At 66.2% G+C, this 57,340-nt stretch carries 47 protein-coding genes and 1 pseudogene (1 of these 48 cut by a window edge); 21 read left to right on the forward strand and 27 right to left on the reverse strand.

The window, feature by feature from the left end:
• Window positions 1-10: 10 nt before the first annotated feature.
• Entirely contained in the window at window positions 11-586 is a 576-nt protein-coding gene (locus tag HMPREF3113_RS17800) for a response regulator transcription factor (RefSeq protein ID WP_070474531.1), read from the reverse strand.
• A gap of 813 nt (window positions 587-1,399) precedes the next feature.
• On the opposite strand from HMPREF3113_RS17800, the pseudogene HMPREF3113_RS17815 reads away from it, so the two are divergent.
• Window positions 1,400-2,173, forward strand: a pseudogene (locus tag HMPREF3113_RS17815) (IS3 family transposase); the annotation flags it as partial.
• Window positions 2,174-2,484: 311 nt separating this feature from the next.
• Here the strand turns inward: HMPREF3113_RS17815 and HMPREF3113_RS17820 are convergent.
• A complete protein-coding gene (locus HMPREF3113_RS17820) occupies window positions 2,485-3,450 on the reverse strand; it encodes an AraC family transcriptional regulator (RefSeq protein WP_070474537.1) in 966 nt (321 codons plus the stop codon).
• 104 nt (window positions 3,451-3,554) lie between these two features.
• Here HMPREF3113_RS17820 and HMPREF3113_RS17825 point away from each other — a divergent pair, with 104 nt between their 5' ends.
• Together HMPREF3113_RS17825 and HMPREF3113_RS17830 are read left to right on the forward strand one after the other, a co-directional pair.
• Entirely contained in the window at window positions 3,555-4,799 is a 1,245-nt protein-coding gene (locus HMPREF3113_RS17825; protein WP_070474540.1) for an MFS transporter, read from the forward strand.
• Between the two features lie 139 nt (window positions 4,800-4,938).
• Complete coding sequence (locus tag HMPREF3113_RS17830; RefSeq protein WP_070474669.1) at window positions 4,939-5,622, forward strand: thermonuclease family protein; 684 nt, start codon at window positions 4,939-4,941, stop codon at window positions 5,620-5,622.
• 5 nt (window positions 5,623-5,627) lie between these two features.
• On the opposite strand, the gene HMPREF3113_RS17835 is transcribed toward HMPREF3113_RS17830, so the two are convergent.
• The 5 genes from HMPREF3113_RS17835 to HMPREF3113_RS17850 form a co-directional block, all read right to left on the reverse strand.
• A complete protein-coding gene (locus tag HMPREF3113_RS17835) occupies window positions 5,628-5,990 on the reverse strand; it encodes a hypothetical protein (protein ID WP_070474543.1) in 363 nt (120 codons plus the stop codon).
• A 54-nt stretch (window positions 5,991-6,044) separates the two neighbouring features.
• Window positions 6,045-6,182: a hypothetical protein gene (locus HMPREF3113_RS18840; RefSeq protein WP_175440369.1), complete on the reverse strand. Its 138-nt coding sequence runs from the start codon at window positions 6,180-6,182 to the stop codon at window positions 6,045-6,047.
• A gap of 8 nt (window positions 6,183-6,190) precedes the next feature.
• Window positions 6,191-8,329, reverse strand: coding sequence for a TonB-dependent siderophore receptor (locus tag HMPREF3113_RS17840; RefSeq protein ID WP_070474546.1), 2,139 nt, complete (start codon window positions 8,327-8,329; stop codon window positions 6,191-6,193).
• A gap of 171 nt (window positions 8,330-8,500) precedes the next feature.
• Window positions 8,501-9,499: an NADP-dependent oxidoreductase gene (locus HMPREF3113_RS17845; RefSeq protein ID WP_070474547.1), complete on the reverse strand. Its 999-nt coding sequence runs from the start codon at window positions 9,497-9,499 to the stop codon at window positions 8,501-8,503.
• Window positions 9,496-10,278, reverse strand: coding sequence for an SDR family NAD(P)-dependent oxidoreductase (locus tag HMPREF3113_RS17850; protein ID WP_070474550.1), 783 nt, complete (start codon window positions 10,276-10,278; stop codon window positions 9,496-9,498). Before HMPREF3113_RS17850 ends, HMPREF3113_RS17845 begins: the two co-directional genes overlap by 4 nt.
• 217 nt (window positions 10,279-10,495) lie before the next feature.
• Between HMPREF3113_RS17850 and HMPREF3113_RS17855 the strand changes: the two genes are divergently transcribed.
• From HMPREF3113_RS17855 to HMPREF3113_RS17885, 7 genes are all read left to right on the forward strand, one after another.
• Entirely contained in the window at window positions 10,496-11,077 is a 582-nt protein-coding gene (locus HMPREF3113_RS17855) for a TetR family transcriptional regulator (RefSeq protein WP_070474553.1), read from the forward strand.
• A 146-nt stretch (window positions 11,078-11,223) separates the two neighbouring features.
• Complete coding sequence (locus HMPREF3113_RS17860) at window positions 11,224-11,796, forward strand: TetR/AcrR family transcriptional regulator (RefSeq protein ID WP_254427882.1); 573 nt, start codon at window positions 11,224-11,226, stop codon at window positions 11,794-11,796.
• Between the two features lie 62 nt (window positions 11,797-11,858).
• Entirely contained in the window at window positions 11,859-12,971 is a 1,113-nt protein-coding gene (locus HMPREF3113_RS17865; protein WP_070474557.1) for an efflux RND transporter periplasmic adaptor subunit, read from the forward strand.
• Window positions 12,968-16,033 carry an efflux RND transporter permease subunit gene (locus tag HMPREF3113_RS17870; RefSeq protein WP_070474560.1) on the forward strand — a complete coding sequence of 1,022 codons (3,066 nt, stop codon included), beginning with the start codon at window positions 12,968-12,970 and terminating at the stop codon, window positions 16,031-16,033. Before HMPREF3113_RS17865 ends, HMPREF3113_RS17870 begins: the two co-directional genes overlap by 4 nt.
• 36 nt (window positions 16,034-16,069) lie before the next feature.
• A complete protein-coding gene (fabF, locus tag HMPREF3113_RS17875; RefSeq protein WP_070474564.1) occupies window positions 16,070-17,347 on the forward strand; it encodes a beta-ketoacyl-ACP synthase II in 1,278 nt (425 codons plus the stop codon).
• 162 nt (window positions 17,348-17,509) lie between these two features.
• A complete protein-coding gene (locus tag HMPREF3113_RS17880) occupies window positions 17,510-17,926 on the forward strand; it encodes a hypothetical protein (protein ID WP_070474567.1) in 417 nt (138 codons plus the stop codon).
• Between the two features lie 170 nt (window positions 17,927-18,096).
• A complete protein-coding gene (locus HMPREF3113_RS17885; protein ID WP_083298854.1) occupies window positions 18,097-18,435 on the forward strand; it encodes a helix-turn-helix domain-containing protein in 339 nt (112 codons plus the stop codon).
• Window positions 18,436-18,559: 124 nt separating this feature from the next.
• Here HMPREF3113_RS17885 and HMPREF3113_RS17890 read toward each other — a convergent pair whose 3' ends face one another.
• Together HMPREF3113_RS17890 and HMPREF3113_RS17895 are read right to left on the reverse strand one after the other, a co-directional pair.
• On the reverse strand, window positions 18,560-20,716 hold the full coding sequence (locus tag HMPREF3113_RS17890; RefSeq protein WP_302622522.1) for an arylsulfatase: 2,157 nt from the start codon (window positions 20,714-20,716) through the stop codon (window positions 18,560-18,562).
• Between the two features lie 376 nt (window positions 20,717-21,092).
• Window positions 21,093-22,103: a DUF6624 domain-containing protein gene (locus HMPREF3113_RS17895; RefSeq protein ID WP_254665329.1), complete on the reverse strand. Its 1,011-nt coding sequence runs from the start codon at window positions 22,101-22,103 to the stop codon at window positions 21,093-21,095.
• A gap of 130 nt (window positions 22,104-22,233) precedes the next feature.
• Between HMPREF3113_RS17895 and HMPREF3113_RS17900 the strand changes: the two genes are divergently transcribed.
• Window positions 22,234-23,157 (forward strand): NAD(P)/FAD-dependent oxidoreductase, encoded by a 924-nt coding sequence (locus tag HMPREF3113_RS17900; RefSeq protein WP_070474572.1) that lies wholly within the window; start codon window positions 22,234-22,236, stop codon window positions 23,155-23,157.
• A 214-nt stretch (window positions 23,158-23,371) separates the two neighbouring features.
• Here the strand turns inward: HMPREF3113_RS17900 and HMPREF3113_RS17905 are convergent, their stop codons facing one another.
• The 3 genes from HMPREF3113_RS17905 to HMPREF3113_RS17915 form a co-directional block, all read right to left on the reverse strand.
• The gene (locus HMPREF3113_RS17905; protein ID WP_019184192.1) at window positions 23,372-23,542 is read right to left on the reverse strand and encodes a CsbD family protein; all 171 of its coding nucleotides are present in this window, start codon (window positions 23,540-23,542) and stop codon (window positions 23,372-23,374) included.
• A gap of 150 nt (window positions 23,543-23,692) precedes the next feature.
• Window positions 23,693-24,436, reverse strand: coding sequence for an SOS response-associated peptidase (locus tag HMPREF3113_RS17910; protein WP_070474575.1), 744 nt, complete (start codon window positions 24,434-24,436; stop codon window positions 23,693-23,695).
• A gap of 85 nt (window positions 24,437-24,521) precedes the next feature.
• Window positions 24,522-25,481: a cation diffusion facilitator family transporter gene (locus HMPREF3113_RS17915; RefSeq protein WP_046273381.1), complete on the reverse strand. Its 960-nt coding sequence runs from the start codon at window positions 25,479-25,481 to the stop codon at window positions 24,522-24,524.
• Window positions 25,482-25,851: 370 nt separating this feature from the next.
• Between HMPREF3113_RS17915 and HMPREF3113_RS17920 the strand changes: the two genes are divergently transcribed.
• On the forward strand, window positions 25,852-28,734 hold the full coding sequence (locus HMPREF3113_RS17920) for a hybrid sensor histidine kinase/response regulator (protein WP_070474577.1): 2,883 nt from the start codon (window positions 25,852-25,854) through the stop codon (window positions 28,732-28,734).
• 15 nt (window positions 28,735-28,749) lie between these two features.
• Here the strand turns inward: HMPREF3113_RS17920 and HMPREF3113_RS17925 are convergent, their stop codons facing one another.
• The 10 genes from HMPREF3113_RS17925 to HMPREF3113_RS17970 form a co-directional block, all read right to left on the reverse strand.
• The gene (locus HMPREF3113_RS17925) at window positions 28,750-29,130 is read right to left on the reverse strand and encodes a response regulator (RefSeq protein WP_070427419.1); all 381 of its coding nucleotides are present in this window, start codon (window positions 29,128-29,130) and stop codon (window positions 28,750-28,752) included.
• 139 nt (window positions 29,131-29,269) lie between these two features.
• Entirely contained in the window at window positions 29,270-31,699 is a 2,430-nt protein-coding gene (locus HMPREF3113_RS17930) for a hybrid sensor histidine kinase/response regulator (RefSeq protein WP_070474580.1), read from the reverse strand.
• Entirely contained in the window at window positions 31,692-32,165 is a 474-nt protein-coding gene (locus HMPREF3113_RS17935; protein WP_019184186.1) for a response regulator, read from the reverse strand. The genes HMPREF3113_RS17930 and HMPREF3113_RS17935 overlap by 8 nt, the downstream gene beginning before the upstream one ends.
• On the reverse strand, window positions 32,162-34,399 hold the full coding sequence (locus HMPREF3113_RS17940; RefSeq protein ID WP_070474583.1) for an ATP-binding protein: 2,238 nt from the start codon (window positions 34,397-34,399) through the stop codon (window positions 32,162-32,164). Before HMPREF3113_RS17940 ends, HMPREF3113_RS17935 begins: the two co-directional genes overlap by 4 nt.
• A 176-nt stretch (window positions 34,400-34,575) precedes the next feature.
• The gene (locus HMPREF3113_RS17945) at window positions 34,576-37,134 is read right to left on the reverse strand and encodes a TonB-dependent receptor plug domain-containing protein (protein WP_070474586.1); all 2,559 of its coding nucleotides are present in this window, start codon (window positions 37,132-37,134) and stop codon (window positions 34,576-34,578) included.
• 137 nt (window positions 37,135-37,271) lie between these two features.
• Window positions 37,272-37,808 (reverse strand): TlpA family protein disulfide reductase, encoded by a 537-nt coding sequence (locus HMPREF3113_RS17950; protein ID WP_139146410.1) that lies wholly within the window; start codon window positions 37,806-37,808, stop codon window positions 37,272-37,274.
• Entirely contained in the window at window positions 37,805-38,806 is a 1,002-nt protein-coding gene (locus tag HMPREF3113_RS17955) for a cytochrome-c peroxidase (RefSeq protein WP_070474589.1), read from the reverse strand. The genes HMPREF3113_RS17950 and HMPREF3113_RS17955 overlap by 4 nt, the downstream gene beginning before the upstream one ends.
• Before the next feature lie 14 nt (window positions 38,807-38,820).
• Window positions 38,821-39,270 (reverse strand): protein-disulfide reductase DsbD domain-containing protein, encoded by a 450-nt coding sequence (locus tag HMPREF3113_RS17960; protein WP_070474592.1) that lies wholly within the window; start codon window positions 39,268-39,270, stop codon window positions 38,821-38,823.
• Complete coding sequence (locus HMPREF3113_RS17965) at window positions 39,267-39,848, reverse strand: YceI family protein (RefSeq protein WP_070474595.1); 582 nt, start codon at window positions 39,846-39,848, stop codon at window positions 39,267-39,269. The genes HMPREF3113_RS17960 and HMPREF3113_RS17965 overlap by 4 nt, the downstream gene beginning before the upstream one ends.
• Before the next feature lie 117 nt (window positions 39,849-39,965).
• Window positions 39,966-41,306: a peroxiredoxin family protein gene (locus HMPREF3113_RS17970; RefSeq protein WP_070474598.1), complete on the reverse strand. Its 1,341-nt coding sequence runs from the start codon at window positions 41,304-41,306 to the stop codon at window positions 39,966-39,968.
• 310 nt (window positions 41,307-41,616) lie between these two features.
• Here HMPREF3113_RS17970 and HMPREF3113_RS17975 point away from each other — a divergent pair, with 310 nt between their 5' ends.
• The 9 genes from HMPREF3113_RS17975 (at window position 41,617) to HMPREF3113_RS18015 (ending at window position 50,005) form a co-directional block, all read left to right on the forward strand.
• Window positions 41,617-42,225, forward strand: a complete 609-nt coding sequence (locus tag HMPREF3113_RS17975; RefSeq protein ID WP_070474601.1) for a hypothetical protein — start codon at window positions 41,617-41,619, stop codon at window positions 42,223-42,225.
• Between the two features lie 117 nt (window positions 42,226-42,342).
• Window positions 42,343-43,383 carry a hypothetical protein gene (locus HMPREF3113_RS17980; protein ID WP_019184177.1) on the forward strand — a complete coding sequence of 347 codons (1,041 nt, stop codon included), beginning with the start codon at window positions 42,343-42,345 and terminating at the stop codon, window positions 43,381-43,383.
• A 355-nt stretch (window positions 43,384-43,738) separates the two neighbouring features.
• A complete protein-coding gene (locus HMPREF3113_RS17985; protein WP_070425365.1) occupies window positions 43,739-44,599 on the forward strand; it encodes an STAS domain-containing protein in 861 nt (286 codons plus the stop codon).
• Window position 44,600: 1 nt separating this feature from the next.
• Window positions 44,601-44,972: an STAS domain-containing protein gene (locus tag HMPREF3113_RS17990; RefSeq protein WP_019184175.1), complete on the forward strand. Its 372-nt coding sequence runs from the start codon at window positions 44,601-44,603 to the stop codon at window positions 44,970-44,972.
• Window positions 44,969-45,370: an anti-sigma regulatory factor gene (locus HMPREF3113_RS17995; protein ID WP_019184174.1), complete on the forward strand. Its 402-nt coding sequence runs from the start codon at window positions 44,969-44,971 to the stop codon at window positions 45,368-45,370. Before HMPREF3113_RS17990 ends, HMPREF3113_RS17995 begins: the two co-directional genes overlap by 4 nt.
• On the forward strand, window positions 45,361-46,377 hold the full coding sequence (locus HMPREF3113_RS18000; RefSeq protein WP_070474604.1) for an ATP-binding protein: 1,017 nt from the start codon (window positions 45,361-45,363) through the stop codon (window positions 46,375-46,377). Before HMPREF3113_RS17995 ends, HMPREF3113_RS18000 begins: the two co-directional genes overlap by 10 nt.
• Complete coding sequence (locus tag HMPREF3113_RS18005; RefSeq protein ID WP_019184172.1) at window positions 46,374-47,234, forward strand: sensor histidine kinase; 861 nt, start codon at window positions 46,374-46,376, stop codon at window positions 47,232-47,234. The genes HMPREF3113_RS18000 and HMPREF3113_RS18005 overlap by 4 nt, the downstream gene beginning before the upstream one ends.
• The gene (locus HMPREF3113_RS18010) at window positions 47,221-49,161 is read left to right on the forward strand and encodes a response regulator (protein WP_070474606.1); all 1,941 of its coding nucleotides are present in this window, start codon (window positions 47,221-47,223) and stop codon (window positions 49,159-49,161) included. The genes HMPREF3113_RS18005 and HMPREF3113_RS18010 overlap by 14 nt, the downstream gene beginning before the upstream one ends.
• A gap of 55 nt (window positions 49,162-49,216) precedes the next feature.
• The gene (locus tag HMPREF3113_RS18015) at window positions 49,217-50,005 is read left to right on the forward strand and encodes a CHAD domain-containing protein (RefSeq protein ID WP_070474609.1); all 789 of its coding nucleotides are present in this window, start codon (window positions 49,217-49,219) and stop codon (window positions 50,003-50,005) included.
• Window positions 50,006-50,031: 26 nt separating this feature from the next.
• On the opposite strand, the gene HMPREF3113_RS18020 is transcribed toward HMPREF3113_RS18015, so the two are convergent.
• From HMPREF3113_RS18020 to HMPREF3113_RS18040, 5 genes are all read right to left on the reverse strand, one after another.
• The gene (locus tag HMPREF3113_RS18020) at window positions 50,032-51,039 is read right to left on the reverse strand and encodes an asparaginase (RefSeq protein WP_139146411.1); all 1,008 of its coding nucleotides are present in this window, start codon (window positions 51,037-51,039) and stop codon (window positions 50,032-50,034) included.
• Window positions 51,040-51,083: 44 nt separating this feature from the next.
• Window positions 51,084-52,283 (reverse strand): hypothetical protein, encoded by a 1,200-nt coding sequence (locus tag HMPREF3113_RS18025; RefSeq protein ID WP_217628723.1) that lies wholly within the window; start codon window positions 52,281-52,283, stop codon window positions 51,084-51,086.
• A gap of 11 nt (window positions 52,284-52,294) precedes the next feature.
• Window positions 52,295-53,182: a nitrilase family protein gene (locus tag HMPREF3113_RS18030; protein WP_070474612.1), complete on the reverse strand. Its 888-nt coding sequence runs from the start codon at window positions 53,180-53,182 to the stop codon at window positions 52,295-52,297.
• Window positions 53,183-53,314: 132 nt separating this feature from the next.
• Window positions 53,315-56,050 (reverse strand): UvrD-helicase domain-containing protein, encoded by a 2,736-nt coding sequence (locus tag HMPREF3113_RS18035; RefSeq protein ID WP_070474615.1) that lies wholly within the window; start codon window positions 56,048-56,050, stop codon window positions 53,315-53,317.
• A 144-nt stretch (window positions 56,051-56,194) separates the two neighbouring features.
• On the reverse strand, window positions 56,195-57,340 hold the 3' portion of the coding sequence (locus HMPREF3113_RS18040; RefSeq protein ID WP_019184168.1) for an MFS transporter. The gene runs 69 nt beyond the window's last position; only the last 1,146 of its 1,215 coding nucleotides appear in the window; the start codon falls outside the window, past its right edge; it ends in the stop codon at window positions 56,195-56,197.

The raw sequence follows: 57,340 nt of genomic DNA on the forward strand, positions 1-57,340 counted from the left end.
ATGGCTGCGGCTAACCTGCGGGGGGATTACCAACCGTTCGGACGGAGAGCCCCAGTTCATGCGCGATCTGCTTGGCGCGCAGGCCCCGTGCGAGAAATTCGAGCACGCGCAGTTGCTTGTCGGTCGGGGTGTATTGCGGGGTTGCGCCATGAACGATGGCCTGCGCGGCGATGCTTGAAGATACATATGTGTTTCCATCCAGAACCGCTGTAATCGCACAGATCAGTTCCTCCCCGGCAGCGCTCTTAAGAACGAAGCCGCGCGCGCCTGCGCGGATGGCATCGGCGGCCAGTGATGGCTCATCGTGCATTGTCAAAAATACGAAAGGAACGTTGCAGCCTTGTTCCATCATCACTTTCATTGCATCGATTCCGCTCATGCCAGGCATGCTAATGTCCGCGACCACCACGTCGGGCGGGTCGCGCTCGACCGTCTCGATCAGTCTTTCGCCGTCGGCCACCAACACGATTGACTCGAACGAATTCATCAGCAGCCGCTCGATCCCTTGGGCCACCAGGATGTGGTCATCCGCCAGCACGACACTTCGACCCCCACAGCAGGGGTCTTCAAAGACCGCGAGATCCATGCGCTCCACTCCTCCGCCAAGGCTGTTCGGGGTTGCACGGATACAGACCACTTCAGAGTGGCTTATCCCTGCTCAGGAACCTGGATACTGGTGGTTGAGCAGGTGATGGAGTCGTGACTTAATCCATCAAGCGGGTGATTTCCAGTATGGATGACGGAGCACATTTCTCGTTCCGTGATGCTTGCACGTTTGGGATGTGACCTCCGTGCTCGGAGGAATATGATGTGCCGCAGAGTGGACCACATCCCAGCGCCTTCTTCCGTCACCACATGCAGCCGTATGAACGGTTAAGAACATGTCGGATTTCTCGGCAGATCTACACACAACGTCAACCTGGCTCGGTGGAGCGGACTCAATAAGGTCGATTCAACGGACAAGCGTCTACGCTCATGTTTGAAACCGGCTTGAGTCAGCCAGCACTCGGCGAACTGGCCGCGCTGATACACGGGCAGTTGCACCGGAGGCTGGTAGTGAGCGAGTGTGCTGTCCTTCCCGCGCAGATGGGCGATCGCTTCGCGGTGCTCGTAGAACTTTTCGAGAACAGGCACTACGTCGATTTGTCGTGGAGCGTCACCTGTAAGTAAGGCGATGTCGCTATGAGAAGCTCCGCCAGCGCTCAGATTGGTTACCAGCGTGTGCGGAAACGCATGGAACCTGACGCCTCTTCCAAACCCTGAGTTCTTCAAATATCGACCGAACTCGGCAAACAGCGTTTGGCTGCCGTGTGCGTTTTTCTCACCGGTTTTGCAGTTCGTCCCAGCGGCGACGTCCCCCCGAGATTGAGTAGCGAAGCGGTTTGGAGTCCAATCCTCAATGACAAGGAGATTGGACGTGAAGAAGCGCTTTGACCAGACCTTCGTCTGTTGAAAATTCCGAAGAGCAGATCATCGGCTTCCTACGCGAAGCTGAGGCCGGCATGCCCATTAAGGACCTCTGCCGCCAGCACGGCTTCAGCGAGGCCTCGTACTACCTGTGGCGCAGCAAGTTCGGCGGCATGAGCGTGCCCGACGCCAAGCGGCTCAAGGACCTGGAGGCGGAGAACACACGCCTGAAGAAGCTACTGGCAGAACAGGTCTTCGAGAACGACGTCATCAAGGATGCGTTGCGAAAAAAGTGGTGACCGCACCGGCGCGCAGGCTGCTGGTGCGGAGCATGGTCGAGAAGGGGTTGAGCGAGCGGCGGGCGCTGAAGGTGGTGCGGATGAGCGCTAGCGCGCTGCGCTATGAGCCTCGGGCCGACCACAACGTTGAGCTGCGCGAGCAGATCGCCGCGCTGGCGCATCGGCACAGACGCTACGGGGTGGGCATGATCCATTTGAAACTGCGACAGAAAGGGCTGGTCGTGAACTACAAGCGAGTGGAGCGCTTGTATCAGGAAGCGGGCCTGCAGGTGCGTCGCAGAAAGCGTAAGAAGGTGCCGGTAGGCGAGCGCCAGCCCCTCCTGCGGCCGTCCGCTGCCAATGAGGTGTGGTCGATGGACTTCGTGTTCGACCGCACCGCGGAAGGCCGGGTGATCAAGTGCCTGACCATTGTCGACGACGCCACCCACGAGGCTGTTGCCATCGAAGTGGAGCGGGCAATTTCCGGGGGGACGTCGGACAACGAGTCCTTGTTCAAGCTTTACGAGCAAAATTTGATTGTCTGCTCTGGGTGCGGATGGAGCTTTGACGTCAATTCAGGTGTGGAGGCAGCGGCGGCCGATTAAATTGACGCCCTAACCAACGCCAGCCGACATCGCTGTGCTTGAGTCAATGCACTTTGGCAATAGACTGGAAGGACACTCACCAGGACACATTCTGGCTAGAGTTCTTCATTAAGAGCAATGGGTTAGTGTTGGGGTTGTTTAGTCCCACTGTCTCCGCCAATGACCAATTTGCAGACCCAAGGCTAGCCGCGCTCCTACACAGAGGCCAACCCACGCCCCCGCCGAGTCGCACCAGGCGAGTACCCCATAACACGCTTGTAAGCCCGGCTGAAAGCCGCCTGCGACGCGTACCCAAGACGCTCTGCCACCACCTCGATGGAGAGGTTCTGGTGGCTCAGCCATTGACTGGCCAAGTGCATACGCAGCTCGGTCACATATCGCAGCGGCGCGGTTCCCATGACAGTCTGGAACCGTTCCGCAAAGACAGACCGTGAGATGTTGGATTCCGCAGCCAGCGCTTCGACCGTCCAGTCACGCCCAGGGTCTTTGTGCAGGGCAAGCAACGACAGTGACAGACGCGGGTCGCGCAGGGCCATGACCAGGCCGGAGGCGCCGTCGCAACCGCGCTCGACCCAGTCACGGACAATCATGGCGGCCACTGCATCCGCAAGCCGGGCGAGGATTCCTGCATAGCCAATGCGTCCGGAACACACCTCGCGCTTCATCGCGTCGACCATCGGCAACAGCCCCGGGAACTGCGTGGCGTTGCCATCGCACAACATCGCCGCCGGCATCACCTTGCTCAACCCTTGCATGCCGCCCAGATCGAACACCATGCAGCCGTGGAAGAGCACGGCGCTGGGCACGGCATGTGTGCTCGGGCACGTGTCTATTCCGCTCACCGCGTCGCCCAACGGGGCTGCGTCGATCGTTTCCAGGCACTGGACGGGATGGTCCTCGCCCGACAGCAACGCGTGTTCGTCTCCGCGGGGAAGAAGCACGACATCCCCGGCGGATAGACGGTGTTGGCTGCCGTCTGCGCCACGAAGAATCGCCGTGCCCACTGCCAGGTAATGGAAGTAGGCATGGCCTGGCTTCCGGGGAAATCCAAGCCCGAAGGTCGGCCCGGTCTGAATGCGCCGGTATTGAACGCCATGCAGCCGCATGCCGGTCAGCAGTTCGCTGATCAGGTCGGTGGGCTGGAGTGGCGTGTGGCTCATTGAGACGGGCCGGGGTTTCGATCAAAAATACAGGTCGGGCAATCATAGATCATCCTGACTTGGCTCCCTAGACTCTCGGCTGCACGAATGCACTGGGATCTGTGATGAGCAATAACGTAGTTGATGCCGCGAACACGCCTGATTCTGTGGACAGGGGGAGCGGGGAGCCTTCTTCATCGGCATGGGTGGCGGTGTTTTCGCTGGCCATGGGGGTCTTCGGGCTGCTCACCGCGGAATATCTGCCTGCCAGCCTGTTGACCCCGATGGCGGCGGATCTGGGGGTGTCGGAGGCGCTGGCCGGGCAAGCGGTGACGGTCACTGCGGTTGTGGCCTTGTTCGCTGGGCTGCTGGTGCCGCGGCTGACCCGCTCGATAGATAGGCGCCTGGTGCTGTTGAGTTTCACGGCCCTGATGATTCTCTCCAACGCCTTGGTGGCGTTGTCGTCCAGCATGGGGGTCCTGCTGGTGATGCGCGTCCTTCTGGGCATCGCGCTGGGCGGTTTCTGGAGCATGGCAGCGGCCGTGGCCATGCGGTTGGTGCCGCCCCAGCGCGTGCCTCGCGCGCTCTCGATCATCTTCAGCGGGATTGCGGTCGGCACGGTGGTGTCGGTTCCGTTGGGGAGCTACCTCGGCGGGCTGCTGGGTTGGCGCAGCGCCTTCTGGGCGGCGACGGCGGTGGGTGGACTCACGTTTGCGTTCCAGTGGTTCACGCTGCCCCGGATGGCCCCGCGCCAGGCGGCAGTCCCGCAGTCGGTGGTGGCGCTCCTGCGCCGCCCAGGCGTTGCGGTCGGCATGCTGGGCTGCGTCCTGGCGCACACCGGTCAGTACTCGCTCTTTACTTACATCCGCCCCACGTTGGAGAGCCTGGGGCAGATGAGCGCCGATGGCCTGGCGCTGATCCTGCTCGGGTTCGGTGTGGCGAATTTCGTTGGCACTCTCCTGGCCGGCTGGCTCATGGAGCGCAGTCTGAAAGTCACGCTGGTGCTCATGCCTGCCTTGGTTGGCGTAGCCGCGCTGGGCATGCTCCTGTTGCCGGTGGGCGTCGGCGGGCTGTCGATCCTGGTAGCACTGTGGGGTCTGGCCTTCGGCGGCGTGCCGGTTGCGTGGTCGAGCTGGGTCGCGCGTGCGGTGCCTGACCAGGCCGAGAGTGCCGGCGGGATGGTGGTCGCTGCAGTGCAGTCGTCCATCGCAGCGGGCGCCGCGTTGGGTGGCGTGGTGTTCGGGCTGGGCGGCATCGTTGCAGTCCTTGTCGTTGCCGCGGCGGTGATGCTCCTCGCCAGCCTGCTCATCGCGCTGCGGGTCAGGGTGAGCTCGACGCCGTTGTCCGCAGGTCCGGCGTTTCATATCTAGGCGACCACACCAGGAATGCACGTCGGGAGTGAAGGACTGTCGATGCAGTCGGCGTCCTGTCTCCGCTTCCGCTAAAGTGCTCGGCCCTGTTTTAGCTGGCGCTCGCTCCCGAGCGTGCACTTGAAGGACGTCGTTGTTGATGGTGGTGAAAGGTCTGGTGGTGTTGTTTTTGGTTTCTGCGTCGTTTTCTGGTGTGGCAGCAGAGCTGGTTGGCCGCGCGACGGTCACGGACGGGGACACCCTCACCGTGGCCAAGCGGCGCATCCGCCTGTGGGGCATCGATGCGCCGGAAAGCGCGCAGCAATGCACCGGTAAAGATGGGCGCACTTGGCCCTGTGGTCGTCGGTCAGCCGCCGCGCTGGACGGCCATCTGCTGGAAAAAACCGTTCGTTGCCAGCCCAAGGACACGGACCGCTACGGCAGGGTGGTGGCGGAGTGCTTTGTCCAGGGGGCGTCGGTCAATCGGTGGATGGTGCGCTCCGGTTGGGCGGTGGCGTACCGCCAGTACGCCACGGCATTCATCGCGGACGAAGCCGACGCGCGCCAGCACCAGCGGAACCTCTGGCAGGGGCCGTTCCAGATGCCAGCCGACTATCGTCGCAGCAAGCGTGACCAGGCCGCGCGACACGCCCCGGTGGCCACGCAACCGGCGCCGGGCGGATGCCAAATCAAGGGCAACATCTCCCGCCAAGGCAAGAAGATCTACCACGTGCCGGGCCAGCGGGACTACGCGCGCACGAGTATCCACACGAGCCGCGGCGAGCGCATGTTCTGCAGCCCTGCCGACGCAGTGCGGGCAGGGTGGCAGCCGGCCAAGCGCTGAGCGTCTCAAACCCTCCCATGCAGGCGGCGACGCAGAGCGCCCGACGCTGCCGCGATGGCCATCGCAGGCAACGCCAGCACCAGTGCATACACCAGTCCGGCGAGCAACAACGGGCCAACGCCCGAGACCACGGCCACCACCGGCACCTGCAGCGCCATGAGCAACAGTCCCCACAGCCACGCCTTGCGGGGGAAGCAGGCGCCTAGAACCGCGGCGATAGCCAGTGCGATGGGATAGACGACGGTCCAGAACGCCGGCGCATCCCAAGGCTCGCCGCCGGGTGTCCGCCAGGCCACCAGCACCCAGAACACCACGCCGACCTTCAGCGTGACAGCCGCTGCTGCAAGAAGATTTCCCGTCGTCCGCATCGTTGTTCTCCTGCGCGAACAGGCAGGATGCCATCGTTCGACGGGTGAGTGCTTCTACTTCATGGCCTCAAACGGCACCAGTGACGCCCACACCAGCAGCAGGGCCAGCCACATCCAGCGCCAGCGGCCCATGCCTTGCCTCGCTGCGCGCCAGGGGCAGCGCACGGCCGTCATGCCCTTGGCCAGTGGCATGGTCGGGCCTAGAAGGTGTACGCAGCTTGCACGTACACACGGCGCGGCTCACCCGGGAAGTGGCCGGTGCGCTCGGTGAACCCGCTGGCGGCGTACACCTTGTCGAACAGGTTTTTGACGTTGGCCTGGAACTGCCACTGCTGCCACTGGGTCTTCCAGCTCATGTCGAACACGGTGTACGGCTTCACCCGTTGGCCATCCAGGCTGACGCGCTCATCCACGTAATCGGCGCCGAAACCGATGGCCGAACGGATTGCCGGCAGGTCGTAGCGTGTCCACAAGCCTAGCTTGTTCTGCGGCGCATTGGCGAAGCGATCGCCGGACGCATTGGTGATGCCGTTGCTGCCGGCATCTTTCACCCGCGCATCGTTGTACGCGTAGGTGAGGTTGAGCACCCAGCGGTCGGTGACATCGGCCAGCAGGTCCAGCTCCATGCCCGTACTGCGCACCAGGCCCAGGGCGGCCAGTTGGTTGACGCCGTCCACGATCTCACCGGTGGCCTGCACGATATTGCTGCGGTCGATCCGGTACGCGGCCAGGTTCAAGGTGACGCGCTCGGCCAGCAGGGATTTCAACCCGACTTCCCATTGTCTGCTGCGCTCGGCATCGAACGGGCCGCCCGCCTCGGCGCTCTGGTTGGCCGCGCTCTGGGGCATGAAGCCGCTGGCGATGTTGGCGTAGAGATTGATGCCTTCCCGCACGGTGTACGTGCTGCCCAGCCGCCAGCTGATGTCGTTGCCATCCACCGCGGTGCCGGCAATGCGGTCATCGTCCTTGAACCCGTCCCAGCGCAGTCCGGCCAGCACATGCCAGCGCGGGGTCAGCGTCAGTTCGTCCTGGAGGTAGCCGCCATAGCGTTTGCTGCGCGTGCTCGTGCTCCGCCAGGGCAGGGCGGCCAGGTTGTAGTCGCGCCACGAACTTGCGCCATACACCGGGTTGAACAGGTCGATGCCTGGCACCGGGCCGGCACCCCGCGCCAGGTCCGCGCTGTTGGCCGTCTGCGCGGTGAAGTCGGCATCCTGCTGGTACACATCGGCGCCAAACAGCACCTTGTGCTCGATGCGGCCGGTGCTGACACGCCACACTGCGTTGGCGTTGGCGGTGAAGGCATCGTTGTCGCGGATCTGGTTGCGCAGCTGGCGGGTCATCCATTCAGGCACGCCGTCGCGGTTGCGGTCGATCAGCCCCATCGGCTCGTGGTAGATCTGGTGCTCGTTGTTCTCGAACCAGCGCGCACCCACATCCACGTCCAGGTTGGTGCTGGGCGAGAAGCGGTACTGCGCCAGCGCCACCTTGGCGCGCATGTCGAGGAAGTCGGTGGCTTCGTTGTGGTTCCAACGCCGGTCAGTCAGAAAACTGCCGTTGTCGTCCACCGGTACGCCACGCAGGCGGTTGCCGCCCAGGTTCTGGGTGATGTCGGTGAACTGCAGGGTCAACTCGCCGGTGTCGCCCACGTCGAAGGCGAGCGATGCATCACCGATCACGCTTTCGCTGTCCGCGTTCCAGCGCACGCCCTGCTCGGTGTCGCCATACAGCCCGGCGCGGTAGCGCACGCTGCCAGCGGCGTTCATCGGCCCGGTGGCCTCGATCGATGCAGCACGGAAATCGTTGTTGCCGGCCTGCAGTTCGATGCGGCGCTCGGGCGTGGCTTTCGGCTTGCGCGTCACGTAGTTGATGACGCCGCCGGCATCACCGCCGCCGTACAGGGCGCCGGCCGGTCCCTTCAGGACCTCCACGCGCTCGATGTTGAACAGCTGCGGGACCGAAAAACCGGCATAGGGGTCGCCGCGCAGGCCGTCATACAGCACGTTTTCCTGGCGGAAGCCGCGCAGGGTCACGCCGGCGTAGCTGAAGAAGCTGATGCCGCTGATGCTGCGGTACAGGTCGGTGATCTGGCGGGCCGCCTGGTCTTCGATCAGCTCACGCGGCACCACCTGGATGGACTGCGGCACCAGCGCCAGCGGCGTATCCGTCCGCGTGCCCACCGCGGCGTCGTCGACCCGGTAGAGGGTCTGGGCGCGGCCGAGGACCTGAACGGCGTCGAGCTGCTGCACATCGGGGGAGGAGGGAGGAGCGGCGTGTGCCGAAAGGCAGGCGAAGGTCAGGGGCAGGCCCAGGGCAGAGAGACGAAACGACGGGCGGGTCATCGGGGGCAGGGGGGGGGTGTAGTTGCGAATGAGAAATGTTAACATGCAGCCTCAGTCGCTCAATCGGCTGCATCACCCCAAGGCGGTGCAGCGCCCGATAATGCAAGTCGCGTTGCTCCTGGACGTGCGGCGCAAGGCCACGGGATAGCGCGCGCTTGAGCCGCTCCGGCGTTACAGCTCCACGACCACTTTGCCCTTCGCCCGCCCGCTCTCCACGTAAGCCAGCGCGCCCTGGGTGTCCTGCAACGGAAACACCCGATCAATGACCGGTGCGATCGCGCCGGATTCCACAAGCGAGGTGATGGTGCACAATTGCGCCCCATCGGCTCGCATGAAGACGAAGGTATACGTGACTCCCTTCTTCTTGGCCTTGCTGCGGATGCCGTGGCTGAGCAGGCGCATCACCTGTTTGAGCGGCCAAGCCAAGCCACGCGCGGCGGCGAAGGCGGGCGTGGGCGGGCCCGAGATGGAGATGAGGTGGCCACCCGGCTTGAGGATCTGCAGCGAGCGCTCCAGTTCCTCCTTGCCCAGGCTGTTGAGCACCACGTCGTAGTCGCGCAGGTCCGCGGCGAAATCCTGCCGCCGGTAGTCGATGACCACATCCGCGCCCAGCGCCTTTACCCATCCCACGTTGGGCGTGCTGGTGGTGGTGGCAACGAACGCGCCAAGGTGTTTGGCCAGCTGGATCGCCACGGTGCCGACGCCGCCGGAGCCGGCCTGGATGAAGACCTTCTGCCCGAGCTTCAGCTGGGCGGTTTCCACCAGGGCCTGCCATGCAGTCAGCGCGACCAGCGGCAGCGAGGCGGCCTCTACCATGGTGAGGTTGGCGGGCTTGAGGGCCACGGAGGCGGCGTTGACGGCGATGAACTCGGCGAACGCGCCGATGCGGTCATCGTCGGGACGTGCATACACCTCATCGCCCGGTTTGAACTGGGAAACGCCGGCGCCCACGCGCTCCACCGTTCCGGCCAGGTCGTTGCCCAGAATCAGCGGCAGGCGATACGGCAGGATCACCTTGAATTCGCCACGCCGGATCCTGGGGTCCAGCGCGTTGACGCTGGCCGCGTGCACGAGGATGAGCACATCGCCGTCGCGCAGCGCTGGCGTTGGCACGTCATTGATATGGCCCGTTTCGTTCTTGCCATAGCGGTCGATGAGGAAGGCTTTCATGGGCGATAGCGCTCCGCTGCCTGCGCCTGGCGGATGTCCGAGATCAGGCCTTGGCGCGATGCCTCCAGCGTGTCCCAGCGGGCGGCCACATGCAATGGCGGAATGGTCACGGTTTCGCGGCGATCGAAGCCGACCAGGGCGGCATCGACCAGCTCGCCGACGTCCATCACTTCGGGCAACGTGTTGATGTCGATACCGGCACGCTCCCAGATCTCGGTGCGGGTGGCTGCGGGCAGCACGGCCTGCACGTAAACGCCCTTGGGCGACAGCTCCAGGCTGAGCCCCTGCGACAGGAACAGGACGAAGGCCTTGCTCGCACCGTAGACGGACATGCCGAACTCGGGCGCCAAGCCGACCACCGAGCCGATGTTGACGATCGCGCCTTCGCCGGCGTTGGCCAGCCGCGGGGCGATGGCCGCAGCCAGGCGCGTCAGGGCGAGTGTGTTGAGGGTGACCACTTGATCGATGCTGTCGGCCGACTGGTCGGTGAAGCCGCCGGATTGCGCCACGCCCGCGTTGTTGATCAGGATGCCGATGCAGGCATCGTCGCGCAGGCGGGTTTCCACGGTGGCCAGATCGGTGCGCACGGTGAGGTCGGCCGGCAGGACGTCTACGGCGACCCCGGTGTCCTGGCGCAGGCGGGCGGCCAGCGACTCCAGGCGGGCCGTGTCGCGCGCGACCAGCACCAGGTCGTGGCCGCGGCGCGCGAAGCGTTCGGCGTAGACGGTGCCGATACCGCTGGAGGCGCCGGTGATGAGGACGGTGGGAAGCTGGCTCATGGTGTGTCTCGTGGAAGGGGGGGGCGGCAGGGCGTTGTCGACGGCTTACCGGGGCGTTGTATCGGTCAACGCGGGGTCCCGCCCGGCGGTGGCGACGGCTGACGGTGCGCAGCAATGATGATGACCGTCATCTTAGATGTCAACGGTTTGATGATGGTAGTCATCTATCGTGGTAAAGTGCGCTTCACCAAGGCAGAGCGTGAAGAGAGACCGGGTCATGAAGGTCACCAAGGCACAGGCGCAGGCCAACCGGGCGCACATCGTCGACACCGCCTCCACGCTGTTCCGGGAGCGGGGCTACGACGGCGTGGGCGTGGCCGATCTGATGGCGGCTGCCGGCTTCACCCACGGCGGCTTCTACAAGCATTTCGGGTCGAAGGCCGACCTGATGGCCGAGGCGGCGAGCTGCGGCCTGGCCAGATCGGCCGAGGCCGCGGCCGGCACGGACCGGGAGAGCTTCGTGCGCCATTACCTTTCCCGTGAGCACCGGGACGCGCCGGGCCAGGGCTGCACCATGGCAGCGTTGTGCACCGACGCGGCGCGTCAGCCGGCCGCGGTCAAGGCGGCCTTTGCGGCAGGCATCGAGGCGCAGCTGGCGGCCGATTCCACCCGGGAAGAGCAGGCCGACACCGCCACGGCCGAACAGGCGCGCGCGCGGCGGATCGCCTTGATGGCGCAGGCTGTAGGGGCGATGGTGCTGTCCCGGTCCTGCCCGGACGATTCGGCGATGGCGGACGAACTTCTGGATGTCTGCCGGGCGGATGTGCTGGCGCGGATGTCAGGGGTGTCTGCGCCCTGACGCGTGTCGGGCGAGCCCCATGCGATGGTGAACCCATACCCGATTGGTCACTATTTGCCCGCTCTATCTGGCAGCGCTACCCTTGCGGTATGCCTATTTCAACCTCCGCAGTGCCCGATGCCGGGCGTGGCCCCGCCGAGCACGATGTGCGCACCCAGATCATCGAGGCGGCCACCGCGCACTTCAGCCATTACGGCTACGACAAGACCACGGTGTCCGACCTGGCCAAAGCCATCGGCTTTTCCAAGGCGTACATCTACAAGTTCTTTACCTCCAAGCAGGCGATCGGTGAGGTGATCTGCGCCAACTGCCTCAGCCAGATCGAACGCGACGTAGATGACGCGTTGGAGGGTATCCAGGCGCCGCCGGAGAGGCTCCGCGCGCTGTTCACCGTGATTGTGGCGTCCAGTCTTCGCCTGTTCCTGCAGGATCGGCGACTGTATGAGATCGCGGTCGCGGCCGCGACGGACGATTGGCCCTCCGTCCAGGCGTACAAGCACCGCATCCGCCAGCGGGTGGAGGACATCGTCCAGGAAGGTCGCGCTGCCGGGGTGTTCGAGAGCACGACACCGTTGGGCGACACCAGCCGCGCCGTCTACCAGGTTCTGGTGCCTTACCTGAACCCGGTGACGCTGCCGCACGTATCGGCCCTGCATGCGGAAGCGCCCGAGGCTCTGCACCAACTGGTCCTGCGGAGCCTTGCGATGCCACCCAAGTGACTATTGACTGGATTGGTCACTAGGAACAGAATGCGCCCGGATATCCCACTCCGGAAGACCGTATGCGGCGCCGTTCTGTACTCACAGCCATTTCCTGTGTTGTTCCGTTGTTCCTTGTGGCCTGCAGCAAGCCGGGTGAAAGCGACCCCCGAACCGCACCGCCGATCGTCCGGGTGGCGCAGGTGCAGCCGGGCATCGGAAACGCGCGCACCTTCACCGGCACCATCGCCGCACGGGTGCAGAGCGATCTGGCCTTCCGGGTGGGAGGCAAGGTCACTGAGCGCCGCGTTGAGACGGGACAGACGGTCAAGCGCGGCGACGTGCTCTATCGGATGGATCCGCTCGACCTGAATCTGGCTGCAGCTTCCCAGCAGCAGGCCGTCATCGCGGCCCGTGCGCAGAGCGTGCAGGCCACGGCGGACGAGGCGCGCTATCGCGACTTGGCAGCCAAGGGCGTGGTGTCCCGCTCGGCGTACGATCAGATGAAGGCGGCGGCAGACGCGGCGGCTGCGCAGCTCAAGGCGGCCGACGCCCAGGCCCGGGTGGCACGCAACGCCAGTCAGTACACCGCGCTTGTTGCCGATGCCGATGGGGTGGTCATGGCCGTTCTGGCCGAGCCCGGCCAGGTAGTGGCGGCGGGGCAGATCGTCGCCCGGCTTGCCCGTGCGGGCAGTCGTGAAGCCGTGGTCCAACTGCCCGAGACGCTTCGCCCGCAGATCGGCTCGGCCGCATCGGCGTCGTTGTTTGGTGCGCGCGTTTCGATGCCGGCACGGTTGCGCGTGCTCTCCGAATCGGCAGACCCTGCAACCCGCACCTTTGAAGCCCGCTACACCCTGGAGGACGGCAACACCGTATTGCCGCTGGGGTCTACCGTGACGGTAGCGGTTGAAGGCACCGCAGGTGAGGCGGGGGGCGTTGAGGTCCCGTTGGGCGCGGTGTTTGATCCTGGCACCGGAACCGGCGTCTGGGTGATCGGGGGCGAGCCACTCAGCGCCCGTTGGACGCCGGTAGTGGTCAAGCGGCTGGGGGACGACCTGGCCCTGGTTGAGGGCGCGTTGAAAGCATCCGACCGCGTGGCCGCGCTGGGCGCGCACCTGCTCCACGAAGGGCAGGTGGTTCGTCTGGCCGATACCGCCACGGCCACCGCCACAGCGGGCAAGGGAGCCCACCCGTGAGTGGGTTCAACCTGTCGGCGCTTGCGGTGCGCGAGCGCGCCATCACGGTTTTTCTGATCTTCCTGGTCTCGGTTGCCGGCATCGTGTCGTTTTTCCAGTTGGGCCGCGCAGAAGACCCGGCATTCACCGTGAAGGTGATGACCGTGGTGACGGCCTGGCCGGGGGCCACGCCCACGGAGATGCAGGACCAGGTGGCCGAGAAGCTGGAAAAGCGCCTGCAGGAGCTGCGCTGGTATGACCGCAGTGAAACCTATACGCGTCCCGGCTTGTCGTTCACCACGCTGACCTTGCAGGACGGCACGCCCCCGTCCGCAGTGCAGGAGGAGTTCTACCAGGCGCGCAAGAAAATGGCCGACGAAGCCGCGAACCTGCCCGCAGGCGTGATCGGCCCGATGGTCAACGACGAGTATGCCGATGTCACGTTTGCGCTGTTCGCATTGAAGGCCAAGGGCGAACCATTCCGCGTGCTTGCACGCGACGCCGAAACCCTTCGTCAGCGCCTGCTGCATGTTCCCGGCGTCAAGAAGGTCAACATCATCGGCGAGCAGTCCGAGCGAATCTATGTGGAACTTTCCCACGAACGTCTGGCAAACCTGGGGATGACGCCGCAGGCGGTGTTCGCGGCGCTGAACGGCCAGAACGCGTTGACGCCCGCCGGCTCAGTGGAGGCCAAGGGCCCGCAGATCTTCATCCGCCTCGACGGCGCGCTGGATCAGCTGCAGAAGATCCGCGATACCCCCATCGTTGCGCAGGGCAGGACGCTGAAGCTGCAGGACATCGCCACCGTGAAGCGTGGCTATGAAGATCCGTCGACCTTCATGATCCGCAACGGGGGCGAGCCGGCCATGCTGCTGGGGATCGTCATGCGCGACGGCTGGAACGGCCTGGATCTGGGCGCCTCGCTTGACGCCGAGGTCAAGAAGATCAACGACGGCCTCCCGGTGGGGATGGCCTTGGAGAAGGTCACCGACCAGGCGGTGAACATCAGCGCGTCGGTGGACGAGTTCATGATGAAGTTCTTCGTCGCCCTGCTGGTGGTGATGGTGGTGTGCTTCGTCAGCATGGGCTGGCGGGTGGGCATCGTGGTGGCAGCTGCCGTGCCGCTGACGCTGGCCACGGTGTTCCTGGTGATGGCGGCCACCGGAAAGAATTTTGACCGCATCACGCTGGGCTCGCTGATCCTGGCCCTGGGGTTGCTGGTAGACGACGCGATCATTGCCATCGAAATGATGGTGGTGAAGATGGAAGAGGGCTACAGCCGGGTCAAGGCATCGGCCTATGCGTGGAGTCATACGGCAGCGCCCATGCTGGCCGGCACCCTGGTGACGGCCGTGGGCTTCATGCCCAATGGCTTTGCCCGGTCCACCGCCGGTGAATACACCAGCAACATGTTCTGGATCGTCGGCATTGCGCTGATCGTGTCGTGGGTAGTCGCGGTGTTCTTCACGCCCTACCTGGGCGTGAAGCTTCTGCCTGACCTGAAGGCAGTGGAGGGCGGTCACAGCAGCCTTTACGACACGCCGCGCTACAACCGCTTCCGGTCGATCCTGGCGCGGGTGATTGCGCGCAAGTGGCTTGCCGCAGGGTCGGTGATCGGCCTGTTCGTGCTTTCGGTGGTTGGCATGGGGGCGGTGAAGAAGCAGTTCTTCCCCATCTCTGATCGCCCGGAGGTGCTGGTCGAGGTGCAGATGCCCTATGGCACCGCCATCGAACAGACCAGCCTGGCGGCCAGGAAGGTCGAAACGTGGCTGTCGGCGCAGGCGGAATCGAAGATCGTCACGGCCTACATCGGTCAGGGTGCGCCGCGCTTCTACCTCGCCATTTCGCCGGAGCTGCCGGACCCTGCGTTTGCCAAGATCGTGGTCCGCACCGACAGCCAGGAACAGCGCGATGCCCTGAAGGCGAGGCTTCGCCAGGCCGTGGCAGAGGGCCTGGCGCCCGAAGCCAGCGTGCGCGTGACGCAGCTGGTGTTCGGGCCTTACTCGCCGTATCCGGTGGCGTATCGGGTCAGTGGTCCGGATCCGGATGTCATTCGTGGCATTGCCGCCAAGGTGGAGCAGATCATGCACGCCAGCCCGATGATGCGGACCGTGAACACCGACTGGGGTGTGCGCACGCCCACGCTGCACTTCACGCTGGACCAGGACCGCCTGCAGGCGATGGGCATGACCTCGGCGTCGGTATCGCAGCAGTTGCAGTTTTTCCTGAGCGGGGTGCCGGTCACCGCCGTTCGTGAGGACATCCGGACCGTGGAGGTGGTCGCTCGATCGGGCGGGGACACGCGCCTGGACCCCGCGCGCATTGCGGATTTCACCTTGGTTGGCGCCGCTGGCCAGCGCGTGCCGCTGTCGCAGATCGGTGCCGTTGAGGTTCGCATGGAAGAGCCGGTGCTGCGTCGGCGCGACCGTGTGCCGACCATCACCGTGCGGGGTGATATCGATGATGCGTTGCAGCCACCGGACGTATCAGCGGCCATCAGCAAGCAGCTTGCGCCGCTCATCGCGTCGCTGCCTGACGGCTACGCCATTGCCCAGGCCGGTTCCATTGAAGAATCCGGCAAGGCGATGAGCGCCATGCTGCCGCTGTTCCCGATCATGCTGGCGGTCACCTTGCTGATCATCATCCTGCAGGTGCGCTCCATCTCCGCCATGATCATGGTCTTCATGACCAGCCCCTTGGGCCTGATCGGCGTGGTGCCGACCCTGCTGCTGTTCCAGCAGCCGTTTGGCATCAACGCATTGGTGGGACTCATTGCACTGTCGGGCATCCTGATGCGCAACACGCTCATTCTGATCGGCCAGATCCACGAGAACGAAATGGCAGGGATGGCGACCTTCCACGCGATCATCGAGGCGACCGTCCAGCGCGCCCGCCCGGTGATTCTGACCTCCCTGGCGGCGGTGCTTGCGTTCATTCCGCTGACCCATTCCGTGTTCTGGGGAACGCTTGCCTACACGTTGATTGGCGGCACCATCGCCGGCACCGTGATGACGCTGGTGTTCCTGCCGGCGATGTATGCCATCTGGTTCAAGGTCCGAGCGGAAACGCCCCCTGTTGCCTGAGTGCGGCCGGGACCTCTTTTATATGGGAAGTGAGTGATGAGCATTGCCGAGAAAGATCGCATCGTGGTGACCGGGATGGGCGTGGTGAGCCCCCTCGGGTGCGGAGTGGAAACGGTGTGGTCGCGCCTGCTGGCGGGACGCTCCGGGATTGGCCCGCTGGGCGAGGCGCTTTCGGCCGGAACGGGCTGCAACGTAGGCGGCCGTGTGCCGGACCGGGAACAGGATCCTGAGGCGGGCTTCGATTCCGGCGGCATCATCGCGCCGAAAGATCTGAAGAAGATGGATCGGTTTGTCGAGTTCGCGTTGGTGGCCGCCCACGAAGCGCTTGCGCAGGCAGGGTGGAACGCAGCCGATGAGCGTGGCCTGCTGCGAACGGCGACCGTGATTGCGACGGGGATCGGTGGGTTTGGTTCCATCGTCAATGCGGTCCACACCACCGAAAGCCGTGGACCTGGCCGGTTGTCGCCCTTCACTGCACCCACCTTCCTGGCCAACATGGCCGCGGGGCAGGCGTCCATCCGGTACGGGTTCAAGGGCCCGCAGGGCGCGCCGGTTACGGCCTGCGCGGCGGGCGTGCAGGCCATCGGTGATGCGGCGCGCCTGATCCGGTCCGGCGAAGCGGATATCGCATTGTGCGGCGGTGCGGAAGCGGCGATGCACCGCGTCAGCCTGGGCGGCTTCGCCGCTGCCAAGGCGCTCAGCACCGCGTTCAACGACACACCCACAGCCGCGTCCCGCCCGTTTGACACGCAGCGGGACGGGTTCGTCATGTCCGAAGGCGCCGGGTTGCTGGTGATCGAGCGACTGGATCACGCCCTGTCGCGGGGCGCCAGGCCGCTGGCCGAACTGGTCGGCTACGGTACGACCGCGGATGCGTACCACCTGACCGCCGGTCCTGACGACGGCAGCGGGGCACGCCGCGCGATGGAGATCGCGTTGGCGCAGGCGGGTATTGCCGCTGAGCAGGTTGACCACATCAACGCCCACGCAACCTCGACCCAGGTCGGGGATCGGGCGGAGCTTGCCGCCATGCGTGCCTTGTTCGGCACCCGTGGCGACCTTCTGATTTCCGCCACCAAGTCGAGCACCGGCCATCTGCTCGGGGCGGCAGGCGGCATCGAGGCCATCTTTACCGTGCTTGCCCTGCGTGATCAGGTCGCCCCCGCGACGCTCAACCTGGTCCAACCGGATCCGCTGGCAGACGGGCTCTCGATCGTAGGCGGTGTGCCCCGAGAGGCGGACATCGCATACGCCCTGACCAACGGGTTCGGGTTTGGCGGAGTGAATGCCAGTGCGCTCTTCAGGCGCCTGTGAGCACCGTCAGTCCAGAGGCGATGCCGCCGTCGCGCTTTTCCTGCGCGGCTACGCAGCGCCACTGCAGTTGCCGAGAAATAGCGCAGGCGGTCAGCAGATTTTGACGCGTTCTTGGCGCCTGCTGAGGATACTTTTCCGTCATTGTTCCAGAGGAGAAGGGCAATGGCCGCCAGACAAAAGACCCCGTCAAACCCCCAGGTGCTGAGGATCGAAGCGATGCCGCTGGGCTTCGGCGAAGCCGCCGTCGTGATCGAGCTGGCCGCCGAGCCACCGAAGCGCTGGTTCAAGGCGCTCAAGCGGGAGATGATGTACTCGGAGGGCCTGGAGACCGCGTCGGCGAAGTTCGACGGCTGCTTCGTCTACCTCGTCGGGCTGGACCCGGCCCTGGGAAGCGCTGTGCGCTGTGCCAGCCGATTGCTTGCAGCGGTGCAGGAAGGCTTTCAACAGAGCAGCACGGTTTCTCCAGAGATGTCGACGATGGCTGTTGACGGCGGGTCCCATCCGCCTGTGTCCCTGCACATACCGCGTTCACCGATGGGTCGAAACGAAGCATCCGGGGAGATGAACATCAGGATCTGACCCTTGTCCTGGGAAGGGCTTCCTCACGGGAAGTATCGACACGTCGACCATCGTCGACCGGAAGGTCGATGTCCGAGGGGCGCTATAGAAAAGCAGTGGCGCCGATGACGTTTCTGGCCTTGCACCCGGAGTACGGTGAACGTAATTTACGTTCAGCGTAGGTCCGGGTCATGCTTGTTGCCATGACCCGCACGCCTACCTCGATCCGCTCTGTATTCGCCCGCCGCTTGAAGGCGTGCCGGGTAGATCAGGGCTTGTCTCAACGCGCGTTGGGGGTGCTTGTGGGATTACCGGAAGACGTGGCGGGCGTTCGCATCAACCGATACGAACGGGCCGTGCACAATTGCGATATCGAGACAGCGCAGAGGATCGCGTCTGTGCTGGGGGTTTCCGTTGCCTATCTGTACGCGGAGACGGATGACCTCGCGGAGCTCATCCGCCAGTTCAGCAGGATGTCCGCCAAGGAGCAGGAGGCGCACCTCGCCAATGTCCGGCGCAAGGCGACGTAGTCGTTCGTTCGTTCGCACGCAGCCCGAGGAGCATGCGCGGGTCCAGAAACAACTCGCTCCCACACCCACACCCGGCCTCCCGCCGGGCGCCGGGAGGTCCCTGACGGCCCTGTCAGTTCGGCCGCTACTGGTGCCGCATCACCGCCTCCAGATGCGCCTCCGGATCGATCATGTGCGAATGGTCATCCTGATCCAGCTGGATCTCCGCCCAGTGGATGACCCCGTTGAACCTGCCGCGCTCGGTCACATAGCCCTCATACACCGGCATGCCGGTGTCGATGCCCACGTCCAGGCCCTCATCGAAGGAGTAGTACAGCGGATGGGTACGCTCCACCTCGCCGGTGCCTGAGGCTTTCCCGTCGATGTACAGGGTGACCGTGCCACCGCGCCCGATGCCGCCGCCCGCGTAGGCGAATTCCACCCGCACCTGATGGCGGCCGGTGCCGATGTCGGCCTCGGACAGCACCGTCTTCCGCAGCAGTCCGCAATGGTTGTAGTGGTAGCCCAGCTTGCCGTTTTCGGCAAAGAACGACCAGCCGCCGGTGCGTCCGCCCTGGGCGACGATCACGCCGTTGAGCGTGCCACTGGCGGCCGCTTCGATCTCGGCGGTTACCGCGTAGGAACGGTTCTTGACGTTGATCGCCACGTTCTCGCCCAGGCGGGTCATGCCCGGGTACAGCCGCAGGCTGTCGCCGGTGGTCAGCGTGGCACGTCCGGCAAGTTCGGGATTCATGCGTTCGGCGGCGCGATCGTCGATCGGCAGGACATTGTGGCGAACCGCCTCGATCAGGAACAGCTGCTGCAGCTCGGCGAGCTTGTCCGGCTGCGCGGCGGCCAGGTTGTCGGCCTGGGTCCAGTCCTTGGTCGTGTCATACAGTTCCCAGACGTCCTGCGAAAAATCCACGCCCTTGGCCACCACATCCCAGGGGGTGCGGTGCTTGGTCTGCGCGGTCCACCCGTTGTGGTAGATGCCGCGGTTGCCCATGATCTCGAAGTACTGCGTGAGGTGGCGCTCCTCGGCATCGGCGTCGTTGAAGGTGTAGGCCATGGAAACGCCGTGCATCGGTACCTGGGTGACACCGTTGACCGTATGCGGCTGTGCCAGCCCGGCGAGGTCCAGGATGGTCGGCGCCACGTCGATCACGTGGTGCCATTGGCTGCGCAGTTCGCCACTGCCGGTTATCCGGGCCGGCCAATGCACGATGGTGCCGTTGCGCGTGCCGCCGTAGTGCGAGGCCACCTGCTTGGTCCATTGGTAGGGCGTGCACAACGCATGCGCCCAACCGACGACGTAGTGGTTGTAGGCCGTGGGTCCGCCCACCTCGTCCAGGTGCTGCTGCCAGAATGCTGCGGTCTCGTACTCGGCGCCGCCGTTGGAGGCGGTGGTGAGCATGAAGACGCCGTTGATGCCGCCCTCGGCGGAGGCGCCGTTGTCGCCGATGATGAAGTACACCAGCGTGTCGTCGAGCACGCCAAGTTCCTCCAGCGCGTCGATCACGCGGCCGGTATGGTGGTCGGCGTACGCGAGGAAGGCGGCATAGACTTCCATCTGATGCGCGAGGATCGGCTTGAGTTCGGCCGGCATGTCCTCCCATGCCGGAATGCCCTCCGGCCGCGGGGTGAGCACGGCATCGGCGGGGATGACACCCAGCTCGCGCTGGCGCGCGAAGGTAGCGGTGCGCATGGCATCCCAGCCCTGATCGAACGCGCCTTTGTACTTGGCGATCCAGTCCTTCGGGACGTGGTGCGGGGCGTGCGTCGCTCCGGGTGCGAAGTACACGAAGAAAGGTTTGTCCGGCGTCAGGCTCTTCTGCAGGCGGACATAGTCGATGGCCTTGTCGGCCAGGTCCGGCATCAGGTGGTAGTCCGGATCCAGCGGCGCCTCCACGGCAGAGACGCCATCGACCAGTGCGGGCGTCCACTGGTTGGTTTCACCGCCGATGAAGCCGTAGAAACGCTCGAAGCCACTGAAGGCCGGCCAATGGTCGAACGGGCCGGTCGGTCCGGACTCCCACACCGGCACTTCGTGGCACTTGCCGAACTGGGCGGTGTTGTAGCCGTTCTGGCGCAGGATTTCCGGCAGCGGCGTGACCGAATTGGGCCGTGTCGAACGATAGCCCGGCGCGGGGGTGGCGGTCTCGGTGATGTGGCCCATGGCCACCGCGTGGTGGTTGCGGCCGGAGAGCAGCGCGGCGCGCGTGGGCGAGCACAGGGCGGTGGTGTGGAAGCGGGTGTAGCGCAGGCCGCTATTGGCCAGCCGATCGGCGGTGGGCGTATGCACGGGCCGCCGAACGCGCTGGCGGCACCGAAGCCAACATCGTCGAACATGATCAGCAGGACATTGGGTGCGCCGTCCGGCGGGCGCTTTGCCGTGATGGGAGGAAGCTTGACCCCAAGCTTTTTCGCATCGAACGACAGGGGGCCCTGGTAGGCCTGGTCGGGAATCGGAAGGATGCTACCGGGGAGTTCCTGGCTCATGGTCGCGCCTCGTTGGACTGAGGCCCCAGTGTGGCCAGCGGGGTCTGCGTTGGCACCCGAAAATAGACGGGCCACGGCCTAGGTAGAAGTACTGGCGGCGGCGCGCCGGATCGATTTACCGCCGGTGGCCGGCCAACCTATCTCACCGGTTTTCCGTAGCTATCCGAGAGCATTGCCTTTTAGGCCTCCAGAGGCTGGAGTCCCACCGCGCGCCGCCGGGCGTCGAGGGTCTGCATGTCTTCGGTGGGCTGAAGCTCCATCACGCCGTCGGCGGCGCTCTTGAACTGCGTGCCGTAACGCTGCGGCTTGCCCTGCGCGATGAGCACCCGGTCGGTCAGCAGCGCTACATCCGCGGCGTCGGCATCGCCGGTCTCGGCGGCGGTCTGCATCAACGCCAACGCCTGCGCCTGGAACGCGGGGTCATGGTCGGCGTGCTGCACGATCAGCCATGCGGCTTTGGCCCCGTCGCGGCCGACCCGCGTCGTGCCTGGCCACCCCTTTTCGGCGATCACGGCTTTCAACCACGTTGCATTGGCTTCGCTCACCGGCGCCGTCTGCCGCCACGCATCGCCGCCACCAGCGGCGATGGCGGCATGTTGCGCGGTCTGGTCCTTTGCCTCGCGTGCGAGCAAGGCCTGCCTCAACGGCGCATCGCGCAGCGCCTCGTGCTTCTTTTCTTCGGCGATGACCCGCTGCAGCACCGCTGGCCATGCGGGATCGGCGCGCAGCGCATTCAGCCCGGGACGCTGTTTGGTCCGCAGGTCCTCCAGTGGCAGGCGACCACTGGCGAGCAGCGCATCGACGTACGCAAACGCCGCGGCATGATCGCCGGCTGCCGCCGTGCATTCGATCAGCAGCAGCTCGCCTCCGTCGGGGAAGGGGATGCCGTGCGTGTACAGGTCACTCAAGGTGGCGCCGCAGGCGGCGTAGTCGTTGTTGCCGTAGGCATCCAGCGCGGTGAAGAAGCTGGCCGGCTCGGCGGCGGCAGCCGCGGCAGCGGCAGCGGCGAACAGGGCGACCGTCAGCGTTGCCGCCCGGGTTGCTATGGGTCGTATTGGCCTTCCGTGCATGGGTGATCTTCCTTGGTGAACGCACCGACAACGTAGCGGCTTCAGCCCCCGGAATTCAACCTGGCGTGCGCGAGCCGAAGCGGTGCGATCACGGCGTGGGCAGTAGCAGTCGAAGAACATGCCGGTCCCTCCAGCCTGCCGGATCGTGCGGGCGGTGTGATGCCCAGGCTCACGCGCAGCACGCACGGCGTTGATCCAGGCTCCCGCACTCTGGCGCATTCGTCACTCTCCCAACGCCCGGGACAGCGCCATGGCCGATCTGCCTCCCCATCGTTACGACGTCATCATCATCGGTGGCAGCTACGCGGGCATGTCCGCCGCGCTGCAGCTTGTGCGTGCCCGCCGCAAAGTACTGATCATCGACGGGGGGGCGCCGCGCAACCGGAATGCGCGCGTCGCGCATGGGTTCCTTGGGCGGGAGGGGCTGCCGCCGGCGGATATCGCTTCCCAGGCCCGCGAAGAGTTGTTGCGCTATCCCTCGTTGACCTGGCTCGCCGGTATTGCCCGTTCTGCTACGGCAATGGCAACTGCATCGGAAGAGGGCGGGACCTTCCGGGTCGAGGTGGACGCCGGCCAGGCGTTTCTGGCGGATCGGGTGATCTTGGCGTACGGCGTAACCGATGATCTGCCCGACATCCAGGGCATCGGCGAACGTTGGGGCCGGAGCGTTTTTCATTGCCCGTACTGCCACGGCTACGAGGTGTTCGAAGGGCGCATCGGGGTGATCGGCTGCGCAAAGGATGGTGGTGCGGCGCAGGCGCTGCTGCTGTGCGACTGGGGCAACATCACGCTGTTCTGCAGCGAGGCCTCCGCGAGGATCGATCCCGCACAGCGTGCACGGCTGGACGCATGCGGCGTCGTGATCGAATCGACCCGCGTACGCGCGGTGGAAGACAGCGCCACCGTGGTGCTCGCCGATGGGCGCCGGGTGGAGGTGGATGCGCTGTTCATTTCACCGCATTCGCGATTGTCCAGTGATCTGGCCGAGCAATTGGGCTGCGAGCTCAAGGATGGCGGGTGCATCACCACCGATTCGGCCAAGCAGACCACGGTGCCGGGCGTGTTTGCGTGCGGCGACGCGGCCCGGATGGCAGGCAGCATCGCGCTGGCAGTGGGCGAGGGGGCGCTGGCGGGCGTGGCGGTGCACCACTCCCTGATGGGGCTGCTGGAATAGCGCCCGAGGGAGATGCCGCATCGTTGGAAGAAACGGAATTGGAGCAGCCAGGCTTGTTCCATGCCGCGCTGTTGCTCAGAGGCCGAATCGCCTACGCCGGTGGAGAACACGGCGGATGGAAGGCGTGGCAGATGAAAAACACCCTGATACGGCGCCCAGCTGACCTCCCACTGCCCTCTGCCGCTGATGCGGTCAGAGAGCCGTGGGATGAGACTCAGCGGCGCGCGTCGTCGCGGGCCTTGCCCACGTCGCTCTGCACTTCACCCACACCCTTCTGTATCTTGCCTTCCACTTCCTTCGTCTTGTCGCCGGTGACCTTGCCCACGACTTCCTTTACGGTGCCCTTGACCTGGTTCTTGGCGCCTTCAGTGCGATTCTTGTCCATGGTTGACTCCACAATGTAGTTAGAGAGAGAGGGCCCGTGTTGCTGGGCATCTCCACCCTGACGGGGCGGCAGTGGCGCGAAGGTGAAATTCGCTGGTGATGCGGAATCCGTTCAAGCGCCGGAAAGGTTGACGCTCACGCGCGCTGCACGTCATTCATCCGCATCGCGCTCATCCCACGCATCGCCATCCCATTGCGGTGGTTCGGTGATGGCTGCGGCGGCATCCGGATCGACAGGTTCCAACAGCGTGTAATCGTCGCGCGCGGGATCACGAAACGCGCGGCTGACCGCATAGGCCTCGAGTGCGGGCGTAGTGGCGCGGGCGTTCAGCGCCGCGGGCGTTCTGAAGGCGCCGCTCAACCAGTCCAGTGCGGTGGCCGGTGCGATGAAGATCGGTCCATCCGGCGTGAGCGGGGCCGGGATCGCGTGGTTCGGCCCGGTCAGGACCGTGAAGCTGTCCAGCTGCTGGCCATCCTCGCTTTCCCAGTGTTCCCAAAGGCCGGCGGCGAGCAGGACAAGCCCGTCCTTGCGCTGCACGAACAGCGGCCACGGCGGCCGGCGCGCGCGGTCCCATTTGTAATAGCCGGTCATGGGCAGCACGCACGGGCGCTGTGCCCAGGCCTGCGCGTAGATGCGGCTGCGTGGCGCGCGCTCCAGCCGTGCGGTCACCGTGGTATAGGGCGTGGCCGGTTCCTTGGACCAGCGCGGCACCAGCCCCCACACCATGTCGGCCACGGCAATGGAGCCGTCGTGGTCGCGCGCCAGCACCGTGGCCACGCTGCCCTTGGCGATGTTGTAGTGGTCCGGGCCGGCGGCCAGCGTCCGCGCCAGCGCGGCAGGCAGTCCGGCGGGGAGTGACTCGGTGTCGGCGATGGCTTGTGCGAAACGGCGCATGGGCCGAGCATCCGACGATATCCGTGATGGCCTCGTAGGCAGCGCCGGCATTGCTCACCCGGGCGCTGCCTGCTGTGCTCGGCGCTCATGTGTCCGGATGCGGCTCGGCCAGCGCGGCCCGCCGCGCCTGGAACACTTCTGGCGTCTGCGGCTTGACGAACAAGGCGACCAGCTCGGGATACTCGGCTTTCACCGCTTTCTCGATCCGGGTGATGCACGCCTCGATCTGCGGCGTGGTGCGATCATCTTCGAATTCGGCACTCAGCATCGCCACGACCTGTTCGGGTCCCATCTGCATGGTGGTCACGCCATTGGCACGGCGCAGGTCGGCATCGGTGTTGGCCACGGCGAGAATGCGCTTGGCAACGCTCGGGTGCGCCGGTTCGCCCACCAGCAGCCCCTTGGTTTCGCGTGCAAGCAGGAAGGCAGTGACCGCCAGCACACCGGCGATGCACAGCGAAGCGACGCCATCAAGGATGGGCATGTCCAGCAGCTGCGCGGCGAGCAGGCCGACCAGCGCGAAGCCCAGGCCGAGCAGGGCGGCGCTGTCTTCCAGCAGCACCGTGAATGTGGAGGGATCCTTGCTGCGGCGGAATGCCTCGAAGTAGCCCAATGAACCCTTGGTGGCGCGGAATTCGCGCAGCGCGATCCACCACGAGGTGCCTTCGAACACGAGCGAGATGCCCAGCACGATGTAGCTGATCAGGTGGTTGGTGGCCGGCTCCGGGTTGCGGATGTGCTGGATGCCTTCATACGCCGAGACGCCCGCACCGGCGGCGAACACCAGCAGCGCCACGATGAAGCTCCAGAAATACAGTTCCCGCCCATGGCCGAAGGGATGCAGGGTGTCCGGCTTCTGCTCGGCCCGGCGCAGGCCGTACAACAGCAGCAGCTCGTTGATGGTATCCACCAGCGAGTGGACGCCCTCGCTGAGCATGGCCGAACTGCCGGAGATGCCGGCGGCGACGAACTTGGCGATGGCGATGGCCAGGTTGCCGGCGAGCGCGGCATAGATCACGAGACGGGAGCCAGTCGGCTTGGCCATGGCGGAGGCGGGGGTGGGGAGGGTGCGGCATCATCGCCAACGGCGCGTCCCGGGCGCGTGCACGTCCGGGCCTGGCAGGCCGGGCGGCAGTGCGGCGCTGAGCGGCCGGGGCTGTACCCGCCGCCCGTGGCGCGGGATAATCCGTGGCCCTGGGCAGCGTTCGTTTACGGCTGCGGGCGTTGACATGGAGTTGGCCCCGCGTGGATTAAATTGCTCTCCCCCTACCGGCCGGCCGACCGCTGCCTGCCGGTCCCCCTGCTGCTGCGATGCCTTTCAGTTCAAGGTTCGGTGACCCGATGATGTCTGTCCTTCCCTGGTCTGTCGCGCGGCTGCGCGGCGCGCGTGCCCCGGCCGTCCTGGAGCGGCGCGCATGAGTGCAGGGGTGGGGCGTTTTCCCGGCAGCACCGGCCCGATGGCCGAGCAGGTGCGTGGATGGAACTGGCAGGCGACGCCGGTGGGTTCGATCGACCATTGGCCCAGTGCGCTGCGCAATGCGGTCAACCTGATCCTGGCCTCGCCCGAGAGCATGTACGTGGTCTGGGGCGATGACCTGACTTTCTTCTTCAACGATGCCTACAGCCCCATCTTGGGGCCGCGCCTGGAGGGGGCGCTGGGGGCGCCGCTGAGGCAGCTGTGGGCGGATGCGTGGGACGCCGTGCGCGCACCGATCGAGGCTGCCTTCGCAGGCGGGTCCTCCCGCTACGAGAACCTGCCTGTCTCGATGAGCCGCCAGGGCGTGCCTGAAGAGACCTGGTGGACATTCTCCTTCTCGCCGATCTTCCTGGACGATGGCAGTGTCGGCGGCGCGTTCTGCGTGACCAACGAGGTGACCAGCATCATCGTGGCGCAGCAGCGCCTGGCCAAGGAGAACGAGCGCCTGATCGCGCTGTTCGACAAGTCGCCGATGTTCATGGCCTTCCTCAGCGGGCCGGAGCATCGCGTCGAGCTGGCCAACCCGGGCTACCAAAGCCTGGTCGGCAACCGCCACGTGCTCGGGAAGTCGATCCGGGAGGCGCTGCCGGAAATCGTCGACCAGGGTTTCATGCCGTTGCTGGACGAGGTGTACCGCACCGGCAAGCCGTACATCGGCAGCGAGATGGTCTACGACGCGCCGTTCCCGTCCGATCCCTCATCGGCCCGGCGCCTGCTGGATCTCGTCTTCCAGCCGGTGGCCGGCGAAGACGGCAGCACTGCGGGCGTGTTCGTGCAGGGCCTGGATGTCACCTCCCACATCGAGCTGCAGCGCACGATGCGGCAGGTGGAGGCGCGCAATCGCCAGATCATCGACAGTGCCAGCGACTACGCGATCGTCGCCTCGGACCTGCAGGGCAACGTGACCCTGTGGAATGCCGGTGCCGAGCACATCTTCGGCTGGACGGAGGCCGAGATGCTGGGCCAGAAGGTGGAGCGGATCTATACCCAGGAGGACATCCTGGCCGACCGCCTGCGCCACAACCAGAGCGTCTCGATCGCATCGGGCGGGGTCAGCGGTGAGCGCTGGCTGGCGCGCAAATCCGGCGGGCGGTTCTGGGCCAGCGGCGCCATGACCGTGCTGCGCGATGAAGATGGCGCCGCGCTGGGCTTCGTCAAGGTGCTGGGCGACCGGACAGAAGAGCGCCGCGCCAGCGATGCACTGGCCCATAGCGAGCGACGCCTCGGCGCGCTGGTGAGCGCCTCCTCGCAGTCGCTCTATGCGGTCACCGCCGACTGGCGCGAGATGCGCCAGATTCTGGCCACTGGACCGGTCGCGCAGGACGACAGCCTGCCCGCGCTCAGCGACTGGAAAGAGCGCTACGTACATCCGGAGGATCTGGGCCTGCTGGAGCAGGCCATCGCCCGCGCGCTGGCGCAGCGGGAGCCGCTGGCGCTGGAACACCGCAGCCTGCTCGCCGATGGCAGCGTGCGCTGGGTGCAGATGCGCGCGGTGCCGCTGCTGGACGGCAACGGCGAGATCACCGAATGGTTCGGCACTGCCTCGGACGTGACCGAGCGGCGCCTGGCCGAAGACCAGCTGCGCGAGCTGACCTTGACCCTGGAAGAGCGGGTGCAGGCGCGCAGCGCCGAGCTGCAGGTGGCTGAAGAGCGGTTGCGGCAAAGCCAGAAGATGGAGGCCGTGGGCCAGTTGACCGGCGGCCTGGCGCATGACTTCAACAACCTGCTGACCGCCATCTCGGTCGGCCTGGAGCTGCTGGAGCTGCGCATCGATCAGCGTCGCTACGATGATGTGGGCCGGTACCTGGAGATGGCGCAGTCCAGCGCGTCGCGCGCCACCGCGCTGACCCAGCGGCTGCTGGCCTTCTCCCGCCGGCAGACGCTGGCGCCGACGCCGGTGGTGGCCGATGCCCTGGTGCGCGGGATGCTGGACATCATCTCGCGCACGCTGGGGCCGTCGATCGCGATCGCCACGCAGCTCGATTCGGATCCATGGTCGGTGCTGGTGGATGTGCCGCAGATGGAGAATGCGCTGTTGAACCTGTGCATCAATGCCCGCGATGCGATGCCCGAGGGCGGCCCGCTGACCATCAGTGCGGCGAACGTGACGTTGCAGGGCGAGGCTGCGGCAGCGCTGGATACGCCCCCGGGCGATTACGTGCGGCTGGCCGTCAAGGACGCCGGAACCGGCATGGAGGCGGCGGTGATCGAGAAGGTCTTCGAGCCGTTCTTCACCACCAAGCCGATCGGGCAGGGCACCGGCCTGGGCCTGTCGATGATCTATGGCTTCACCCGCCAGTCCGGCGGCCAGGTGCGGATTGATTCGCAGGTCGGCCAGGGCACGACGGTGGAGCTGTACCTGCCACGCTTCATCGGCGAAACCGCGGCTAATGCGGTGCAGGAGACCGAGCAGGATGCGCCCGCCACATCCACGCCCAGCGTCGGGACGATCCTGGTGGTTGAAGACGAGGGGGCGATCCGCGCGCTGCTCAGCGAGGTGCTGGGCGGCGCCGGCTATCGGGTGCTGGAGGCGCCGGAGGGCGGCCAGGCGGTCGAGCTGCTCCACTCCGGGCAGCCCATCGACCTGCTGATCACCGATGTCGGCCTCACTGGCGGGCTCAATGGCCGGCAGGTCGCCGATGCAGGGCGCCAAGTGCGGCCCGGGCTGCCGGTGTTGTTCATCACCGGCTATGCGGCGTCGGCGGCGGTGGGCGCCGGGCAGCTGGAGGAGGGGATGGAAGTGCTGACCAAACCGTTCACCACTGCCGAACTGGAGCGGCGTGCGCGCGCGCTGTTGGCGACTGCAGGCAGCAGCCAGTGACGGTGTTGGCTGCGCTCAGAGCAGGGACCTGACCGAGCTCACCAGCTGTTTGAGCGTGAAGGGTTTGCGCAGCAGTTTGATGTCCTCGCCGAGAAAGTCCGGCCGGGCCCCGGCCGCCCCGGCATAGCCGGTGACCAGCAGGATGGGCATGGCCGGGTGCAGCGTGGTGGCGATCGTGGCCAGGTCGCGGCCGTCCATTCCGGGCAGCCCGACATCGGAGACCAGCAGGTCGAACGGGCCGTCATGCCTGAGGCACCCCAGCGCGGCCTCGGCGTCGGCAACGTCGAGGACCTCGAAGCCATCGTCGTTGAGGATGTCCTTGGTCATCTCCCGGATGGGCGCATCGTCTTCGACGAGAAGCACGCGGCATCGTGGGTGGGAACGGGCAGCAGTCATTGCGGGCGCGGATCCTCGTGGCATGCAGCCACCTGTGCGGAGCTCCACCTTAGCGCCCGCGCGCGTTAGCCGGCCGTGCATCGCGCGCCAGCCCGGCGTCATGATCCCCGGGAGGCGCCGATGACGGCAGCCTCCTTCATTACCCTCGGTCCAAGGTCTCACCGCCCTGGGCGGGGCTCTCGTCCTGCAGGGAGGCCCGGATCGAGCGGGCCAGATCGGTGCGGGTGAACGGTTTGGCGAGCAGCGCGATGGTCCGGCCGACCGTGCCGCTTGCGTCGATATCGCGCGGATAGCCCGAGGTGAACAGGACCCGCAGCCCCGGTTTCCGGCCGATCGCCTGCTTGGCCAGTGCCCAGCCGGACATGCCCGGCATCACGATGTCCGAAAACAGCAGGTCCACGCTCACGTCCGGCCGCTCCAGCAGGCGCAGGGCGGAGGGTCCGTCATGCGCTTCGAGCACGCGGTAGCCCAGCTGGCGCAGGGTATCCACGGTGTAGGCACGGACATCGTCATTGTCCTCGGCCACCAGCACCGTGGTCTCCTCCTCCACCTCGTAGGCGTTGGCTTCCTGCGCCTCGGCCTGGCGGGTGCCGGGCAGGGCGGAGGCCGAGCGCGGGAACAGCAGGGTGATCGTGGTGCCGCTGCCTTCGATGGAGTCGAGCAGGACATGGCCACCGGACTGCTTGGCGAAACCGTACACCATCGACAGGCCCAGCCCGGTGCCGCGGCCGACCTCCTTGGTGGTGAAGAACGGTTCGAACACCCGGCCCATCACCTCGGCGGACATGCCCTGGCCGCTGTCGCGCACCCGGATCATGGCGTATTGGCCGGGCGGCACATCCGGGTGCTGCGCTGCGTAGTCCTTGTCCAGATGGATGTTGTCGATCTCGATCGTCAGGCGCCCGCCCCCGGGCATGGCGTCGCGGGCATTGACCGCCAGGTTGAGGATGGAGGCCTCCAGCTGGTTCGGGTCGATCTCCACGCACCAGATATCCGGGCTGTGCAGCATGTCGATCTGCACCAGCTCGCCCAGTGAACGCTTGAGCATGTCCTGCATGCCGCGCATTTCCTCGTTCAGGTCCACCGGCATGTTCTTCAGCGGCTGCCGGCGCGAGAACGCCAGTAGGCGCTGGGTGACGTTGGCCGCGCGCATCACGCCCTTCATCGCGTTGTCCAGCGAGCGCGATGAATTGCCCGCAGCGTCACCCAGGCGGTCGGTCAGCATCTTGGCGTATTCGATGTTGCCGGCGATCACGGTCAGGATGTTGTTGAAGTCGTGCGCGATGCCACCGGTCAGCTGGCCGACGGCCTCGATCTTCTGGCTGTGCCGCAGCGCCTCTTCGGCCTGCCGGCGCGCGGTGGTTTCCACCGCTTCGGAGACGACCGCGGTGATCCGCGCCTGATGATCGAACAGGGGGCGGAAGGAGAAATCGAAGGTCCGCTTGCCGGTGGGCAGGCGCAGCTCCAGTTCATGGCGGGAAGCGGTACCGGCCGCCGCCTCGAGAATGGCCGTGCAGACCACGCCAGGTACCCCGGGGGTATCGGCGAACCAGGCAGACTCGCAGTAGAGGCTGTCGCGGACGTCTTCCTTGTCGGCGAGGATGGCCGCCAGCGACGCCGAATTGGTGTCGATGATGTGGCCATCCAGGGTCAGCAGGTTCTGGTGCTGGAAGCTGGATTCGAACAGCGCCTGCAGCCGGCTTTCACTGCGGTGCAGCGCCGAGGTCCGCTCGTCGACCTGGCGTTCCAGGGATTCGTTGTTGGCCCTGAGCTGCGCCTGCGCGTGCTTGAGCTCGCTGATGTCGCGCGCCATCGCGTAATAGCCGAGCACCGCGCCGTCCGGCGCCAGCTCGGGTACGCAGTCCACCTGCGCGTGGCGGGGCGTGCCATCGCTGCGCAGCGAGAGCAGGTCGAAGCTCACCTTCTCACCGAGCAGGACCCGGTCCAGGTGCTGCTGGATGCTGTTGAAGGTGTCCTCGCCGATCACCTCGCGGGTGTGCCGGCCGATCAGGCTCTCCGGCGTACGGCCGTGCCACTCGACATAGGCGTTGTTGGCGAAGCGGTAGCGATGGTCGTGACCTAAGTAGGCGATCAGCGCCGGCAGCGAATCGGTGATCAGCCTCAGCCGCTGGTGGCTCTCATGCAGCTCGGCCTCCACGCGCTGCAGCCGGCGGCGCTCCTGCGCTTCGCCGATGGCCCTGAGCACTGCATCGGGCAGGCGCTGCAGGCGTGACTTGACCACGTAATCGCGTGCACCGCGCTTGAGCGCCTGCACCGCGAGTTCTTCGGTGAGCGTGCCGGAGACGAAGATGAAGGGAATCTGGGGGGCGATCTCGCTGGCCAGGGCGAGCGCGGCGTCACCATCGAAGCCCGGCAGGACGTGGTCGGCCAGGATCACATCGAACGGCGTCGTGGTCAGGGCATCGAGCATGCCCTGGTGCGACCAGGTGCGCTCGGCGGTGAACGGCACCCCGGCGCGCTTGAGCTGCGCGGTGATCAGTTCTGCATCAAGTGCACTGTCTTCGACCATCAGGATCCTGATGGTCTTTGCTGTGGCGGCCTCAGCCATCGTGTCTACTCTTCCCGCCGAACAGCGTGCCGTGCGGTGGCGGCTGGTTGGTGATGCCCCAGAACATGCCCAGGCCCTGGATCGCTTCAAGGAATTCCTTGAAGTCCACCGGCTTGACCACGAACGCGTTGACGCCCAGCTCGTAGCTGCGGATCAGGTCCTGCTCTTCGCGCGAGGAGGTCAGCATCACCACCGGGGTGCTGCTGAGGGCACGGTCGGTACGGATTTCCTTGAGCACTTCCAGGCCGTTGAGCTTGGGCAGCTTCAGGTCCAGCAGCACGACCACCGGGCCGCCATGCATGGCCCCTTCATAACGCCCCTGGCAGCGGAGATACTCCAGCGCTTCCACGCCGTCGCGCACATGGGTCACGTCATTGAGCAACTGGCAGCGGGCGAGCGCGGCCATGGTCAATTCAGCGTCTTTCGGGTTGTCTTCTACGAGCAGGATCGGTCGCAGATCTCTCATAGGTGGTCTCCAGTAACAAAGGGAATGGTGAAATAGAATGTCGCGCCGGCGCCGACCTGGCCTTTCGCCCAGGTCCGGCCGCCATGGCGGGTGATGATGCGGTGCACGTTGGCCAGGCCGATACCGGTGCCTTCGTACTCATCGACGTGATGCAGCCGCTGGAACACGCCGAACAGCTTGTCCACGTAGCGCATGTCGAAACCACAGCCGTTGTCCTTCACGAAGAAGATGTCCTCCGTGTCGTTGCGTTCATGCCCGACCTCGATGCGTGGTTCGGGCGTGTCGCGGGTGAACTTGATCGCATTGGCCAGCAGGTTCTGCCAGACCAGCCGCAGCATGCCGGGGTCGGCCTGCACCTTGGGCAGCCCCGCGATCTGCCAGTCGATGGCGCGCCCGGCGTACTCCATGTCGAGTTTGTGGCGCACGTCTTCCACCAGGGCGGTCATGTCCATCGCGATCTGGCCCATCGTCGAGCGGCCCATCTGCGAGAAGCTGAGCAGGTCATCGACCAGGGTCCCAGCCGATTTTGCCGACTCCACGATGGTGTCGAGAAATCTCTTTTCTGAATCGTTCAATCTTTCGCCGGCCGAGGACCACAGCAGTTCCGAGTAGCCGACGATGTGCCGGAACGGGGCGCGCAGGTCATGGCTCACCGAGTAGGAGAACGCTTCGAGTTCCTTGTTGCTGCGCAACAGCTGCTCGTTCAATGCCGCCATCTCTTCGGCCTTGCGCAGCACGATATCCACGATGGCCGTGCGCAGTTCCAGCGCAGCATCGCGGTCCACGTCGTTCCAGGGCAGCGACTGCTGGCGCACGGTCTGCTTCCAGCCCTCGAAGGAGGTGCGCGGCGACAGCGGCTGTCCGGTCTCTTCCTTGCGCGGGTCGCCGCCCCAGCGCACGGTGCGGACCACTTCGGGACGGAACCAGATCACGAAGCTGTCGTGGATCTGCGAGATCGAGATGGCCAGCACGCCGCTGGCCACGCCGGCGAAGGCTTCGGCCTCCTTCCAGTCCAGCGGCAGGGTGTCGGTACAGAAGATGTCGCCCTCGATCTGTTGCGCGGTCAGCCATTGCACCAGCTGCATCACGTGACGCTGGCCGGGGCACTGGCCATGCAGGATGCACTCGCCACGGTGCACGATCGCCGCGCCGGTGGACTGGGTGAGCGCCAGCAGGCTCTGCTGGTCGCGGCCGAGTGCGGCCATGAAGTCGGTGTCACCGGCCATCCGCCCGAGCAGCCGGACCTGGATCGCGCGGCGTGCGATGCGCTCTTCGACCAGTACCGCGCGCTGTTTCACCGCGATCTGCAGCGACAGGATCTGACCGATGAACTCGCAGGCCGTACGCACGTGGTAGGGCACCCGGCGGGCGACCTGGTTGTGGCAGGAAATCAGGCCCCACAGCTCGCCTTCGGACAGCACCGAGACCGACATCGAGGCGCCCGTGCCCATGTTGCGCATGTACTGCAGGTGCACCGGGGAGACGCTGCGCAGCATGGCCGGGCCCAGATCGATGGGCGCCGCATCGGCGAGGGCCGGTACGCGCACCAGCGGCACGGGGGTGTAATGGCTGTCGGCGATCAGGCGGACGCGGTTCTGCCGGTACAGATCGCGCGCCTGGGCGGGGATGTCCGATTCCGGGAAGCGCAGGTCGAGGTAGGAGGGCAGCACGTCGTTGCGGTCCTCGGCCACCACCGCGCCGTTCCAGTCCTTGTCGAACTGGTAGATCATCGTGCGGTCGAAGCCGGTCAGCTCGCGGATATGCGTGGCAGCGAGTTCGCACAATGCCTGGGTCGTCGGCGCGTGCTCGATGGCGGCCATGAAGCGGCGGATCGAGGGATACAGGTCCTCCAGCGAGCCCGGTTCGCCCGGCACCGGGGCCTCCAGCTCGATGATGACGTCATCACCGATCCGGTGGGCCACGGTGTGGTGGTTGCCCGCCGTACCCACCGGGTGCGCGCCCAGGAAATGCGAGGCACCCTCCTGCAATGCCTCCAGCACCGGCCTGCATGGCGCCAGAGTGCCGGCCAGCACCTGATCCAGCGGCTGGCCCAGCGGATCGCCAAGCGCCTCCAGCAGGCCCGGCTCGGCCATCGCGCGGGCGTTGACCGTCAATGTCGTGTGATCGAGGACCAGGATCAATCCGTACGGCTGGATGGCACCGGGGGTACGGATCGGCTCACGCGCGCAGCTGGACAGATCCAAGGCGCTTGCGCCGGAATTCCTCGAGGACATTCATTGACTCCTGATCTTTACCAGTACTGGCCACCGCACGAATGGCACGGCTGCGCCTGGTTGTCAGGAGCACACACCGTCACCTGCGACGCGGCGTGCCACAGTTCCCTTATTTTTGCATAGGCGGGCGCCCAGATCTGTGAGGATGCGACGGTGTTCCTTGCGCTGCGCGCGGATCAGTCCCAGCGGTAACGGAGGGTGGCTGACCACAGCCCCCCCGAGCCATCGACCGGTCCGCCATTGGCATACCGGTAGTATTCGTTCGCGGCAAGCAGCGGCTCGGGCAGTCTGGTGACTTTGCGGTCGAACACGTTGTTGGCGTTCAGCGCCACGTCCCAGCCGCCGGGCAGGGTGGCCCCCAGCTGCAGATCAGTGATCCAGAGGCCGCCGATGTCATAGGCGATCTCGGCCTGGCCGGCATACGGCCCACTGCTGGCCACCGTGGTCGGCGAACCATAGCGTTGGATGTCGCCATAGCGGCTCTGGCGCAGGCCGACCCGGTAGCGGCCCAGGCTCCAGTCCAGACCCAGCACCTGCCGGGACTGGGGCGCCTTGTAGAGCAGCTCGTTCTGCGATCCGGTGCTGAACACCGGCACATTGAAGGCGGCGAGCACGGCGGGGGTGGGGGCCAGGCCGGTGATCCTGGCGCGGTTATGGCTGCTGGCCAGGGTCCAGCGCAGGGTGCCGCCGCGGCCCAGATCGACGCGGCCTTCGAGCGTGGCCTCCACGCCATCGGTGCGGGTATCGGCGGCATTGATGAAGTAGCGCACCCCATCCTGTGCGCCGAGTCCCACCGAGGTGACCAGCACGCCGGAGCCGGGATACAGCCCCTCGCGGAAGGTCGTGGACAGGGCGATCCGGTCATCCACATCGATGCGGTAGGCATCCACCGTCAGCGATGCGCCCTGCCATGGCTCGGCCACGATGCCCAGGCTGAGGCTTCGCGAGGTTTCCGGGCGCAGCGGCTGCGCGCCCAGTGCGATGGCCTGCGGCGAACCGGCCTGCAGGATGTGGTCGGTGTAGAAATTGCCGTTGGAGGTGTTGCGATACGCCTGCGCGGCCAGGGACGGCGCCTGGAAACCGTTGCTGATCGTGCCGCGCAGGGCGAGCCGGGGATGCAGCGCGAAACGGGTGGAGAGGCGGCCGGTGGTTTCGCTGCCGAAATCCGAGTAACGCTCATGCCGGCCGGCCAGGTCCACGCGCCAGCGCGCGCCCAGGTCGGCTGCGACGCCGAGGTACAGCGCGCCGCTGTTGCGGCTGACATCGACCGCGTCCTCGGGCCGGTAACCGGGCAGCGCCTGCGAGCCGCCCAGGCCGATCCCCAGCACGGTGCCCGCGTAGGGGCCGTCCAGCACCCGCTGCCCGCCATGGGTGTAGGACTGCACGTCGCCCGCGCCGATCCGGTAGCGCTCGTCGCGATACTCCGCCCCTGCACTGAGTTCCAGTGGCGCGGCCAGCCACGCCGTCTGCAGCTGGCGGCGTAGATCCAGGTTATGGGTCCAGGCGCTGTAGCGCAGGTCGCCGATGTAGAAATCGGTCTGGCTGTCCAGGCCGTAGGTGGGGTTGATGCTGTTGTGCAGGTTGATATCCATCGCATCGCGCCCGTAGCCGCTGCTCAGGTCCCAGTCCCACTCGCCGAACTGGCCGCGTACCCCCAGCGTGAGCGCGCCGTCGTTCTCGTCGATGTGCTCGGTCGGTGCAAAGCCATCCGGATCGATCGCGCGTACTACCTCATTGCGCAGCGGTTGGCGGAAGTTCTGCGATGCCCAGGCATCACGCTGGGCCAGGGTCAGCAGCCCGTAGGCCTCCACCGTCGCGGCGAGGGGAATACTGGCATTGGCCGTGGCGGTCTTCGTGCGGAACGCGCGGATGCCCCGGTTGCGCCAGGCATTGTTGTCGCGCGTGGCCTCGCGCGGATCCGGCGTCGCGCCGGGTGGCAGCGTCGGGTTGCTGGCCTGGTTGCCGCCGGGGCGGATCGCATTGCCGGCCGCGTTGCGCGGAAAGTAGTACAGGAATGTATCGCGTGCGGGGCTGGTGTAGTCGGTGGCTTTCTGGTCGTCCAGCTGCGCCGCCAGGTGCAGATAGCCGCCGTCGCCCAGGCCGAACCCGGCATCGGCCTGCACCACGCGCGCGCGGCCATCGCCGGCGAAGTAGGTGCCATCGCGGTAGGAGACGTTGCCGCCGCGGGCAGCCTTTTGGGTGACGATGTTGATGACCCCGGCGATGGCGTCCGAACCGTAGATCGCCGAGGCGCCATCGCGCAGCACTTCGATGCGTTCGATCGCACCGGTGGGGATCAGGGCGAGATCGGCGGGCGCGGCGCCACCGAAGCCACCCGCGCCCAGCAGCGCGGTGGCGTGGCGGCGCTTGCCGTCCACCAGTACCAGCACGTGGCTGGCATTGAGGCCGCGCAGCTGCCCGGCACGCACCATGCTGTTCAGATCCCCGGTCTCCAGCGGCAGGTTGAAGCTGGGCACGGTGGTGTTGAGCACATCCAGCAGGCTGGTTGCGTTGGCGGCGCGGATGTCCTCGGCTGAGAGGACATCGATCGGCGCCGCGCTTTCGCGCACGGTGCGGCCCTGTGCACGGGTGCCGGTCACGGTGACCGTATCCAGGGTGGCGGTGCTCACGCTGGTGGCGACTTCCACCTCGGCTGCGCCGTATGCGGCGAGGGGCAGGGACAATGCGGACAGGACGGCGACAACCAACGGCAGGCGATGGTGCGTGGACAGCATGGAAGATCCCCAGGAGAAGGAGGGCCGATGCACAGCGGCATGCGGCGGGCAGGCGAGGGCGGATGGACCGGATCAGCCGGTGGCTGGCGTACCCGTGCAACAGCACTCGGCAGCGGCGGCGGCACGTCCGGTGCCGGTCATGGCGCACCGCCGGCGGCGGCAGCCCAGCGGGCGAGGTCGGCAGGATGCAGCGGGCCGTTGTGGACCTGCAGCACGGTGCCGTGCGCATCGATCAGCACCGAAAACGGCAGTGTGCCGATGCGGTTGCCGAACGCGGCGGCGGTGCCGGGCGGGCCGTCGCCCTCCACCAGTTGCGGGTAGGTGAGGCGTAGCTGGTCGCGCAGGGCCTTGGCCGATTCCACATCATCCAGCGCGACACCAACCACGTGCACGCCGTTCGGCCGCGAGGTCTGCGCCTGCGAGAAATCCTGCAGGTCGGGCATTTCCTTCAGGCACGGGCCGCACCAGCTGGCCCAGTAGTTGAGCAGCACCGGGCGGCCGCGCCATTGCGCCAGCGACGCCGGGGCACCCTCGAGATCGGTCCAGTGCAGGGCCGGTGCCGCCTGGCCGGCAGGCGCGGCCGTGGTGGGCGGGGCGGCGAACGATGCCATGGGCAGCGCGATCATCAGCACGGTAGCCAGCAGCGCCAGGCGGCGAAAAGCGGAAGAGGTCATGGAGGTGAGGCCGTTGAAGATGTGGCGCGCGACGCGAAGCGGTCGTCGGTAAGGGTGTGCAGGAACTGCTCGATGTCGTCGATCTCCGCCTCGGTCAGGTGCAGGGGATCGCGCAGCTGCGCGTCCCGGCCGATCGAATCGGGGATCACCTTGCCGGGGTCGTCGTAATACACGATCACTTCGCGCAGGCTCTTGAACATCCCGTTGTGCATGTAGGGCGCGGTCAGTGCGACATTGCGCAGGCCCGGCACCTTGAACTCGCCTTTCTGCGCCGGATCGCCGGTGATCCCGCCGCGGCCTTCGTCGTTGAACTCGCGGCCGTTGTAGATGCCGATGTTCTTGAAGCGGTCCGAGGTGAAGTCCTCCCCGGCGTGGCAGCTCACGCACTGGGCCTTGGTGATGAACAGCAGGCGGCCGCGCTTGGCCGCGTCGCTGATCGCATCCTCCTGGCCCAGCGCGTAGCGGTCGTACGGGCTGTCCACGGTGTTGAGGGTCTTCTGGTAGGCGGCCAGGGCGCGGCCCAGCGTGCGCGCGCTGGGAGCGGCGCTGTAGGCATCCTGGAAGCGTGCCACCCACGCAGGATCGGCACGCAGCCGCGCCACCGCGTCATCCACCGGCAGGTCCATCTCCAGCGGGTTGGCGATCGGCGCGAGCGCCTGTTCCTCCAGGGTCTCGCTGCGGCCATCCCAGAAGAAGCGGGTGCGCCCGGCACTGTTCATCACGCTGGGCGTGTTGCGGGTGCCCAGGCGACCGTCCACGCCCAGGCTGAGCGCGCGGTCATCGGCGAAGGCGCGGGCCGGCTGATGGCAGCTGGCGCACGACACCGTGCGGTCACGCGACAGGATGGGATCGAAAAAGAGCTGTCGGCCCAGCTGGGCGCGCGGGTTGTCGGACAGATCGCCGTCGTAGGTCGGCGCATCGGCGGACAGCACCGGCGCCAGGAACGCGCCGCCGGCCAGTGCCGCAAGCAGGGAGAGGGACAGGGCAGGGCGTGGCATGGCTGGCGCCGCGCTCAACGCGCGGCGATCTCCTGCTGGACCAGCTCGCACAGGCCGCTCTCTTCGAAGCAGACCTGCGCGCGCAGGGTGCCGTTCACCGGCGTGCCGCCCGCCGCCACGGGCAGGCGCAGCTGTCCTTGTTCGCTGAAATAGGTGTAGCGGTAGTCACCGGCGAAACTGCGGCCGTGGCCTTCGCGGGCATCGACCGAGCGCAGCGGGCCCTGCGTCTGCGCCCCGTCCGCCAGGATCACCCGTGCCGCGCGCGGGCCGATCTGCGGTTGCTCGAAGTCCGAGGCGTACAGGATCCAGCCCGGTTCGATGCGGGCATCGATGACCAGCTCGCGGGACCCGTCGGGCGCGGCCTCCAGCCGCGGCTTGAGGGCGACCTTTGGCGTATCGGCGGCGATCGCGTTGCCACCGCTCAGCAGCAACGCAACGCCCAGGGGAAGGATGCCGTACCTCACTCCTTGCCCCCTTGCGCCTCGGTGGTGATGCGCAGCTGCACCTCGTCGGCGATGTTGGGCAGGAACGCATCCAGCCCGAACTCGCTGCGGCGGATCACGCCCGTGGCGTTGAAGCCGATGGTCAGCACCTTGCGGCTGGGATGCTCGCCCACCTTGTTGAGGGTGGCGTCGAGCACGACCGGGCGGGTGACGCCATGCAGGGTCAGCTCGCCGGTGATCTTCAGGCGGCCGGCGCCCTGGGACACGACCGAGGTGCTGCGGAAGGCAGCCTGCGGGAACCTGGCGACATCGAAGAGTTTGTCGCTCTTCACGATCTCGTCGAGTTTCGGCACGTGGGTGGCCAGCTCGGCCAGCGGCAGCTCGACCTGTACCTGCGAGGCGGCGGGCCTGGCGGCGTCGTAGACCAGCGTGCCGCTGCTGATCGCGGCGCGGCCGGTCGGGAATGAAAAGCCGTTGTGGTTCCAGGTGAACAGCACATCGGTATGGGTCGGGTCGAGCTGGTAGGTCACCGGCGCGGCGATCGCCACGGCAGGTGCGGTGGCAGCGGTGAGCAGGGTCAACAGCACGGTGGTGCGCATGGGGCGGGTCTCTTCGTGGTGGCGCGCAGCCGCCCGCGGCATCGCGGGGAGGCCGGGCGGGCGCGCAGCGCAGGAGGGAGGGCCGCGGCGGGCGGGCAGGCCGGCCGCCGCGGAGGGTTACGGGGCGACGGCCAGTGCCGGCGTCGTGGTTGCGGTCGCGGCGCTTGCCGCATACGGATCGGGCTCGGCAATCAGCCCGTCGAGCAGGCTGTTGAAGCGGGCCACATAATCCTGGTGATACTCCCCGGTCACGGTGCCGGTGTAGCCGGTGTAGATCTCGCGGACCTTGCCGTCACGGCCGATGATGATCGTGGTCGGGAAGGCGGCCATGTAATTGAGGCCCTTGAGTTTCTCGGTAGCGACCTTCTTGTCGGCGATGCCGCCGAACACGATGTCGTAGCGGATATCGAAGTAGTCCTTGAAGGTGGTCAGGGTCTTCTTGAAGTAATCGAAGTTGTCTTCCTGCTCGAAGGCGACCGCCACCGCCTCCACGCCACGGTGCTGGTTCTGCTTGAACCACGGGGCCAGGAAATAGGTCTGGTCGGTGCAGTTCGGGCACCAGGTACCAATCACTTCAACGATGACCACCTTGCCGCGGTATTTGTCGTCGCGCAGCGAGACCTGCTTGCCCTGCAGATCGGGGAAGCTGAAATCGATGCGTTCCTGGCCATCCTTGAGGAAGGTGAGCTTGTACGGATCCGGCAGCTCCACCTTGTCGCTTTTCTCGGCCTCGAACTTCACCACGTTGTAGATGCCGCTGCCGAACGCGCCCTGGATGTTGCCGTCTTCATCGATCGTGCCGCGGATCAGCAGCGGGCTGGGCCCACTGAAGCCGGACAGGTAGAAACGGTTGCCCTGCACGGTGCCTTCCAGCTCGCGGGTATCACCCACCACGGTCATGAACACGCCGGAGAGGCGATTTCCCTCCTGTTTGAGCAGGGCGACCTGGTTGCGCTTGTCCTGGCGGGCGGCCTTGTCGATGGTCTGCACGGCCCACTTGCCGCTGAGGTCCGCCGCCGGTGCCTCGTCCTGGCCGGGCTTGACGAAGCGCCATGCCGCGCCCTGTTCGGCGGTGAAGGCAAGGTTGCGCGCCCCTTTGCGGCTGGGCACCAGGTCCTTGTACTGGCCGACCAGGTGCTTGCCATCCTCGGAGACCTTGCCTTCGAGCACCGCATCGTAGGTGTTCATCCGCACCGAGAAGGTCCCGTCATCGCGCGGGGTGACCTTGAATCTGTCGGTGCGGCTGCCGTTGAGCAGGGTGAAGGTCGCGTCCTGCGCACGCTTTCCCTTTACTTCGAAGTTGAACGGAATGGGATCGCCATCGATATTGAATTCGCCGCGCCACACGCCTTCGGCAGGAAATGGGGCGGTGGCTGCGGCCGCTGCAGGCAGGGCCAAGGACAGGCTTGAGGCGAGGAACAGGGCCGCGACGACGCGACCGGATAATGCCAGTGTCATGAGAGTGCTTCCAGATAATCCCCTTGGACGCGCCAAGTCGCCGGCGATGCAGCCCCCGTTCCACTGCATCCGCTGAAAGGCCATCCCTGGCCGGTCACGTGCCATCCATGGCGTGACTGGATTATTGCCACGTGAATGTCGTAAAAGTTCATCGTGGCTTGGAACGCATGTTCATCAGCATATTCACCGGCGCGACGATGGCAGGCTGATAACCGTTTTGACATCAGCGCATTTGCCGCCGTGGCCGGCATCGAAGACCATGGTGCCCGAGGCGCCTGGCCACGCGCCGATACCAAGGAGGGAGCCCATCGTGAAGCCAAGGGAAGGTATCCAGGTCTCGGTTTACACCCGCTGGCATCAGCTGGCCGTCCCGCTCGCATTCCTGTTGGCCGCGGGCAGTTTCATGTTCATCGTGCTCAATCGCGGTCCGGTGGGTATCGCCATCGTGGTGGCACTGCTGTGCCTGGTGCTGCCGCCGTTGTTGGCCTTCCAGGGCTTTCCGACGCGCAATGAAGTGATGGTCATGGCCGATGGCCTGATGTTTTCGCGACGCGACGCGGTGCCCTTCGATCAGTTGTCCAGCTGGGGCACCGATGACTATCTGAAACTGGTGCGGCCGGGCCGGGCGACACTGATGGTGAGTGCAGCCGATCTGCAGAGCCGTGACCGCCTGCTGCGCGAATTCGAACACGCACTGGAGGCTTGGCAACGCAGGCAGCCTGCGCTCAGCGAGCCGATCCGGCGTACTCACTTCTATGGCTCGGCGCGTGCGGCGGCCATCGGCGCGGTGATCATCGGGCTGGGCGCGCTGTGCATCGTCATGGCATTGCGGTTGCGTGAGCCGTCCATCGAGCTGGCGGTTGTCGGCGCGCTGGGTGGGCTGGTCGGCGTGATCATGCTGCTTGGCCGGCGGGTGTGAGTCTGGCGCGGCCGTCCACACGGTCTTGTTTTCAGCGTCTCGCGTATTTCACGACCTGAAGCGCAGCCTGCCGATGCGAGCTGCATCCGCAGCGCATGAAAAGGAGTGCCATCCGCTATGAATACCCGAGGCGATTACGCCCACCCCGAGCCCGTCGCTGCCGCGACCGTGGCCGTGGTCACCCCACCGCCGGTGGTGGATCTTCCGCGCGAGAGTGCCGTGTCATGGGGCGCGATCCTGGCCGGTGCCATCGCCGCAGCCGCGCTTTCGTTGATCCTGGTGATTCTCGGCGTGGGCCTGGGCCTGTCGTCGGTCTCGCCGTGGTCGTTTGAAGGCGTGACTGCCGAGACCTTCGGCTGGTCCAGCATTGCCTGGTTGACCTTCACCGCCATCGCAGCCTCCGGTCTGGGTGGCTATCTGGCCGGTCGCCTGCGCACGAAGTGGAGCAACCTGCACGGCGATGAGACCTACTTCCGCGATACCGCACATGGTTTCGTGTCGTGGGCGGTGGCCACTCTGCTGACCGCTGCACTGCTGACCTCCGCGATCGGCGGCATTCTCGGCGCTGGCGCCAAGGTGGCCGGTGCCACCGCAGGTGCGGCGGCGTCCACTGCCGGCGGTATTGCCGCAGCGGGCGCAGGCTCGGCCGCGATGGGCAACGAAGAGGGTGACGTGCAGTACTGGGTGGATTCGCTGTTCCGTGCCAACCCGACCGCAGCGCAGCCCGCGCCGCCGGTCGGTCCGGCCGATGCAGCGGCCCCCCCGGCACCGCCGGTCAACGGCGCACCGCCGCCGCCGCGCCCGATGCCGGGTGCCGACCGTCGTGCGGACAGCCGTGAGGTGCGTACCGAGGTCAATCGCATCATCGTCAACAGCCTCAAGTCCGACACCATGGACCCAGCCGATACCCAGTACCTGGGCCAGCTGGTGGCGGCACAGACCGGCATGAGCCAGGCCGAAGCACAGGCCCGCGTGACCGATGTCCAGACCCGCCTGCGCGCTGCGCTGGACAACGCCAAGCAGCAGGCCAAGCAGGCGGCCGACGATGCCCGCAAGGCGACCGCCTATGCCGCGCTGTGGCTGTTCATCACGCTGCTGATCGGTGCCTTCATCGCCAGCCTGAGTGCCACCTGGGGCGGCCGTCGCCGCGACCTGTGAACCTGACCATCCCAAGGGAGGAAACACCATGAAGTACATTCTGCTGTGGATGCTCGGCATTCCGATTCCGCTGCTGCTCCTGTTCGCGCTGCTGCGCTGACCGTTCCACCATCAGGCCGCCTTCGGGCGGCCTGATGCGTTGTGGCGGCCCGGCCGGGAAACTGGCGAGGTGAACAGCCCAGGTCCGGTCTTTCTGAATGAGTCAGGGAAGTGCAAACAACCTTCACGCCATCAGCATCTGCCGTCATGCCCAATCTTCCTGAATTCATTTAAGCTTGGACGATTGCGACCCCCATTCATATCCGTGATGGGGCGTCTGTCCACCCGGTGTTTCCCTTCTTTCAGGACCTTTTCCATGGCGGCTTTGCAGCAGCGCACGATCGATCTCATTCGCAGCCATCAAGAGCCCCTGCTGGCCGCATGGGCCGGCAATCTGGCCGGTTCCAGCCAGGCCCAGGACGGCCGCCTGTCCTCCCGCGAGCTGGACCAGCAGGTCCGCGAGTTCTGGCGTCTGTTCCTGGAGGCGCTGTCGGCTACGGAGGTCAGCTCCATCGCACGGGTCGAGTGGCAGGACATCCGCCGCTTCCTGGAGGAACTTTCCCGCGAGCGCGTGCTGAAGGGCTTCAACTCGTCGGAGACCGCCAGCTTCATCTTCTCGCTGAAGCGACCGCTGTTCGAGGTGATCCAGCAGGGCTACGCGAATGATCCGGCGCAGCTGGGCGACCAGTTGTGGGCGGTCTCCGAGCTGATCGACCAGTTGGGACTGCACACGGTCAGCGTGTTCCAGAAGACGCGCGAAGACGTGATCCAGCGCCAGCAGGAAGAGATGCTGGAGCTGTCCACGCCGGTGGTGAAGCTGTGGGAAGGCGTCCTCGCGCTGCCGATGATCGGCACGCTGGATTCGCAGCGCACCCAGGTGGTGATGGAATCGCTGCTGCAGCGCATCGTGGATACCGGTTCGGAAATCGCGATCATCGATATCACCGGCGTGCCCACCGTGGACACGCTGGTCGCACAGCATCTGCTGAAGACCGTGACCGCCATCCGCCTGATGGGCGCCGATGCGATCATCAGTGGCGTGCGGCCGCAGATCGCCCAGACCATCGTGCACCTGGGGCTGGACCTGCAGGGCATCGTGACCAAGGCCAACCTCGCCGACGCACTGGCACTGGCGCTCAAGCGCACCGGCCAGACCGTGACCCGGACTGCCCGCTGAGATGGAACGCATCCCGATCCTGCAGATGGGCGATCTGCTGCTGGTGACCATCCAGGTGGACATGCACGATCAGCTCGCGCTGACCCTGCAGGATGACCTCACCGAGAAGATCCGCAGCACCTCCGCGCGCGGCGTGCTGATCGATATTTCCGCGCTGGATATCGTCGATTCGTTCATCGGCCGCATGATCGCGACCATTTCGTCGCTGGCCCGGATCATGGATGCCACCACGGTGGTGGTGGGCATGCAGCCAGCCGTGGCGATCACGCTGGTGGAGCTCGGCCTCACCCTCAGCGGCGTGCGCACCGCACTCAACGTGGAGCGCGGCATGAAGCTGCTGCAGCGCACCGACGAAGACGAAGCGGCCTCATGAGTGCCAACAGTGGTTCGCTGCCGATCCGCATCGAGCAGGATGTGGTGCTGGCCCGCCAGGCCGCGCGCCAGGTGTGCGTGGCCTGCAAGCTGCGCCTGATCGACCAGACCAAGCTGGTCACTGCCGCCAGTGAGCTGGCCCGCAACGCCGTGATCTACGGTGGCGGCGGGACGATGGACTGGGACGTGGTCGAGAAGGGGCTGCGCAAAGGCGTGCGGCTGGTCTTCGCCGACAACGGGCCGGGCATCCCGGATGTCGCGCAGGCGCTGACCGATGGCTGGTCGTCCGGCTCGGGCATGGGCCTGGGGCTGTCCGGCTCACGCCGGCTGGTGGATGAATTCGAGCTGGAGAGTGCGCCGGGGCAGGGCACCCGCATCACGATCACCAAATGGAGCTGAACTTCGCAGGCCAGGTAACGCGGGTCGTGGTGGTCGAAGAAACCTCACAGGTCGGACAGGCGCGGCGCGAAGCGCTGGCACTGGCCGATCATGTCGGCCTGGATGAAATGGACGCCGGCCGCGCGGCGCTGGTGGCGACCGAAATGGCGACCAACGTGCTCAAACATGGGCGCGGTGGTCGCATGTACCTGTCCGTGGTCTGTGGCCGCGGCGGCAACGGGGTGGAGCTGTGCACCGTGGACACCGGCCCGGGCTTTTCCCTGGCCGAGTGCCTTCCGGACGGGTATTCGACCGGCGGCACCCAGGGCCTCGGGCTGGGCGCGATCCAGCGCCAGGCCAGCGTGCTCGATGCTTGGTCCGATGCCAAGGGGGCGGTGGTCGTGGCGCGGATCTACGCCAGCCGCACCCCGCGCGACATCGACGTGGCTTACGGCGCCCTGCGCCTGCCGATGCGCCACGAGCTGGCCTGCGGCGATGCATGGCATATCCGCGCAGACGCACGGACCGTGTCGCTCACGGTGATCGATGGCCTCGGCCACGGGCTTCCTGCGGCCGATGCTGCGTGGGCCGGTGTGGATGCGGTCGCGCATTCTGCCGCGGGCGGCGCACCGGCGTTGATCGGCGTGCTGCATGCCGGTATGTCCGGTACCCGGGGTGGCGCGGCAGCGGTGGCCTGCGTGGATGTGGCGACGGGCCAGGTGGAGTTCGCCGGCATCGGCAATATCGCCGCAAGCCTGTGCGAGCCCACCAGTTCGCGTGGGCTGGCCTCGCACCCGGGGATCGTCGGCGTGCAGTACCGCAAGGCACAACCATTCCATTTTCACGCGGCCACAGGCACGCTGCTGGTCATGCACAGCGATGGACTACAGGCGCGTTGGAGCCTGCGTGATTACCCCGGCCTGTTCCACCGTCATCCAGCAGTGATCGTGGCGGTGCTGCAGCGTGATTTTGATCGCGGCCGGGATGACGCCGGCATTGTTGCCCTGCGTCTTGGAGATCTGCATTGAGCGTCACCCCCAATGATGAGGAACTGCAGCGGCTGCGACTGGAAGCCGATGCGCTGCGTGCCGAGTTGGATGAAACCAATCAGGGCGTGCTCGCGCTGTATGCCGAGCTGGACCAGCAGGCCGAGCAGCTGCGCGAGGTCTCCGAGCTGAAGAGCCGGTTCCTGTCATACATGAGTCATGAGTTCCGCACGCCGCTGGGCTCGATCCTGAGCATGACGCGGCTGCTGGAAGACGGCATGGACGGCCCGCTGACCGACGAGCAGCGCCGCCAGGTGCGCTTCATCAGCGCCTCCACCAGCGAGCTGCGCGAGATGGTGGACGACCTGTTGGACCTGGCCAAGATCGAGGCCGGGCGGATCACCATTTCACCGGCCTGGTTCGACCTGATGGACCTGTTCTCGGCCCTGCGCGGCATGTTCCGCCCGCTGGTGGAAGGCAACCAGGTGGACCTGGTGTTCGAAGATCCGCCGGTGATGCCGTTGCTGTACACCGACGACAAGAAGCTGGCGCAGATCCTGCGCAACTTCATTTCCAACGCACTGAAGTTCACGCCCAATGGGCAGGTGGTGGTGTCGACCCGGTTGGAAGGGGAGAGCGCCGTGCGCTTCAGTGTGCGCGATACCGGCATCGGCATCCCCGCCGAACTGCAGTCCACCCTGTTCGAGGATTTCGTGCAGGTGGATACACCGCTGCAGAAACGCCTGCGCGGCACCGGGCTGGGGTTGTCACTGTGCAAGCGCTTTGCCGAGCTGCTGGGTGGGCACGTCGGGGTCGAAAGTGAAATCGGCGCAGGTTCGGACTTCTATGTGGTGTTGCCGCTGACCTTGGCCACGGAGGCCGCGAATGGCGAACCCTGATCGCATCCTGGTGGTGGACGACAACGTGGCGACCCGCTATGCGGTGCGCCGGGTGCTCGAGCATCACGGGTTCCATGTCGAGGAAGCCGGTACCGGCGGGGAGGGGCTGGAGCGCCTTGCCGAGCATGATTTCGATGCGCTGGTGCTGGATGTGAACCTGCCGGACATGAGTGGCTTCGATGTGGTCCGCCAGCTGCGCGAGAACGCGCGGCTGCAGCTGCTGCCGGTGGTGCACGTCTCGGCGGCCTCGATCGCGACCGGCGACATGATCACCGGCCTCAACGCAGGCGCTGATGCCTATCTGATCCATCCAGTGGACCCGGATGTGCTGCTGGCCACGCTGCGCAGCCTGCTGCGCGCCCGCCGCGCGGAGGAAGCGCTGCGCGAGACTGAAGCGCGCTTCCGCGAAATCTTCCGCCATATCAATGCGCCCATCGCGGTGCTCGATGCCAACCTCAACGCGCACGACGCCAACGACGCGTTCACCCGTCTGCTGGGCCAGCAGATCGGTCCGGGCCAACTCGATCAGCTGCTTCAGGATCAGGCCGCGCCGCTGAGTGCGTTGAAGGTCGCCCTCGCCGAGGGCGAGCGCTGGCAGGGAACCTTCAGCCTTCGCGTCGGTGGTGCGATCCGCATGACCGAGTGGCGGGTGACCCCCTATCAGGCCGCCGGCCAGGGGCTGGTGCTGATCGAAGATACGACCGAGCACCATGCGCGTGCCAACGAGCAGCGCCAGGAGCTGGAAAGCGCCACGTCCGAACTGGCCTTCCAGATCGCCGAGCGCGAGCGCACCGAGATCGAGCTGATGCAGGCGCAGAAGATGGATGCGCTCGGCCAGCTCACCGGCGGCATCGCGCATGATTTCAACAACCTGCTGACCACGATCATCTCCGGGTTGGACATGATCGAGATCGCCGCCTCCAGCGGTAAATGGGACAAGGCCTCGCGCTACGTCGAGATCGCCAACGGCTCGGCACACCGTGCCGCAGCGCTGACCCAGCGCATGCTGGCCTTCGCGCGCAAACAACCGCTGGACCCGCAGACCTTCGACGTCGTTGCGCGGGTGCGCTCGCTGGAAGACATGCTGCAGCGCTCGATCGGGGAGAACATCGAGCTTGAACTGGAGCTGGGCCCGGAGCCGTTGATCGCGGTGGCCGACCCGAACCAGTTCGAGAACGTGATCCTCAACCTGGTCATCAACGCCCGCGATGCGCTGGCCGGCCAAGGCCTGATCCGCATCCGCGCCGGGCGTGCGCAGATCGAACGTGACCATGAGCTGGCCCCGGGCCACTACATCACGGTCACCGTCCTGGACAACGGCGTGGGCATTCCCACCGAGCTGCTGACCAAGGTGTTCGAGCCGTTCTTCACGACCAAGCCGCAGGGCGAGGGCACCGGGTTGGGGTTGTCGATGACCTACGGGTTCGCGCGTCAGTCCGGTGGCAGCGCACGCATCGCCAGCGAGCGTGGCGAGGGGACGGAAATCGAGCTGCTGCTGCCGGAGGGCCGGCTCCAGCCGGTCGCCCAGGCATCGGTACCGGCACAGCTGCCCCGTGGCAGCGCCGAACGCATCCTGCTGGTGGACGATACCGATTCGGTGCGGATGATGGTCCGGGAGATGCTGGTCGAAGCCGGATACCAGGTGGTCGAGGCCATCAACGCGCAGCAGGCGCTGCTGGAACTGCATTCGGACCGTGAGCTGGACCTGCTGCTGTCCGACGTCGGCCTGCCCGGCATGAACGGTCGCGAGCTTGCCGATGCGGCCCGGGCCCTGCGGCCGCACCTGCCGGTTCTGTTCGTCACCGGCTATACGGAAAGCGCCGCTGTCCGCAATGAATTCCTCGGGCAGGGGATGTCCCTGCTGCCCAAGCCGTTCAGTGTCAACGAACTGCTGCGGGGCGTGCGGCAGATGTTCAACCCGGGCTGACAGGCTTCGCCCGCAGCCTGGGTACAATCCCCTGACGCCTCCGGGGGAAACCACCATGTCGCCACCCGCAATCGGCCCGGCCGCACGCGCACTGGCGGCGCGTGAGTGCACGGCCATCGCCGAGGCGCTTTCGCCCCAACCCGATGTCCACGATGCCGTGCATCGTGCGCGCAAGACCATCCGCCGGCTGCGCGCGCTGCTCGCACTGCTGGAGAACAGCCATTTTGAGACAGACCAGGCCGATGCGGCCCTGCGCCGCCTCGGGCAAGGGCTGTCGGCATTGCGCGATGCCCACGTGGTGGTGGACACCTGCCAGCGCCTGGCCGCGCAGCAGCCCGCCCTGCCATGGGCGGAGGTCGGCAGACGGCTGACGGTGCGCCGCGACGCACGCCTGGCCCAGGCGCTCGCACGCGACCCGGCGTTTGCACGCCGCCACGCGGCACTGGGACGTATCGTGCGGGATCTCCAGGCCCAGCCATGGGAGTCCCTTGGAAGGCGTGACCTGCGCAAGGGACTGGCGCGTAGTGAGCGGCGTACCGCCAAGGCGGAAAAGCGCGCCGCACGCAGCCGCGATACCGAGGATCTGCACCGCTGGCGCCGGCGGGTACGCCGCCTGCGCATGCAGCTGGAAGCACTGCCAACGCTGGACAGCGCGCTGGCTGCCTCGATCAAGCGCAGCCGCCCGGGCCGACAGGCGCGGGCACTGCACACGCTGGGCGATCAGCTGGGCTGGCAGCAGGACCTACGGATGCTGCGCAACCTGGTGCGGGTGATGCCGGGTGTGGGGGACCGCCGTGCACTGCTTGCGCAGATGGATGCGGAGGGGGTGGCTGCGCTGGGCTGAGCTGAGCCGCCGTATCGATCTGCTGCTCAACTGGGTCGGCCTGGCGTGGGCAAGGTGTACTCGCGGAGGTAGTCGACGAGGTCGTCCTGTCGGCCGCTACCTGCCAACAGCCAGAGAAGCAGCCGGGCTTTGCGCGGACACAGCAGCCCACACATCCGGAGACCATTGCGGATCAGACCGATCTCGCCACCTTCAAAGCCATAGGTGCACTGTGCGGTCGGTCCCGACCCCGCACGCGTGCCCACGAGGACCGGAATCTTCGTGGCAATGCGCGCCAGGACGTTGGACCAGGATGCACTGACGTGACCTGCGCCGAAACCCGCGATGACGAGGCCTTCGTAGCCCAGCGGCAGCAACTGCTCCAACAGCAGGGTATCGGCAGCAAGTGTTGCTTCCAGGAGCGCAATCTTCTGGTGCGTACGCGTTGGCAAGGGCACCAGCATGCGGGCGCGCGCCGGGCGAAGAAAGCAGGCGCGGCCTTCGATCATCAGGCCGACGGGACCCACCACGGGCGAAGTGAAGGCATGAAGGGCCAGCGTGCTCGACTTCCGTACATGCCTGGCCTCGTGGACCTCGGCGTTCATGACGACCAGGACACCGCGTGCGCGACTGTCGGCAGTGCAGGCAACCAGGGTGGCGTCCAGTATGTTGCCGGGGCCGTCCGCCCCGGCCTGTCCCGCCGGGCGCATCGCCCCTGTAACGACCAGGGGGGCATCGTGAGTCCAGAGGTAATCGAGGAATGCGGCGGTCTCCTCCAAGGTGTCCGTGCCCTGGGTGACAACCACGCCGTCAGCACCTTCTTCGATCTGACGGTCCGCCCACGCCAGCACCTGCAGCAGCAGGTTGAAGTCCAGCGATGCGCTGGGGACCAGACTCAGGCTTTGCACGCCGATCTGCGCGATATCGGAAATGGCAGGCACGGTGGCAAGCAAGGCGTCGCCAGCCAGGGCGGGTGTGATTCCTTCGCCTCCCTGTTGGTGCTGCATGCTCAGCGTGCCGCCAAGCGTGGCGATGGAGATTCGGGGTGTGGGCAAGGCAGACCTCAGGGAACAGGGAGGATTCGTGACGTTCCGGGAACTCAACCGCGGAAAACCAGGCCCAGTGACGGCACGACGAGCAGGGTGCTGACAGCCATCGACAGGACATTGCCGAGGTACGGATGTACATGGTTGGGCAACCGGGATGAAAGAGCTCTCGCCAGTGGCGGGGCGATCAGGGCGCCCAGCACCGCGCTGCTGATCACCACCGCCATTCCGCCGCCGTGGGTCAGAACCGCGGCGGGGACAACGGAGACCAGTGGGACATAGGTGGGGTGCCAGCCGTGCGACATCCATTGCCGGCGCCAGAGGATGACACCGACGAGGGATGCAAGCGCCTGGCCGGCAATCAGAGGCAGCAGCAGGCCCGAGCCATAGGCTGGCGCGAGCGGATTCAGCGCGTACGCGAGCAATACCCCCGCGAGCAGGCCAATGCTGGCCCATTCGTTACCGAAGAAGGGGGCTTCTGAGAAATCTGCCAGTACACGACGAACGGTCCAGGTGATGCCATATCGTTGCGTGACCACCGGCGCTGACGGCACCGGAAGCTTCCGCTGCGGAGCAGGCGGGCTGACCAGCCACGGGATGCGCCGACACAGGAAGAAGGCGGCCGCGCTGCCCAGCGCCATGCCGAGTACATTGCCCACAACGGCCGGGAGTTGGAGCGGGGTGCATACGTAGTTGACCAGCAGCAGGCAGGACGGAGTCACCAGCACGGCGCCCAGCACTGCCCCGTTGACAGCGATCTTCCACCCTCGCCCGAACAGTAGAACCATGGCGGCAGGCAAGGAAACAGCGGCGACAAAGGTGGGCTGCCAAGTCCCCGTACCGAGTGACCATCCCCATAGTGCATGGCTCAGCAGCATACCCAGCAGCGAGCTGGACACTACCCAGGGCCACAAACCACTGCCGTAGCAGATGCTGAAGCCCTGCCAGCGATGTCCGCCGCGACTGGCGAGATGCCCGACCGCCGCACCCAGAAGAAGGCCTGCCGAGGCCCACTCGTGCTTGTAGAAGGTGACCTCACTGAGGTCACCGGCAATCCAGCGCCACCTTGCCCATGGCGAAGCGCTGAGGCCGGCCATCATGTCGTCGTAGCCCGGCCAGTCGCCCGCACCACTGGAGCGATGGGCGAGCGCCGTCGCGCCGAGCAGCACTACCGTGATCGCTGTGGCGGCGATCATCAAGACCCACGGCGAGGCCGAGATGCCACGCCGGTCGAGAGTGGAGGGCGTCGGCATCTCGTCCGGCCTCACCGCGGCAGAGAGGGATGTTGGCGATAGCCCAGCATCGGGTCGTAGAGATCAGTGCGTCGATCACGATGCAGATCGTTCAAAGCATTCCAGATGGGAGCGCTGCGGGCGGTCGACAGGTCGATGTCGGCATAGACGATGGCCTGGTGCTCCGCCGGGGCCACCGGCGCGATTGGCCAGCCGTTGGTACCCGCAATGAGTGAGCATCCAAGGAAGCGTTCACCGCACTCGCTGCCAACGCGGTTGGCGGCAGCGATGAAGACGTTGTTGACGTGCGCTGCGGTCATTGTCAGGTACGACGCCATGCACTTTCCCGCGTCGTCGAACAGCGGCGGGAGTGTCCATACCCAGTTGTTCAAGCTGCAGATGATGTCGGCGCCCTGCTGGCTCAGCAGGCGTGGCACCTCCGGGAACCAGACATCCCAGCAGATCATCAATCCGATCCGGCCGATGCTGGTTTCGAACACCGGGAAACCGAGATTTCCTGGCGAGAACCACAGCTTTTCCTTGTTCCAGAGATGCGCCTTTCGATACTTGCCGATGAGGCCATCCGGCCCCATCAGGACAGCCGTGTCATACAGATGCACCCCATCACGCTCGGCCAGGCCGGCGGCGAGGTGGATCTGGTGTTCCCTTGCGAAATCGGTCCAGGCGCGGGTGCTGGGCCCGTCGGGAATGACCTCGGCATGTGCATAGGCATCCTGACGATCTGCGAACAGATAGCCTGTATTGGCCAGCTCGGGCAGCACGATAAGCGTGGCACCGTTTTCGACCGCCTCCCGCGCCAGCGACAGGCTCTTGCCCAGATTGACCTGACCGTTATGCACCCCGACCTGAGGGTCGAACTGCAAGACGGCGATGCGTACTGCGCTGATGGCATTGCTCATGCGGGTTACCTGTTCCTGTCCAAATCGCCGGCGGCTGCCGTGCAAATGAATAAGAAGCTGGATCGCGCCCTGTCGCCATACACAAACTACGATTTTCTCGTAGGTGATTACCGCGTCTGCAATCGTTGTTTTCTATTCCTGGAAGCCCGTCACTGCGCGTGCCTTCGGCGGCTTGTACTCGCATCGCGGATACCCCGAGCACGACTGGAAGGCGCCATACGGCCCGGTGCGCGGCACGATCACGCCCACCCTGCAGGCCGGGCAGGCCTGCTCGTGGATGGTCTCACCGGCCATCGAGGTGACGCGCACCGCACCGTCATTGACCAGCTCGGTCAGGAAGGCCGAGCGCCGACCCTGCACGGTGAACATCGCCACCGAGCGGCGCGCGCGCGTCAGCGCTACGTAGAACAGGCGGCGTTCTTCGCCCAGCGGATACGCATCGCTGTCGGGCATCGCCAGCGCGAGCACGGGATCATCGGCGCGGGTGTTGGGAAAGCGCCGGTCCAGCATGCCGGGCAGGATCACATAGTCCGCCTCCGTGCCTTTGGAGCGGTGCGCGGTGAGGAAGCTGACCTCCATGTGTTGGCCATGCCGTGCCCGCCACGTGGCCGGCAGCATCGCGCGGTCTGCGTTGTAGCGGCCGAGTACGAACACCGTGACCTTGCCATCGCGGCCGGGCGGCACCTGGCCGGACAACAGCTGCTGGTGCAATCGCTCCAGATACTGCTCGACCGCTCCGGCCAGCCGGTCGCGCGAGGCGACCTGGTAGGCCTGCAGCACCGCGCCGTACGCCGGCGTGACCGACTGGACGTCCTTCGGGATCTGCGCAGGGTTACGGGATACGAAGGCACTGGACACATCGCACAGCGCCTGCGGGCAGCGGAACGTCTGTTGCAGCTTGAGCACCTGGCCCTGACCGAACCAGTCCACGAAGCCGGTCATCACCGACACGTCCGCGCCGGCAAAGCGATTGATCGACTGCCAGTCGTCACCGACCGCGAACAGGTGTTTTCCCGGTGCCTGCACCAGTGCCCGGCACAGCCGCGCACGGGCGCGCGAGGCATCCTGGAATTCATCGGCCATCACCAGGTCGAAGGGAGCGACGTAGCGCCCCTGTTCGAGGTGCTCGGCGGCCTGGTTGAGCATGTCTTCGAAATCGATCCCGCCCTCGGCCACCAGCGCATCGTCCCAGCCTTCCAGGATCGGGACGATCAGCGCGAGGAAGAGGCGGTAGCGGTGCTTGAAGTGATCGTCGGGCAGGCGGCGCAGGCGTTCGACCATGTCCTCCACCTGCAGCGCGTTGCTCTTGGCGTGGCTGATGAAGGTACGGACCAGGCCGATCAGGTCGCTGTCCGGCATCGGCGTCGCGCCGCCCTCGGGCAGGTCGCGGTCGGGATTCGGGTCCAGTTCGATACCGCGCTGCGACAAGGCCTCGCCCAACTGCACGAACAGTTCGCCGGTGCGCAACTGCTGCGGGGTGGTCTCGATCCGCTCGATGCCATCGCGGGCGCCCGGCTCGCCAGCGCGAGGCGCGGGCGAGCGGTCGTGTCCCGCCGGGGCGAGGTGGTCGTGATACAGCGCAATGCCGGGGTAATGGAAATCCGGGCGGTACGGGCGGTACGCATCGGTCCCGGCATCGAATGCATCGCGGCGTGCATAGGTGTACGCCACGCCGTTGTAGAACAGCCAGTCGGCGATCACGCACGCTTCGATGCTATGCACGCGCTCGCCCTGCAGGGTGCGCACATACCCCTGGCCATCCTTGTCCCACTCCTCGGCGTCCAGCGACCCGCCGGTGACGGGCAGGTCACGGCCGAACACCAGCCGGAACATGTCCCACTGGGTACGGAAGGCGAGCGAGCGGTCCTTGAGCTGGTCGATGATCTCGGCCAGCCGATGGAAACCCTGGGTGGCATCGACCGCCCAGTCCGGCACCTGCGGCATCCTGCCGGTGGCCTGGGCGATGATGTGCCGGCCCAGCGCATGGAAGGTGCGCGCTTCCACCCGCACCTGAACCAGGCCGAGGCGCTGGAACGCGCGGTCCGCACGCGCCTGCAGCTCGGTGGCGGCCTCCTTGTTGAAGGCGAGCATGACGATGCGCTCGGGCGCGACCAGCCCGCGTTCGATGGCGTACGCCGCCTTGGCGACCATCGTGGAGGTTTTGCCCGAACCTGCTGCGGCCACCACCTGGACGCGGTTGTCGAAGCAGATCACCGCGCGGGCCTGCTCATCGGTGAGTGGCCGGCTTTCGACGCGGTCCAGCAACGCACGGCTGGCGACCCGTTCGCGCGCCTGATGGACCTCATTGCGGCGCGCCCACATCGTTGGCCAGTCGGCCAGCCACAGCATCAGCGCTTCTTCGATCGCGGCCGGGTCGCCATCGAGCTGGCTGCGCAGGTCGGCATCATCGAACACCGTCCACAGCGCGTCCTCACCCAGGGGCAGGGTGGGGCGTGCCTCCAGCAGTGCCTGCTGCTGCTCGCAGGTCAGCCACAGCGATTCCTCGTCGGCCAGATCGGTAGCCGCCTGCACCTGGGCGAGCCAGTGCTGGATGGCGGTGTGGGACTGCTGGAACAAGGCGACATGGTCGCGCTGGCGCTGCTTGCCGCTTCGCTCCTCCAGTGCCGACACCAGCAAGCGCGCGGACGCGGCGGGCAGGCCGCCGAGGATCAACGGTGGGTGCCCTTCACGATGGAGGCTCAGCCGTGCCCAGGGCAGGCGCGGGTACACCTGCAGTGCATCCAGCGGCGCGTGATACCGATGACCGTCAATGGTCAGTAGCAGCTGGTCGTCTTCCAGGCGCAGGCGCCAGTGCGGCGATCGCGTGAGGCGTTGACCCCAGTCGCTCGGGGCCCATTCGTACGTCATCGGTGTTCCAGGTGCGGCCCTCGTTGCGGCCGTGGCCGGAACAGCATGGGTGGCGCGGTTTGATCGGATGCCCATGATAGGGGAAATCAAAAAAATCCCCGCCTGGGCGGGGATTCGGATCGAGCGGTCGTTCGCGGCGTACCGTTACTGCTGCAGCACCGGCACGCTGCGCGCGCGGCGGTCCACCAGCATCGCCACGCACCACAGCAGCAGCCCGCCCAGCGCGGTGGCAGCGCCAACGTACCCGGTCACCGCAGGGCTGAAGCCGGCGCCGATCGCCATGCCACCGAACCACGGGCCCAGTGCGTTGGCGGTATTGAACGCGGCATGGTTGGAGGCGGCGGCCAGCGTCTGCGCTTCGCCGGCCACGTCCATCAGGCGGGTCTGCAGCACGGCCGCCAGGGCGCCCATGGTGCCGACCGCAATGATCATCGGGAACACGCTCCACACCGATTGCGCGGCCAGCGGGAAGGCCAGCAGCACCAGGATCGACCAGACCAGCACGACGGCGGCGGCGCGGAACTGGAAGCGGTCCACCAGCCAGCCACCGGCGACGTTGCCAATGATCGCGCCGATGCCGAAGATGCCCACGGCCAGCGGCATCCACGATTCGGCCAGGCCGGTGACCTGCACCAGCGTCGGGGCGAGATAGGTGAACACGCAGAACATGCCGGCGAAGCCGACCGAACCGATCGCCAGTGCCAGCCACACCTGGGGACGATTGAAGGCACGCAGTTCGCGCATCGGCGAGGTACGCACCTCATCCGGATCGGGCAGCAGGAAGCGCGCAATCATCGCCACGGTGGCGATTGCCAGCACGCTGACCAGGGCGAACGCGGTGCGCCAGCTGACCTGCTGGCCGAGCCAGGTGGTGAGCGGATTGCCGACCAGGATCGCCACGGAGAGGCCGAGCAGCACTTTGGACACCGCCGCGCCACGCTGCGCCGGCGGGCTGATCGCCGCCGCCACCAGCATCGCCACGCCGAAGTAGGCGCCATGCGGCAGCCCGGCGACGAAGCGGGCCAGCAGCATCGTGCCGTAGTTGGGCGCCAGCGCACTGGCCAGATTGCCGATCGCGTAGAAGCCCATCAGCGCCAGCAGCAGGTTGCGGCGCGCGAAGCCGGCGCCGGCAAAGGCCAGGACCGGGGCGCCGACCACCACGCCGATGGCATAGGCGCTGATCAGGTGGCCGACCTGGGTTTCGCTGATCGACAGCCCGCGGCTGATCTCCAGCATCAGGCCCATGCTGGCGAACTCACTGGTGCCGATGGCAAAGCCGCCCAGCGACAA

It is taken from the genome of Stenotrophomonas sp. HMSC10F06 (assembly GCF_001807865.1).
GTDB lineage: Bacteria > Pseudomonadota > Gammaproteobacteria > Xanthomonadales > Xanthomonadaceae > Stenotrophomonas > Stenotrophomonas bentonitica_A.

Coding starts and splice junctions, on each gene's coding strand:
- HMPREF3113_RS17885 (WP_083298854.1), top strand. CDS start 18,097: ATGCTTGTTGCCATGACCCGCACGCCTACCTCGATCCGCTCTGTATTC.
- HMPREF3113_RS17865 (WP_070474557.1), top strand. CDS start 11,859: ATGCGGCGCCGTTCTGTACTCACAGCCATTTCCTGTGTTGTTCCGTTG.
- HMPREF3113_RS18035 (WP_070474615.1), bottom strand. CDS start 56,050: ATGACGTACGAATGGGCCCCGAGCGACTGGGGTCAACGCCTCACGCGA.
- HMPREF3113_RS17845 (WP_070474547.1), bottom strand. CDS start 9,499: ATGAAAGCCTTCCTCATCGACCGCTATGGCAAGAACGAAACGGGCCAT.
- HMPREF3113_RS17830 (WP_070474669.1), top strand. CDS start 4,939: ATGGTGGTGAAAGGTCTGGTGGTGTTGTTTTTGGTTTCTGCGTCGTTT.
- fabF (WP_070474564.1), top strand. CDS start 16,070: ATGAGCATTGCCGAGAAAGATCGCATCGTGGTGACCGGGATGGGCGTG.
- HMPREF3113_RS17985 (WP_070425365.1), top strand. CDS start 43,739: ATGGCGGCTTTGCAGCAGCGCACGATCGATCTCATTCGCAGCCATCAA.
- HMPREF3113_RS18015 (WP_070474609.1), top strand. CDS start 49,217: ATGTCGCCACCCGCAATCGGCCCGGCCGCACGCGCACTGGCGGCGCGT.
- HMPREF3113_RS17950 (WP_139146410.1), bottom strand. CDS start 37,808: ATGACCTCTTCCGCTTTTCGCCGCCTGGCGCTGCTGGCTACCGTGCTG.
- HMPREF3113_RS17990 (WP_019184175.1), top strand. CDS start 44,601: ATGGAACGCATCCCGATCCTGCAGATGGGCGATCTGCTGCTGGTGACC.
- HMPREF3113_RS17965 (WP_070474595.1), bottom strand. CDS start 39,848: ATGCGCACCACCGTGCTGTTGACCCTGCTCACCGCTGCCACCGCACCT.
- HMPREF3113_RS17820 (WP_070474537.1), bottom strand. CDS start 3,450: ATGAGCCACACGCCACTCCAGCCCACCGACCTGATCAGCGAACTGCTG.
- HMPREF3113_RS17800 (WP_070474531.1), bottom strand. CDS start 586: ATGGATCTCGCGGTCTTTGAAGACCCCTGCTGTGGGGGTCGAAGTGTC.
- HMPREF3113_RS17945 (WP_070474586.1), bottom strand. CDS start 37,134: ATGCTGTCCACGCACCATCGCCTGCCGTTGGTTGTCGCCGTCCTGTCC.
- HMPREF3113_RS17925 (WP_070427419.1), bottom strand. CDS start 29,130: ATGACTGCTGCCCGTTCCCACCCACGATGCCGCGTGCTTCTCGTCGAA.
- HMPREF3113_RS17850 (WP_070474550.1), bottom strand. CDS start 10,278: ATGAGCCAGCTTCCCACCGTCCTCATCACCGGCGCCTCCAGCGGTATC.
- HMPREF3113_RS17970 (WP_070474598.1), bottom strand. CDS start 41,306: ATGACACTGGCATTATCCGGTCGCGTCGTCGCGGCCCTGTTCCTCGCC.
- HMPREF3113_RS17910 (WP_070474575.1), bottom strand. CDS start 24,436: ATGCGCCGTTTCGCACAAGCCATCGCCGACACCGAGTCACTCCCCGCC.
- HMPREF3113_RS17880 (WP_070474567.1), top strand. CDS start 17,510: ATGGCCGCCAGACAAAAGACCCCGTCAAACCCCCAGGTGCTGAGGATC.
- HMPREF3113_RS17895 (WP_254665329.1), bottom strand. CDS start 22,103: ATGTTCTTCGACTGCTACTGCCCACGCCGTGATCGCACCGCTTCGGCT.
- HMPREF3113_RS17940 (WP_070474583.1), bottom strand. CDS start 34,399: ATGTCCTCGAGGAATTCCGGCGCAAGCGCCTTGGATCTGTCCAGCTGC.
- HMPREF3113_RS17855 (WP_070474553.1), top strand. CDS start 10,496: ATGAAGGTCACCAAGGCACAGGCGCAGGCCAACCGGGCGCACATCGTC.
- HMPREF3113_RS17980 (WP_019184177.1), top strand. CDS start 42,343: ATGAATACCCGAGGCGATTACGCCCACCCCGAGCCCGTCGCTGCCGCG.
- HMPREF3113_RS17955 (WP_070474589.1), bottom strand. CDS start 38,806: ATGCCACGCCCTGCCCTGTCCCTCTCCCTGCTTGCGGCACTGGCCGGC.
- HMPREF3113_RS17935 (WP_019184186.1), bottom strand. CDS start 32,165: ATGAGAGATCTGCGACCGATCCTGCTCGTAGAAGACAACCCGAAAGAC.
- HMPREF3113_RS17915 (WP_046273381.1), bottom strand. CDS start 25,481: ATGGCCAAGCCGACTGGCTCCCGTCTCGTGATCTATGCCGCGCTCGCC.
- HMPREF3113_RS18025 (WP_217628723.1), bottom strand. CDS start 52,283: ATGCCGACGCCCTCCACTCTCGACCGGCGTGGCATCTCGGCCTCGCCG.
- HMPREF3113_RS17835 (WP_070474543.1), bottom strand. CDS start 5,990: ATGCGGACGACGGGAAATCTTCTTGCAGCAGCGGCTGTCACGCTGAAG.
- HMPREF3113_RS17930 (WP_070474580.1), bottom strand. CDS start 31,699: ATGGCTGAGGCCGCCACAGCAAAGACCATCAGGATCCTGATGGTCGAA.
- HMPREF3113_RS17825 (WP_070474540.1), top strand. CDS start 3,555: ATGAGCAATAACGTAGTTGATGCCGCGAACACGCCTGATTCTGTGGAC.
- HMPREF3113_RS17900 (WP_070474572.1), top strand. CDS start 22,234: ATGGCCGATCTGCCTCCCCATCGTTACGACGTCATCATCATCGGTGGC.
- HMPREF3113_RS17840 (WP_070474546.1), bottom strand. CDS start 8,329: ATGACCCGCCCGTCGTTTCGTCTCTCTGCCCTGGGCCTGCCCCTGACC.
- HMPREF3113_RS18010 (WP_070474606.1), top strand. CDS start 47,221: ATGGCGAACCCTGATCGCATCCTGGTGGTGGACGACAACGTGGCGACC.
- HMPREF3113_RS17905 (WP_019184192.1), bottom strand. CDS start 23,542: ATGGACAAGAATCGCACTGAAGGCGCCAAGAACCAGGTCAAGGGCACC.
- HMPREF3113_RS18840 (WP_175440369.1), bottom strand. CDS start 6,182: ATGCCACTGGCCAAGGGCATGACGGCCGTGCGCTGCCCCTGGCGCGCA.
- HMPREF3113_RS17995 (WP_019184174.1), top strand. CDS start 44,969: ATGAGTGCCAACAGTGGTTCGCTGCCGATCCGCATCGAGCAGGATGTG.
- HMPREF3113_RS17920 (WP_070474577.1), top strand. CDS start 25,852: ATGAGTGCAGGGGTGGGGCGTTTTCCCGGCAGCACCGGCCCGATGGCC.
- HMPREF3113_RS18030 (WP_070474612.1), bottom strand. CDS start 53,182: ATGAGCAATGCCATCAGCGCAGTACGCATCGCCGTCTTGCAGTTCGAC.
- HMPREF3113_RS18000 (WP_070474604.1), top strand. CDS start 45,361: ATGGAGCTGAACTTCGCAGGCCAGGTAACGCGGGTCGTGGTGGTCGAA.